This window comes from Spirosoma humi (genome assembly GCF_054776575.1).
Genome location: NZ_BAAHBR010000008.1, coordinates 861,824 through 919,494, shown reverse-complemented (window position 1 = coordinate 919,494; position 57,671 = coordinate 861,824). Strand labels below are relative to the sequence as shown.

Sequence of the window (57,671 nt, the reverse complement as noted above, 5' to 3'; positions counted from 1 at the left end):
TGACTCGCGGTCAATTGCCCTGTTTCCTCCTTCCTCTCCTTCGCCCCCCGGCGAATACCATCTAACCGTCTTCATAGCTGTTTCGTTTTTTGCGAACTATCCCCTAGAAAACCGATGAAAGAAGGCGAGGGTTTAAAAAAAATAGCATCCGGTCTATGCCTAACCATGTCCTTGACAATAGTAAACAAACGATGGCTTCTTTGCCATAACCTTGACCGGTTATGGCAGAGCATCCCGTTGTAGATCAGCTAAAAAATCTGACGTTGCCCTGGGTTATTAGTATCAAATCGATCCACCCGGATCAGGGAACCAAAAAGCGCTTTCTTCGCCGATTGATCCGTTGAATTAAAAACCCGGAAATGAGTCCAGTTTACATAAGCAGTGTTAGCATCCACCTCCAGGTAACCGGCGTCCGTAAATTCATCCAACTGAGGAACATACACAACTGTCAGTGTGATGCTGGGTTCTCCTTTGGGATAGAATGTCCAGGTCAGCTTCATAGTCTTGAGAAAATCGCTGCAAGCTACGAAACCATTCAGCCAGACAAACTTGCCTGTTGGGTATAAATTCGGAAAATAAATCAGTACTCCTGTTCAGCCAGGATTTTATCATACAGGGTACGGGCATACTCACGCGCTCGTTTAATCCGCATCTTCACCGCACTGGTGGTTATATCCTGGCGAAAGGCGATGTCTTTGATCGGAGCCCCTTCTCTGTATTTATCCAGCAGCAGGTCACGCTGGTACTGAGGCAATTGATTAAGAACCTGCTCAAAGGCCTGAAAGTATACCTCGTCGGAAGAGCTTGCCCAATCGGTCACCAGAACCGAATCATACTGATAATTCCGCCACATAGTCTGGCTCTGCCGCTGCTTTCTCAACTGATCAATGCAGTGATTTACCGTGACGGAATGAAGCCAGGTAGTAAACTTTGCCTCTCCTTTATAACTGGTAAGCTTTCGGGTCAACTGTACAAAAATATCCTGTACGAAATCTTCCGCATCATCCGTATTACCTGTATAAAATAAACACTTTTGATAAACCCGCTGGCGGTGGCGAATGTAGAGCTGAGCAAAGTACTGCTCTTTCCCCGTTGATATATAGTGCGTAATAAGTTCGCGATCAGATAGTTTAACCATAATATGTTTAAGTACGGTGGGATTATTACGATTGATAAAGCAGACCGCTTGCCGACGCCTGAAACCAATCAGGTGCGACAAGCAATTGAACTCACAAAAAGTAATGACAAACGGAGGTTCTCGAGGTTATTGAATGGCCAGAAAAACGTCGATAATGCCAGTCAGTTGCCCCAACTCCTACAAATCAAATTTCATTGTTTTTTCAATTCGTAGCGACGACCGGCTTTTAATGACTACCAAATACTATATGAATAATGCTTTTATTGTTACTAATAAGTAATTATTTACAGTAAATTATCTCAAAATCGTGCACCTCAATGGCTTAAAAAGCGCAGAAAGCTTACTTTTAATTAGCGGCAAGGCCCTTTTTTGTATACACTATATAAATTAATAAATATAAAAAGTAAAAGATCACCGGCTTTTTAAACCAATGCTTTCTGAAGAACGGATATAAGTAGAGTCAAACGCTTATACTTGGCTCCTTAGAGAAGCCATTCAGGTTGAAAAGCCAGAAAGAAAGGAATCAGACTCTGAATAATCGATCGATTAACCATAAAGAATTCTATCAGACACTGCTAGAAGCTATTCAAGCAGTTCGCCCCTGAACGACAAAGTATATACGCAACAAACAGGGTAAGAAAAAACCAGTAAACTAATAAAAGCATTTTTAGGTATTGAATCTGAATCCAGTTTGTCGAGCTTATTTAGCTGAATGGCAAAATAAATTTGATAAGACAAACGCTGTTCGCTCGCTCAGCAGCCTCGTTGGTAATCGGTTAAAAACAGGCGATTATCCTGGTTTTACGATTGAGCCGCGCACCAAAGCAGTGTACCGTCACCAGCTAAGTTGACCCGACAACGCCAGCAATAGGCTCGTTGGGTAAGTGTCCTGACTGACACTTACCCAACGCTATAAAATCCGTTAGCGTAACGACGAATGCGTTTGCAACCGCCTTATACTCTTCTTGCTTTTTTACATCCGTTACAAAATGCTGACCGATACAAAACACGCTCGATAGCAGCGGCTTCGCATCGGTCAGCGTCATTGAGCGCGTTAGGGAAACCGTACCTGAATCAACGTACCGACACCAGCATCGCTATCTACCTGAATACGGGCTTTCAGCAGCGCACTAAGCTGCTTTACAATGGATAGACCAATGCCTTCACCCGAATCCGGTGACACAAACTGTTCCTGATAGTTACGTGGCGTCGTTTCAGGCTTGTTGAGCAACTGGCGGACCGTTTGCTCGGGCATGCCTGGCCCCGTATCCTGCACACTGAGTTGCCAGCCCTCGTCGTCACTGGCGCCCCAGGCGAGGGTTACGGTTCCTTTTTGGGTGTATTTCAGGGCGTTAAGCAGCAGGTTTTGTGCAATCCGCTGAACCTTCACCTGGTCGCCCGTTACGGGCAACGTATCCGGTCCTTCTACCTGGATCGCAAGCCCCCGCTCGGCGGCAACGGGCGCCATACTCTGGCTAAGCTCGCGCAGAAGTGTCGACGCATCGAAGAACTGGTTGAATACCTGCTCCTGACCCGACTCCAGCCGCGAATAGTCGAGCAGTTGCGTTAGCAGGGAGGTTACCTGACCTAGATTTCGGTTCAGCATACTGAGCATTTGCTCCCGTTCTTCTTTGGTATCCATCAGATTCAGCAGGGAAGCCGCCCCCTGAATGACCCCAAAGCTACCCCGCAGATCGTGGGAAGTTGTGCGCAGAAACTCGCCCCGCTCCCGCACATACCGGCGCATTTGCTCCAGATCCTGCATGGTTTGCTGCGAACGCTCCAGTTCCCGAAGCCAGCGAGCCTGCTGCTGTTCGGCCTGCTTCAGCGGAGTGATGTCCAGGCCTGTCAGAATAATCCCATCGTCGTGTTTGTCAATGGACAGGCTGATCCATCGCTCCTCCCCGCCGAGCCGCTCCTGCTGCTCCCGATAAGCAGTTTTCCCGCTGGCATGGACCTGCCGAAGCTGGTCCACCGTTTCTTCCTGCCACAAACCATTGGCCAGTGAACTGGCTAGTTTGCCCGTGAGCCGTTTCATAGGCTCACGCACAACCTGCGCAAATTTTTGATTCCCGACCATTAGCTTAAAGTCAATCACGTCGTCCTGCTCCGAACGAACGGCTTTCAGTAAAGCAATGGCGGCCGGTGACGTATCGAGAACGGCCTGCAGATTTTCGGCCGTTCGGCTTAGTTCGCCATTGGCCGCCACTAGTTTATTATTGGCTTCGGTCAGTTCGTGCGTCCGTTCCTGTACCCGGCTATCCAGCTCCTGATTCAGGCTTTTCTGGACATGCACCTCGGCGCAGGTGCCGATGAAGCCGCTGAAGGTGCCATCGGGCCCAAAGGTAGGCTGTGCGTTTTCCATCATCCAGCGGTACTCCCCATCACTTCGTTTCAGGCGGTACTCGGCCTGATACGGCTCTCGGGCAATAAAACTGGTTTTATACAAGGCGACATACTCCGCGCGGTCTTCGGGATGAATGTCTTTGACCCAGCCCTGCCCCGTTTCCTGGCTTACGGTACGGCCCGTGTGGTTGAGCCAGGCTTTATTGAAAAAGGTGTACCGGCTATCGGCCCCGGCCACCCAGATCAGCGTGGGTGCCGAGTCGATGATGTTGTGCAGCCAGACCTGGCGTTCTTCCATCATTTGCTGTACCCGTTGCTGCTCGGTAATATCTTCGATAGCCAACAGAATCGCTTCCTGCCGTTGCTGCTGAATAACCCGGCGGGCATGTACCCGCATTACTTTTTCGCCGACGTCAGGAAACACGTTCTTCATCTCGAACCCCTGAATAAACGTATCCCGTCGAAAGACCTCGTCCAGCAATTCGCGCAGGTGGGGAATATCCCACTGCCGGTTGCCGATTTCATAGATCAGCCGCCCTACGGTCGTTTCCTCCCGCATGCCGTATATCTGGTAAAAAGCCTGGTTGGCGCTTTTCACCCGAAGGTCTTTGTCGAGCACCAGCGTAGCTTCCCGGATGGTCGAAAAGATAGCTTCGGCATACATGTAGGCTTCCGTAAGCTGATCATTGCGAACCTGCAACTCCTGATTAATTGTCTGAAGCTCTTCGTTGGTGGATTCAATTTCTTCTTTGCTCGTTTCCAGCTCTTCGTTAATGCTTTGCAGTTCTTCGTTGCTGCTTACAATCTCTTCGTTGGCCGATTGCAGCTCTTCATTGGCTATTTCATGTTCTTCGATGATGGCCCGCATCTCTTCCCGAACAACGGACAGTTCTTCTTCCAGGTGGTTATGGTGGCCATTCCCCGGCTCAGCACCAACGGGAACGGACGGAGAAACTTCCTGGAAAAGAATCAGAAACAGCCGTTCTTCGCTTCCATCGTTAACGGGTAGCACATCGATAGAAACGAGGTGATTTCGCCCATTTACCGTAATCGGCAGGCCAGACTTATGCACGGGCTGGCCCGATTTTCGGGATTTATGAATTGAGTTCCGTATTTCGAACGCCAGTGAGGGGCGCACCATTTTGAGCAAATTCAGGCTAGCCCGGCCCGACGCATGCTCCAGGAACAGGCTCGTCTCGCCACGAAACTGTAAAATATCCAACTCCTGATCGACCAGTACGCTGGCAGGCATGAAGTGGTTCAGTAACACTTGATCGACCCGTTTATCTAAATCATTCACTGCTTGACGACTTTTACCTGATTGATGTCTACGGCTAATAGTTTCGGTTGCTCTAGGCGTTATTATCGGGGCTGGTGGCTCCCCATTTGGGCGATCAGGTATAGCTTCACTAACGAGTATACTGCTCGACCGCTCATTTTTACGGCGGAATAATTTGTAGTTCTTTTCAACGGGTGTAAACAAAGATACAGTAGGACCAACCGTTTCAGACTTCCCCAGCAACAAATACCCATCGGGATTCAGGGCGTAATGAAAGGTGATCAAGGCTTTCCGCTGCAAAACCGTGTTGACATAAATCATCAGATTTCGACAGCTGACCAAATCGATTCGGGAAAAAGGCGGATCTTTAAAAATATTGTGTGGGGCAAAAACGCACAGGTCCCGTATCGACTTACTAATCTGGTAACTGGTTTGGTTCTTCGTAAAAAAACGCTGCAACCGCTGGGGCGATATGCCAGCCACTTCGCTCAGCGAATAGGTCCCCTGCCGGGCTCGGTCAATGGCATTCTCGCTCAGATCGGTCGCAAAAATCTGAATGGGGATCGTGTGTGCCCCCTCGGCCGCTACTTCCAGAAGCAGCATAGCCAGTGAATAGACTTCCTGCCCGGTCGAACAACCCGGCACCCAGATACGAAGTGGCTGGTAAGCCGGTTTTTGCCGGAGGAGCTGAGGCAGTATATCCTTTTTCAGGAAGTTCATGGTTTCTCTATCCCTGAAAAAACTGGTCACGTTGATCAGCAAATCATTGTACAGAAGGCCAGCTTCAGTTGGGTGCAGCCGTAAATAGTGCAGATACGCTTTCAGGGTTTCCTGTTTGTAAAGTACCATGCGCCGGATAATGCGCCGACGAATTGTGGTCATTTTATACTGACTAAAATCGACCCCAATGGCTTTCTTCAAGAATAGAATAATAGCCCGCAAGTCTTCCTCCGGGGATTCATCGGCATCCGACGCCAATTCGACCTGGGCTTCGACCAGATGCGTTTGCAGGAAGACCGCTGGCTTCTGGCTCAGCCGTTCCAGTTCGGCAGCTATATTTTTGGGCGATAACACCAGGTCAACAACGCCCTCAGCAATCGCCGATTGGGGCATACTGAGGTGCCTGGCTGTCGAATCCTGCGCAAAGGTGATGCCCCCTGCCACTTTGATGGCCCTCAGGCCAAGCGTACCGTCGTGCGCCATCCCCGACAACAAAACCCCAATCGCCCCCTCCTTTTGCCGCTCGGCCAGCGAGACAAAAAACTGGTCGATGGGCAAAAGCTGGCCTTTGTCCGGCACCGATTCCGGCTGCCGACGACGGGGCATCAGGGTCAGTACCCCATCGACAACTTCCATGCGCTTGTTGGGTGGTACAATGTACACCTTGTTGGCTTCTACCGGGGTCAGGTGTTCGGCTTCCAGAACCGGCATCTGGGTTAACCGGCCCAAAACGGCCGCAAGCTGGCTTTCATGATTTGGGCTCGTGTGCTGAATATACACATAGGCGAGCCCGGTGGTAGGCGAAAGGTTCGTCAGTAGCTCGGAGAAGGCTTCCATTCCACCCGCCGACGCGCCGATAGCGACAACGGGTACGGGTGGTTTATTGGGTGGCTGCATATCTATAAAGGAAGGGTTTGGGGGCTTACCTGACTAGTTTCTACGTAAACCAATTGGCCGTTCAGTGGCTGAGTACTTTATTTCGGCATCGGTACCGGAGAGAATAGCCTGACTATCGGCCATTTAATACTGAAACTTACGAATAGTCGCAAAAGAAAAAAAGGGCGAACTGAATAGTTAGTAAACACTCAACCACCGATAAGAATGACAAAACGGGATATAGTTATTATCGGTTCCTCGGCCGGAGGGATTCTGACTCTCAAAGAGTTAGCCACCACATTGTCGACTGATTTCAGGGCTCCTACTTTCATCGTCCAGCATGTTCGCCTTACGCCATCAGTCTGACGCCGGTCTGCTGAAAGCCGTGCACCCTACGGATGGCGATCCAATCGAGCCAGGCTATATCTATCTGGCCCCGCCCGACCATCACTTGCTGGTCGAGAAAGATCGGGTGCTGGTAAAAAAAGGGCCTAAAGAAAACCGATTCCGCCCCTCCATCGATGCGCTATTCCGCTCGGCAGCCTACACGTTTGGGTCGCGAGTGGTGGGCGTTGTGTTGACCGGTCTGCTCAAGAAGAATCGGCTATTCTGCTTAAAGAATCGGGCAAAGCATCGGCCAGGGGTGGCGACTTTACAGATTACTTTCCAGGGGATAACCTCTATATTCTCCGTGCCTATGTGGTTCATCTTTTTTTCTTTATCCTACCATTTTCAACAATGCCCCAAAGTAAGAAACCATTTTTTATTTGGCCTATACCAATAATTTCCCTACCAAATTGATGGATTGGGGTTTTTATCCTAATTTTATGGATTATCGATACCTATTATCCGAATACAACTAACTCTATGAGAACACAATTCCTTACTGCCGCCCTGTTGCTGCCCATGCTGGCCTTTGCCCAATCCAAGCCGAAAAAAGCCGCAACAACCGTCGATAAAGACAAACAGGCAATTCTGGCCGACCTAGACAAACGGTCACCCGAATTTGCCGGTATCTCGAAGCAAATCTGGGACTTCGCCGAATTAGGCTATATGGAGGAGAAGAGTTCTAAACTTCTCGAAGAACAATTGGTTAAAGAAGGTTTCGACGTAAAAACGGGCGTAGCGGGTATTCCAACGGCCTTTGTGGCCACGTATGGTTCGGGCAAACCCGTCATCGGCATCCTGGGCGAATACGACGCCCTGCCTGGACTCGCAACCGAAGCCAAACCCGATTTCACGCCTATACAGGGCCAGCGCGGTGGACACGGTTGTGGCCATAACCTGTTCGGGACGGCTTCGATGGCCGCTGCCGTAGAAGTAAAAAACTGGCTCAAGTCCTCGGGTCATTCGGGAACGATCAAAATTTATGGCTGCCCGGCCGAAGAAGGTGGAGCCGGTAAAGTATACATGGTGCGCGAAGGGCTGTTCAACGATGTCGATGTCGTTTTACACTGGCACCCCGGTTCGCAGAATGCCGCCGATGCCGGTACGTCGCTGGCGAATAAAAACGCCAAGTTTCGTTTTCGGGGTATTGCCGCCCACGCGGCTGCTTCGCCCGAGCGGGGCCGGTCGGCGCTGGATGGCGTTGAAGCCATGGATTACATGGTGAACATGATGCGCGAACACATCCCGCAGGACACCCGCATTCACTACGTGATTACTAAAGGGGGCGACGCGCCGAACGTGGTTCCGGCCTACGCCGAAGTCTATTATTACGCCCGTCATAAAGACCGCGACATTCTGCAAAGCGTCTGGAAACGAATTGAGAACGCAGCCGAAGGGGCGGCCAAAGGAACCGGCACCAAAGTAGAATGGGAAGTACTCGGGGGGGTGTTTAACCTGCTCCCCAACGTGACACTGGCGGAAGTAATGCACCAGAATCTGAAAACGGTTGGTGGTGTCACCTATACACCCGAAGAAACGGCATTTGCCGAAAAAATCAGCGAGACATTTGGTGAGCAAAAAGTACCTGTAACCAACGCAGCGCTGGTAAAAGATTTCCGCGATGCCTCCGAAAGCGCGACCAGTGGTGGCTCGACCGACGTTGGTGATGTGAGCTGGACCGTCCCAACGGTGGGTCTGCAAACGGCCACCTGGGTACCGGGATCATCGGCGCATAGCTGGCAGTCGACGGCAGCCAGTGGCATGAGCATCGGGCAGAAAGGCATGATCGTAGCGGCCAAGACGTTAGCCCTTACCGCTCTGGATTTATACAAGTCTCCGGCCCTCATCGAGAAAGCGCGCGCCGAATGGATACAGAAGCGCGGAGCTAACTTTAAATACGAGGCCCTGCTCGGCGATCGAAAACCAGCCCTGGATTACCGAAAGTAGCCTTGTCCAGTGCGATCGAAGTCTGTACCTTTGCGGCAGAATTTAAAGCGCGAAAGAGCGAATGGTGAACGAGCGGACTATAGGACGCTACAGACATTCGCTCTTTCACTCTTTCACTCTTTCGCCTTTTAACTAATGCTTCGGACGCACACCTGCGGAGAACTCCGCCTTACTGACGACAACACGACGGCCACCCTTTGCGGCTGGGTTCAGACAATCCGCGACAAAGGCGGTGTTTTATGGATTGACCTCCGTGACCGTTATGGTATTACCCAACTGCTGCTCGAAGACGGGCAAACCGCCCCCGAATTGTTTACGACGGCCCGTTCACTCGGCCGGGAATTTGTCGTAAAAGCGACAGGAACGGTTATCGAACGAAAATCGAAGAACCCCAATATTCCAACGGGTGATATTGAATTGAAAGTAACGGCGCTGGAGGTGCTGAATCCCGCCAAGCTGCCGCCTTTCCTGATTGAAGACGAAACCGACGGGGGCGATGATCTCCGCATGAAATACCGGTATCTGGATTTACGCCGGAATCCCGTTCGGCGGAGCCTGGAACTGCGCCACCGCATGGCCCAGCAAACGCGGGTGTACATGGATGGGCAAGACTTCATTGAGGTCGAAACCCCGGTATTGATCAAGTCGACACCCGAAGGGGCACGGGATTTTGTCGTGCCCAGCCGGATGAATCCGGGTGAGTTTTACGCCCTACCCCAATCGCCCCAAACGTTCAAGCAGTTGCTGATGGTATCGGGTTTCGACCGATACTACCAGATTGTAAAGTGTTTCCGCGATGAAGATCTCCGCGCCGACCGCCAGCCTGAGTTCACGCAAATCGACTGCGAAATGTCGTTTGTGGAGCAGGAAGACATTTTGAACATGTTTGAAGGGCTGGTTCGGCACCTGTTCAAAGCCGTTAAAGGCATTGACATGGCTGCCGTACCCCGCATGACTTACGCCGACGCCATGAAGTTTTACGGCTCCGATAAACCCGACACGCGGTTCGGCATGGAGTTCGTGGAACTCAAAGGCACTTTCGATACGGTCGATATGACATCGGGCAAAGGGTTTGGCGTATTTGATTCGGCCGAACTAGTCGTGGGTATCAACGCAACCGGTTGTGCTCACTACACCCGCAAACAGCTTGACGAACTGACCGACTGGATCAAACGTCCGCAAGTGGGTGCCAAAGGGCTAATCTATGTTCGGTACAACGAGGATGGAAGTTTAAAATCATCCGTCGACAAGTTTTATTCCGAAGCGGATCTGAAAGGCTGGGCCGCTCATTTCGGTGCTAAACCCGGCGATCTGATGCTGATTCTATCGGGCGATTGTGCCAAAGCCCGCAAGCAATTGAGCGAATTGCGTCTGGAAATGGGAAGCCGTCTGGGCCTGCGCGATCCTAACGTGTTCAGTACGCTCTGGGTACTTGATTTTCCTTTGCTGGAATATGGTGAAGAAGAGCAGCGCTGGTTTGCCATGCACCACCCCTTCACCTCGCCCAAGCCCGAAGATATTCCGTTGCTGGACAGCGACCTGGGAGCCGTTCGGGCCAATGCCTATGACCTGGTCATCAACGGCACCGAGGTAGGTGGCGGTTCGATCCGGATTTTCAACCGCGATTTGCAGGCTCGGATGTTCAGCATTCTGGGCTTCTCCGATGAAGAAGCCAAAGCACAATTCGGATTCCTGATGGATGCCTTCGAGTTTGGGGCACCACCCCACGGCGGGATTGCCTTCGGTTTCGACCGGCTGTGTTCGCTTTTCGGCGGTGCCGACTCGATTCGGGACTTTATCGCCTTCCCGAAAAACAACTCGGGCCGCGATGTCATGATCGACTCGCCCTCACCGATTTCACAGGCGCAGTTAAACGAATTGAAAATTGCGACCGTAGCGAAATAAAAGGATTTAACCACGAAGGCCACAGAGTTCTTATTTTCTCTGTGGCCTTCGTGGTTAAATCCTGTTTAGCTCCTTCCGTAAAGTCAATGATTTCATAATCCTCTCAACACACGGTTAATCGCGGGTCCATTTTATAACCACGGATCACGGGTTTGCTGCTGGAACTGCTTTAATTTGGTTTTCAAACGGTTTAACACATCCCGATAGCGAGGATCGGTAGCTAGATTCTTCACCTCATCGGGGTCCGTCTGAAGGTCGTACAACTCAAATGGTGGCCGCTGCAGATAAGCGGCCACCGCTCGTTTGCCAAATCGTTTCTGCTTCGTCCTCAGGATGTCCTGCCAGGTAAAGGAGTTGTATAAATCGAGCGCCATCGGGAACGGAAGCTGATGGGCCAGATTAGCAATCAACTTATACCGTCGTTCGCGGACCACCCGCATTGGGTAATACATCGTTATTTCGTGTAAGGAATGAGACGCATACACCTCATCCCAACCCGAGACATTCTCCTTCTCAATAATTCCCTTGAACGACCGTCCCTGTTTTCCTGCACCACTGGTCCAGACACCGGCAAAATCGAGAAGCGTAGGCGTTATGTCGACCCAGGAAATCATGGCATCCTGTACCAATCCGCGCTTCTGCGGTTTAGGCAGTTTTATGATGCACGGCAAGCGCATACCCGGCTCATACAGGGTTGTTTTCGCGCCCGGAAAAGGCGCGCCATTATCGGACAGGTAAACGATCAGGGTATTGTCATACTGGCCAGTATCTTTCAGGTAGTCGATCAGGCGGCCGACGCCCGCATCAAGGCGACTGATTGACTCGTAATATTGAGCCAGTTCGGCCCGACAAGCTTTCGTATCGGGTAAGTAAGGCGGCACCCGAACCTCGCGGGGCTGGTAAAAATGGTCCCCAACCTGCGGATAGCCGCCGGGTCGATTGCCAAACAGGTTTGGTTTCGACCCATCGAAAACGGGCGAACCATCTGCCGCCACCGTATTGCTACGGTGTGGATCGTCGGTAGCGAAATAAAGAAAAAATGGGCTCCCTAGCCTGTTCGACTGTACGGAGTTCGTATCCAGAAATGAATAACAAAGTCGGGCCATCTCTACGGGGCTGCGGCCAATCGACGCCGGGTCGTTGACTCCTCCCCCCTTCAGTACCTGCTGAAAATGATAAACCTGCTCGGGAGCCACGTGTAGTTTACCAATTCGGGCGGTGCGATAGCCTGCCTGTTCGAGCAGCACGGGCAACGAACGAACGGTATCAAATGAGCTGAAATGGGGCTTCTGATGCTCCAGCCCATACATGCCATTGGCATGATTGTGTACACCCGTCAGCAAGACAGACCGGCTGGGGCTGCAACTAGCCGTTGTACAGAACGCATTTGAGAAACGAACGCCGTCGGCCGCCAGCTGGTCGATGCGGGGCGTTTTAACCGTTGCCTGATTAGCGGTCAGTTCTCCGTAACAACCAAGCGCTTCACGGCCATGATCGTCGGATACGATCAGCACGATATTCGGGCGCAGGTCGACTTGATGCGTATCCGCTGGCGAACGTATCGGCTCGAGCGGCTTTTTATCAATTTTTTTCTCTATTTGGTTACCAAACGAAGACCAAGCCGTCTGTAAGACAAAAAAAAATCCACAGCAAGCTATGAGTATATAAGTATATACAGCCGACGACCAAGTATATCGTTTATTAAAATCCATATACATCTCTGATTGTCAATCGGTTGTACCAGACATAGATGCATAGCACCTTACTCTTTGTTACCATTGATTTTATAAATAAAACTAATTAAGACAAATTAATCTCTTAGGTAACAATAGAGGCACAATAATTGCACATAACTAAATAGCTTTATTCAACTATTAATATTAACATTCATGACCGTATTTCTCCGATGGGCGACGGTATGGGGACTTTTGTGTCTATTTTTTTCGGTGCCCTTGTTTGCTCAGCTCAACGTTACGAGTCCTGTTCCCCGTATGGTATTCCAACGCAATTTAGCGAATGAAGCCGTGGTAACAGTAACAGGTATGGCTTCGCCAACAGCAACTGCGGTCGAAGCTCGTTTTGTCCCTTTGGCTACTGGTCAGGGAAGTGTTACCGCTTGGACCTCCCTGACTTTTCTGACCGGTTCGAAAGCCTTTCGGGGGAAAGTAACCGTATCGGCTGGCTGGTATCGGCTGGACGTTCGGTCAAAAGCGGGCACCACCATTCTTTCCCAAACCAAGGTCAACCGGGTAGGCGTTGGCGAGGTATTTATCATTGCGGGTCAATCAAACGCCTATGGCGGCCTTGAGCGGGGGCTGGCCGCCACCGATGATCGGGTTATGTGCGTTGACTTTAAGCAGGATAGCCTGAGTGAACAGCTCTTACCGCTCCAATTTAGCAATATCAATTACGGCTCTAATATGGGTCCGAGCCAACCTCCGCACATGTATGGCCTACTAGGCGATAAACTTGTGCAGCGGCTCAACGTTCCGGTCCTCTTCATTGGCGCTGCTCTTGGCGGCACCAGTAGTACCGAGTGGCAACAGTCGGCTGCGGGCAATATCGGAACCACCCCAAACCCATCTGTTTACCGTCGTCTGGGGGCAGTTCTTCTCCACTACGTTGCCCGAACAGGGGCACGAGCCGTTCTCTGGCACCAGGGGGAGAGTGATATCAATTCGTCGACCCAAACGTACTTCGACAACATGAAATACGTCATCGACAAAAGTCGTCAGCAGGTTGGCTCGAAACCATTAGCCTGGGTTATATCACGGGCGAGTTACATACTTGGTCAAACAAATCCACAGGTGATTAACGCCCAGAATCAGCTGATCAGCACGGTAACGAACGTATTTGCGGGACCCGCTACCGACAATATCACCGGTTATGACAATCGCTCCGACGATATCCACTTCCGGGGAATTGGTCGTATCCGCTTTACCGAAGCCTGGGATGCCAGCCTGACGGCTTCTTTCTTTCAGAATTCGATACCCTTCCTGCCCACGGACGAATCCGGGCAGATAACCACTGGCTATACGTTACCCCTCACCCGCCGACCGGGCGAAATTGTAGCGGTTGCTTCCTTACGCAGCGATCCACACGAATCTGACAACAAGTATGTTGCGCAGGTTGTCCGAGCCAGTGATGGAATGGTAGTTGTTGAGTCTGATCCGAGCACGGATAATCCTATTTTGGTAACCCTGCCCTTTACCCTGCCTAACGGACAGTATCGGCTACGTACGCGCTCAACCCGGCCGGCCGTTTTAGGTACTTTGGGTGAACCCTTTAACGTACAACAGGATGCAAGTCCCAGTATTGCCTTGCCAATAATTCGACAACCGATTATGATGGGAACCGCCGATTCGGTCATCCGTCGTTTCGGTTATCGGTACGAAAAAGGCGCTACCACATTTTGGGGGCTGGTTCAGGCAACAGCCCCTGTAGAAGTTAAATTGGAGAGTCTTTTCAGTAATCCCTTTATTAATTCCAACTGGCTTGTCGTTCCACCCAGTTCGCAGGCACCCGACTTCGATTCCTTCAGTGACTTCAACTACATCCAAGGGTATCCGGCCCCGACGGCCGGCGTAACGGGTGTAGTGCCGGGCAGATACCGGTTCTCCGTTCGTCGCCAGGGCGACACCGGACCGGGTCTATCGTTCGAGACGGAAGTACTCGACGGGCGACAGATTCTCTATTATCCGATGGAACCCATTGGAGCCATTCCTCCCGTTCTGACCATTGGCGGTTCCTTAAACTCGACCTGCCTTAGTGGCTCGTTCAATGTGGCCGTTGATGTAACAGATAGCACGATGAACAGCGGCAACGTATTCAGCGTGCGATTGTCGGATGCTAATGGGTCTTTTGCCAACGAAACAATCATTGGTACTAAAACAACCAGTCCAATTACGGCTACGCTGTCACCCTCGATACCGCCCGGAACCAACTACCGCATTCGGGTGGTGGGAAGTAACCCGGCGGTGGCCAGCGCCCCCAGCCAGTCGTTAACTCTCTGTCCCGGAGGAGCTGATCTCTCTATGAGCATGAGTGTCAGTAGCCGAACACCCGTGCCCAGCCAGCCCATTACCATCACACTTGTGATCACCAACAGCGGCCCCGCCGATGCCGCCAATGTAAGAGCCCAAAGTTTATTGCCAACGGGAATGGACTTCGTTGATGCCACAACGACGGCTACGAGCGCATCAGCCAACACCGTGTCCATCAATGCCGGCACCGTGCCGAACGGAGTTAGTAAGCCGTTTATCTTTCGCGTTAAGCCTAGCCGACAGGGAACCTTTGCCACGGCAGCTCAGATTACGGCCAGTGCCCAACTGGATCCCGACAGCCAGCCAAATTCCGGCACTGGCGACGGACAGGATGACATTGCCATGGTCGACTTACGGACACCCGGTGCCAGTGGCCCTATCGTTGCGTCGGCCAACCCCAACCAGGCTCCCCTGCCCCCTATCCGGCAAAACCAACCGCCTACCGATGCGAATAAGGCCGATTTGAGTTTGGCCATTACCGCAAGTAGTTTGGTTGCCACCACGAATCAGGTGATCAGCCTGAGCCTGACCGTCAGCAATCGGGGGGGAGCCAGTGCCACCAATGTAAACGTACAAACGCAGCTTCCCACAGGCTGGCAGTTGACCGTCACCTCGGGATTAACTAGTAATGGGCAAATCGTGACAGGCTCCGTGGGCACTATCCCGGCCAATAGTTCTACCACCATGATCCTGTACGCACGGGTACCAAGCCAGGGAACCGTGCGCGCACAGATATTCAGCGCATCCCCCCCCGACCCCGACTCGACGCCGGGAAATGGATTCACCAAAGGGGAAGACGATGAAGCGGCCCTGAGCGTGCGAATGAGGTGAGTACCTGTAAAACGAACAAGGCCCCGCTCATCACGGGGCCTTGTTCGTTTTATTTCTTAATGATTTCTTCGAGAAACGCCCGAAATGGTTCCGCAAATTCGGGACGTTTCAAGGCAAATTCAACGGTTGTTTTCAGAAAATCCAGCTTATTACCTATGTCGTGGCGTTTGCCTTCGATTCGGTGTGCATACAGGTTCTCGCGCTTCAGCAGCAGAAGCATTGCATCGGTGAGTTGTATCTCGTTGTTTTTACCAACCGGCGTTTGTTCCAGCATGGCAAAAATTTCGGGCGTCAGAATATAGCGTCCGGCAATAGCCAGATTCGATGGGGCTTCGCTGATGGATGGCTTTTCAACCAGCGTGTCCAGTTCAAATATCCGATCACTCAGCGACTTCCCTCCCACAATTCCGTAGCGATTTACTTTATCGTGCGGCACCTCTTCAACAGCAATGACAGACCCGCCAAACTGAGCGTGGGTGTCGATCAGTTGCTGCGTTACAGGAATAACCGAATCCATGATGGTATCGCCGAGCAATACCGCAAACGGCTCATTGCCAACATGATGGCGGGCATACCGAATGGCATCGCCAAGCCCGTTGAGTTCCCGCTGGCGAACATAGTGCAGGTTAGCCATATCCGACAGCCGACGCATCTCATCGAGCAGCAACTGGTCTTCTTTTTCTTCAAGCCGGGTTTCGAGTTCGTAGTTCCGGTCGAAATGATCTTCGATAGCCCGCTTTCCTTTTCCGGTGATGATCAGAATATCTTCGATGCCCGAATCAACGGCTTCCTGCACCACATACTGGATGGTTGGGCGATCGATAATGGGCAACATTTCTTTGGGCTGCGCCTTTGTGGCGGGCAGAAACCGGGTTCCAAGACCGGCAGCGGGAATAACGGCTTTCTTTATCATTTTTGACTGATTGAATGATTGAATGCCTGAATGATGTTCGCGGTAGCTATTCTATCATTCTATCATTCAATCATTCCTAATTAAACTACATAGGGTTTGATAACGCGTGCATTGATCTTCTTTAATTCCACAAAAAGCCGGTTCAGCATGGCATCATCGCGGTAGAGACCGATAATGGATCCTCCTGACCCCGTGAACGAAGCCGAGGCCCCACACCCACGGGCGGTTTCGATCAGGCTTCGGTTGCGGTCGGTGATGTTATAAATCTTTGCCCGCAGATCGAAATTACGATTCACCAGTTCATTGAGTGCTTTGCCATCCTGCCGGAGCATGGCCTCCCGTCCCTCGCGGGCAACATCGGCAATGGCGCTCATCGTCTCGACCACAGTTGGTTCGCCTTTTAGCCACCGCGCCCGAACATCGTTGTGCACCCGCCCCGATTGCTTGCCCAGATCTGTGTTGTAGGCAATGTACAACCTGGGCAACAGGCGCGAATCGAGCGGTTCGTACTGGCCATAACCCTGACGCTCCATCGTATCGCGGTCGAAATCCATGTAGACGCAACCTTCATAGCATTGAATTACACGATCCTGTAGACCAGCCGTAATACCCAGCTCTTCGGCCTCCGTAGCCAGCACCAGATTGGGTAAGATCGGCTGAGGAATCTCCACGCCGTAAAATTGCATGAGGGCCCGAAAGGTAGCGACAATGATAGCGCTGGAGCCAGAAAGGCCAACCTGCCGGGGAATAGATGTGTTATACCGAATCGAAAAATTCTGGTTCGGAAGTCGAATGTGTTCAGCTTCGCAGTATTCGGCAAATTTCTTGATAGCCGCTTTTAACAGCGGAACACCTCCATGGTAGCCCAGCGTACTGACCGAGTCGCGCAGGTGATACAGACTACGAAATACGTTGGTATCCTGCAGTTGGGGCTCAATATGCAGCTCGGGTGATGGATAAAGCGTTACCGACGCCCCAAAGTTGCGCACAGAAATGGCAATGGTTTTACCAAAAAATCCATCGGACGGGTTGCCGAGTAGTCCCGCCCGGGCATAGGCACGGGTTTCGATGAGCAAATCAGTAGCGGAGCAAGTGTCCGCTGGCTAAATAATTAAACGACAAGTTTACGAAAGAATCGGCAGGATAAAGATGAGCCGTACCGCCTTACGCTAAAAAAAGCGGCCGGGTCCTGACCCGGCCGCTTTTTTTAGCATTATATCCTTCTCAAACTTAGGTCTCGTTGTGTGCCTAACCGTCTGATTTTTCTTTACTGTCGTAGCCCACGTTGTGGGGATCGTAGCCCTCGCCGGGTCTGTCTCCTTCTTCGAGGTAGGTTGCATCGGCTCGGTGCAGCAGCGCGTCATCGGAAGGGTTCTCCGCTACTTCGCCCAGCTTTTTAGCGGCCTCATCGCTCATCATGCGGCCTTTGGGCTGGTCAGAAATGGCATCGGCATCGACGTCCCATTCCTGCGTTCCGCCCAGGCTTTCGCCTTTTGGTTCACCCACGCGGCCTGTCCCTTCGTTTGCCTCACGGGTATCCTTCGTTATGTTCAGGTTTTCCGTTTCCATATCCATACCCGATGTAGAACCCTGGTATGAATTATTCCCAACGCCTTCCGACTCACGACCGTAATCGGAATCGCCATGCTGGTTAGGGTCACGGGAATAAAATTCAGGATCTAGTTTATCCGGGTCGAACGGTGATGTAGTTGCCATAGCGTTAAGTGTTTTTTCAAACTATAACCCGAAAGGAGAGCGGTTGTTTGGAAAGTGGTTGAAGCGACGCAACGGAACGTGCCTCCTACGACTACCCGACTCGTTGTTAGTCTTTCTTTCCCTTTATCTCCGCCAGAAGCTGATCGTTGGTTTGTTGCAACAGCGCCACACGCTCGTTAAGCTGAAATAAAAGGAACTCCATATTCCGCAGTCGCTCTTCGGTTGTGATCGCGGCTGAGGGCGAATCAAGGGCTTTAAACATCAGGCCTTCACCCCGCAGCAACCAGTCGCCATTCACTTGGGGGTAGGCTGCCAGAATTTTCTCGAGGGTATCGTAGCGGGGTTTCAGTCGACCGTGTAAAATATGATAAACTTTCTCACCCCGGTGTTCGCCCAGTTGCCGGGCAAATTCGAGCACACTGATGTCGAGCGAGTCAATGAGCTGCTGAAGGCGGAGGTTGATTGTCATAATTTACAGATTTATATGTAAAAACGAGCAAAAATGCGGAGGGCCTGAGTCGGTTGTACGGCGTTCTTTTCAACGACCCTAAAAAAGCCTAAACAAGGCAATAATAAGGCTTTCACGGCTTCAGGAATACTTATAAACCGGGGTTGTTTTTTTACACAAAAGTATGTAAATTTAAATCAGTAAACACAAGGCCCTAAAAAGGCAAAAGGGACCTCAAAATGGGTCCCCTGCTTGAACAGTAAACAACAAATACTAATGAACACACAAAACAAAAGCCAAATCGAGACAATTCAAAGCGGTATTGAACTTAAACCGTATCAAAAGATTCACGAGTTGACTGGCGAGGTCGTAAATAGGTATAAATATCTGGAGGGCCATCCCCGTCAATATCGGTTCGATGCCAAGGAAGGTGTGTTCAATATCAACGGCAATGAAAAACTGGGGCGTACCCTGACGTTTCAGCCAATTGCCTGGCGCATTTTCACGGACAACATCCTGAATATGGGCACCAAAAACTGGGCGGAAATTTTCTTTATCGACGAACGGAACTGCGTATCAGCCGTACTATTTCACGGCTATTCAGTCGATAATATTTTTCGCCTGATCGAACCGCTTTATTACGACGACCTGACGCTGGCCGACGTGGTCATTACCGCCGTTGCCGAGAAGAAAGAGAATAATAAAATTCAGCCTAAAGGCGTGTATTACATCGCCAACTTCACCTACAAGATGGCTGATGTGGAGAAGACGAAAGAATTGAAACAGTTCGCGCAGGAGGTTAAAGTGTTCCGTCAGGAAACCCTGACAGACATTGCCAACATCAAGACGGCCATGAACTACTATAATCCCTTCATAAACACCGTAGAAGAGCCAGCCTTACTGGCAGCCGGGTAGTTTGTGATCGTACTCTTTTTTCAACGTTTTCCCTTCGCTTATGATTTCTCAACTGGTAACACCATTGCCCCAGCCGCTCATACTGCCCGGTGACGATTACCGGGCATTGCCGCGTGTTTCAAATTCCGATCTGACCCGGTTGAAAGAAGAACATCTGGGGTACTGGTCAGTGCCTTCGGCGCGGTTCATTCCGGAAAAGACCAAGGCGTTTGGGCGGGCTTTTCATCAGCACCTGCTCGAACCCGAAACGATCGGTACGGTTTTATCGCAGTTTCTGCCCGACATGATGGACCCGGCCTTACAAGCTGACGGGCTTGCGCCTGCTCAAACCAAACAGTTGCAAACCCTGATGCAGACGATTCGGCAGGATGGCTTTTGCCGACGGTATCTGCGGCTATCGGAACGTGAGCGTATTGTCCTCTCTACCGATCCGACAACCGGTATTGCCTGCAAGGCGCGCCTGGACATGGTCTATACCAGCCCCAAGCGCCGGAATGCCATGGTGATCGATCTGAAAACAACCTCGGCCCGCACCCAGGCTCAGTTTCTGGAATCGTGTTACACATATGATTACGACCGGCAGGCGGCTTTTTATGTAGACAGCCTACGCCACGCCGACGGACGCGAGTGGGGTACGACGAAGCAATTTCGCTTTGTATTTATCGGCATTATGAAACAAAGCCCGTATCGGCTATTTGCCGTCGATGCAACATCGATTCCGGGCTTTATTGAGTACGGCCGTAAGAAATACCGCTTCTGGCTCCGCAAATGGCGCGATGAGCAGACTATTGAACCGCTGGCTGTACCGGCCTGGAGTATGAGTGCCTAACGAGCGTTTGTCGTTCGTGCGTTTTCCCACTGGAATTTGTGGCGGGGAGCCGCCCGAATGACAAACCAGACACAGACAAACAACAAACCGTTATGAACGCATCAATCATCACCCTCACCCCTACCGAACTCCATTTTGACTGGGGAACCGATGGGCTGGTGTTATGGATTGAAGAATTGGATGGAACCGATAGTCTGGCGGGCCAGATGAGTGAGGTAATGGACAGAATCGCGTTTGCTATCGAACTTCAAACGGGTTGGGATCATCGAACCGACGCCGACACGCTTCATCCGCTGTATGGCTACCGGCTGCTTCTGCGCGATGCATCGGGCCTGTGGAATGCCGTCCAGACCGACGAGACCGGTCACTTCGCGGGGTTGATCGCCCTGGAAGAGCTCGATTATGAAGTAGCATACGATAAAGTGATGTGGTTGGATTAAGCCAGTGAACACCGCCTTTTCGTAAACAATGATGCCAAACACGAAATTCGGTTTGGCATCATTGTTTTAGCCCCAAGCAACTTTTTCCCTTGCCTTTGCATCTTTGGTAAAAATCAACCACAAGATTGATACAAACGCATGAAGACGATTTTCCTTTCCCTGCTCATTGCCTGCGCTGTCGTGGCACCTGTTCTGGCCCAGACGACCGTTAGTGCCAGCGATATTATGGCCAAAATCAACCGCCGGGAGGCCATCTCCTATCAAAACGCTACTATTACCGGCGACCTCGACCTGACCAGCCTGGCCAATCGAAAAGAAGTACGCGAGGGTAACTGGCGAGGTGAATCGCAGGAATTTCTGAGTACAGTCGACGTGCCGTTGACCTTTAAAAACTGTACGTTCAAGGGTAAATTTCTAGCCTACCGGGCAGAAAATCAGGAAGGGCGTCTCCTGAACATGACGAACAAAGTATACAATACCGACTTCAACGAAGCGGTTACCTTCGATAATTGTACGTTCAATGACGATGCCGCGTTCAAGTATTCAAATTTTAGTCAGCGGGCAATTTTTACCGACAATAATTTTCGGGAGGGTGCTTTGTTCAAGTACAGCAAATTTCGGAATGAGGCCAATTTCAGCGGCTCGACCTTCGGGGAGTATGCCGACTTTAAATATAGTAAATTCGAGGAGTCGTCCTCGTTTCGGAAAGTAGCCTTCGAGCGGTACGCCGATTTCAAATACACTAAATTCGACGAGCGCGTCGATTTCAGCCAGGCTCGCTTCAGTAGCAACGCCGATTTTAAATACACGCACCTGCCACGGGGCACCAACTTTGACGATACCCGGTTCAATGGGTCCACGGATTTCAAATACACAACCCTCGATGGGCGCCGGTTTTCGCCGAATGGACGATAACGTATAACGCAATAAAATCAACTATAAATAGTTGGCCTCGGTGCAGAACTTTGATGTAAAGTCCCGTACTGAAGCCAACTATTTATATGATTGCTCGTTTATAAAAGCGTTACACCAAGAAAATCAACGTTTTGAAACGAACAACAAAAATTGTCCTTGCGCTTGTCGTACTGCTCATCATTGCTCGGCTATTGCTCCCCTATTTCGTGTTGCGGTATGTCAACAAAACGCTGGCCGATATGGGAAGTTACACGGGTCATGTCGACGATATCGATATTCAGCTTATTCGGGGGGCCTATCAGCTCGACAAGCTGAACATTCGCAAAATAAATGGGAAGCTAAAAGAGCCGTTTCTCTTTATTCCCAAAACGGATTTATCCGTCGAGTGGAAATCACTGTTTAAAGGGAAACTGGTTAGCGAAGTAGAGTGCTATGAGCCAAAAATCAACTTTGCCTTCAGCGAAAGTGAATCCAGTAACCAGACGGGAGCCGACGTTGACTGGACGGCTTATCTGAAAAAACTGCTGCCCATCAGCATCAACCGGTTCGCGGTTGTCAACGGTGAAGTCAATCTGACAAGTTTGGTTACGAAACCCCGCGCCGACCTGTCTATCCAGAAATTTCAGGGTGAAATCCGGAATATCCGGAATGTAGAAGACAAGAATAACAAGCTCCCGTCTCCGGTCGAAGCCTCAGGCGATGTGCCGGGTTATGGGGGCACCGTGAATTTTTCGGCAAATATGAACCTGCTGAAAGAAGTACCGGACTTCGATTACAAGCTTCGGTTCAGCGATCTGCAATTAGTGAAACTTAATCCGCTCGCCCGTCACTATGCCAATCTCGATTTTGAGCGCGGAACGGTAAGCGTTTACAGCGAGATGGCCATGCTCAATAGCAAGCTCAATGGCTACCTCAAGCCGCTGACGAAGAACATGCAGATTTTCAAACTGAATGAGCATGAGGGTCGGTCCGTCGGCAAGTTCTTCACGGAATTGGTGGCGCAGGCCGGAACGGCTATTCTTAAAAATCAGAAACACGATCAAGTAGCGACCCGTATTCCGCTCAATGGTACCATTGATGATATTAAAACCGCTACCTGGCCAACTATTTTCGGCGTATTACGCAATGCGTATATTGAAGCATTCAAGGGTGAATTCGACAACAACATCACCCTTCAGGATGCGGTCAAAAGCTTTAAAGACGATTTCAAGGCCAAGCGGGCCGAACGAAAGGCGGAGCGAAAAGAAAAACGGGCCGAGCGAAAAGCGGAACGCCAACAGAAGCGGGCAAAGCGAAAAGCTGAGAGAGCAGCGAAAAAGAAGTAGTAAGGCCCTGTAGCCGGAACGCATTCGTATTCCAGCTACAGGGCCTTATTGCGGGCATACCTTTCTATTGGTTCCTTCGCCGATCAATCAGGGTATCTTTTCGGGCTCCGGATTCCGTTCGGCGGGGCTTATACCGGTTGCGGGTCTTTTGAACACCAGCATCCTTTTCTTTTTTATAAGAAGGGATAGCATTGTCTTTACTTTCCAGGTTATCCTTCAGCGAAGGCGCTGGAATGGGCTTCTTTGACCGTGCAGAGGCCGAAGCAGACATAGGTTTAGTCGTATTAGCCGAACCAGAGGTCGCTTTCGGCGTGGTTGTTTTAGCGGTTTGGGGTGTTGTCTGAGCTAGGGCAGGAGTAGCCATCAGCAAGACACCGAGCAATACTTTAATCATACCGTTTTGTTGAGTTTGGTCACTGAAAATAGTCTACACAAAAGCTTACCGTCGAACGCTGTCCACCTTCGTAGCGCCCCCCCGGCGCAGCGAATCCGGCCGTAATCGTTTCTGCTTCCGATTTTTAGGCAGGGTCGAGTCCACACCGGCCTCCATTTTCAGACGCTCCTGCCGATTGGCGGGCTTCATCTTCGGCCGAACCGGATTAGCCTGTCGTGTATCTGTCGTTGAGGTCGATTGCTGCATCGTTGGGGCCTGGTTACTTTGTCCCAGCGCACGAATGCTTACCGTACTGCACAAAAGACCGGCACAAATCAGGATACATTTCATAACGTTCGATAGGTTGTTTACAACAAAACGACTTAGCATTCTGAAAGTTAAGAAAGGGGGGAATTTTTATTTAATAAACGCAACGGTTTAACCACTAGCCCTGGCTACTAAGGTCTGCTGGTTGCGTTAATCGGTTTCCCATCCTGATACGCCCTCTACCCGACAGCACCTACTTAACGCTGAGGATCTTTTTATCCCTTCCTTTTTACCCATAGGCCTAAACCACTAAAAATCAATGCCTTATGTAAACAAAAATACATTAATCATTAACTTAATCGGCAAAAAATTTGAGTATCCATGTATATAGTATTTTATTTGTAATACCCTCTGTACTAACCTACTATAGAATGCTCTTTAATTCACTGCATTTTCTTCTCTTCTTTTTATTCACTACCCTTGCTTATTTTAGCTTACCCTTACGCGGACGATGGCTACTGCTGCTAGTAGCCAGTTGCTATTTCTACATGGCCTTCGTCCCAGTTTATCTGCTCATTTTAGGCGTAGTCATTCTGATCGATTACGCTGCGGGCATATTCATTGAACAATCCCAGGGTTCACGCAGGAAAGTACTGCTGGTTATCAGCCTGATTGCCAACATCGGCTTATTGTCTTTCTTCAAATATTACGACTTCTTCAACCAGCAGCTCACAGCCGTTTTAACGAACGCGGGTCTGGTCAATCCCATCCCTATGCTGGGCGATCTGTTGCCCGGCATCATACTGCCTATTGGTTTGTCGTTCCACACGTTTCAATCCATTAGCTACACGATTGAGGTGTACAGAGGCAAACAGGCAGCAGAGCGAAACCTGGGTATCTACTCGTTGTATGTGCTGTTCTATCCGCAACTGGTAGCCGGACCGATCGAACGGCCGCAAAACGTATTGCACCAGTTTCGCGAATTTCATCCCTTCGACTGGGAGCGTGTCCGGTACGGATTATTGATGATGGCGGGTGGCTTTGTCAAAAAGGTAGTCATTGCCGACCGAATGGCGCTGGTGGTCGACCCAGCCTTTAGCCATGTTTCGACAGCTAATGGCGCGACACTTCTGCTGGCAACCTTCTTTTATTCCATTCAGATTTACTGCGACTTTTCCGGTTATACCGATATAGCCATCGGGGCAGGTAACGTGCTGGGAATCAAAATGATGAAAAATTTCGATACGCCTTACCTGGCCGCATCGATCAGCGACTTCTGGCGTCGGTGGCACATCTCGCTTTCGACCTGGTTTCGTGATTATGTTTACATTCCGCTGGGTGGTAATCGGCGCTCCACGGCCCGTACCTACGTAAACACGTTTGCGGTCTTCGGACTGAGTGGGCTTTGGCACGGGGCCGACTGGAAATTTGTCATCTGGGGCTTGCTTCATGGCCTGTATCTGACCCTCGGCCAAATATTATCCAGACATAAACGCAACGGCACGCCCGAGCCGGGACAAGAAGCCCATCAACAAACCAAACTTCAGCTTAACAGCCTGGTGGGCTATCGAACCAACCAGCTCATGACCTTCCTGCTGGTTACGCTGACCTGGGTATTTTTCAGAGCGGCCACCACCACCGACGCCCTGATTGTTCTGCGCAAGATTTTAACGTTCGATTTTACGGGACCAACCCAAATCTCGATTCAGCCAACAGAACTCGCGTTTAGTTTTCTGCTGATTGGAAGCCTCTTACTGGAACCCCGCTGGATAACGTTTATCCGACGGGCCGACAATCGGGCGTTTTGGGTACTCATCCCGGTGCTGGTTCTTATCTGCTACTTCTTCGGCGTTTTCACCGCCAATCAATTTATTTACTTTCAATTTTAATCTTCCCTCATGATTAATACCATCCTGAAGTGGGCACTCCTGCTTGCATCGGGCGGCATGCTGTTGCTGGCGTTAACCCCCCGCATGCAGAAATGGCTGGACCGGCACGGTTTCATTCCGGATCAGTATACCTACGGCGATTTATACAACGTATCGAATCTGAAGGCCTTTAAAGAGAAAGATTTTAACGAAAACGATGCGCTTACGGAAGCCGACAAACCCCGGCATTATAGCGATGTACACTTGTATACTATAGGCGATAGCTTTACAAAGATGGACACAAGCTATTATGCTGGCGGGCGTAACATCCATGTCTGGATTGGCGGCAACTCAGGCGTTGATGTGAAGCTGGATAAAACAAAAAAGAATATACTGGTTATCCAGTTTATCGAACGAGTGCTTCAGGAACGCCTGTATTACCCGGAATACAAGGAAATTTACATGGACGAAGGAATTACGGAGCCCGGACAGCAGATGGCTCAGGCCCAGCAACCGGTCGAAAAAAATAAACTGAAAGAGTGGATCATGGCCCGCTTCGGGAGTGAGATCAACCAGCGCCTGGAATTCCTGCTGTTCAATCGATGGCCGTTTATACAGGCTAAAGAAGCAAAAGCACAATTGACCCTCGATGTTTTCGGACGCGTTCCGGGAGCCGGCATTTCACAGGATAAAAAACATCTGTTCTATGAGCTCGAAGTCGATACTACGTTCCGTCTGAGCGCTTTCCGTCACCTCTCCGATCAACGGCTTGATACACTGGTGACAAACCTGAATACCATGCGGCAGCATTACCTGGCGATGGGCTTCAATGAAGTGTACGTCTGTCTGATTCCGAACAAGGTAACGATCCAAAACCCAACGTACGGCGTATACAATCACCAGATCGAACGGATTGAAGCGAACCCACGCCTGAAGGCACCGGTAATCTCCATGATCGATACGCTGCGGCAACACCCCAATTGGTATCATCTGGGCGATGGGCACTGGGACAAAAACGGTAAACGTTTCTGGCTACGTCGGGTTAATGCACTGGTAGCCAACTGGTCCGACGCACACTAAAGCAGCCGACTGCCGGGCGAAAGAAAGCCCACGAAACCAATGTGGAATTTGAGCTGTTTCTGCATCTTAAGGGGGTAAGCAGCCAGTTCGTGTATGTTTTTAAAACTGTTTCGTAAGCCCAGGGCTAGTTCCGACCATGCCCGAAAAGAACCGGCGGATTACCTTAGCGCCTATCGTGCTACCGGCGATTTGGCTATATTGGGTGAACTGTATGAGCAACACATGGACCTTGTCTATGCCGTTTGCTTTAATTACCTGCGCGATGAAGACGAGGCTAAAGATGCCGTCATGAATCTATTTGAGCAGTTAGTGGCAGACCTGCGCAAACATGAGGTACAGCAGTTTGGCCCCTGGCTCCACAGTGTGGCCCGCAATTACTGCTTAATGCAGTTACGCAAAACCCAGGCGCATCCGAAAGCTGCGCTGGTAACTGGCACCGGAGCCGACCTCGACGATGAGCCGCTGATGCAGCTCCCCGACGATGAAGCCAATAAATCGGAGCTTGAGGAAGACCTGACCACAATGGAAGCCTGCTTGCAAACGTTGCCCCACGAACAGAAAACCTGCCTGACACTTTTTTACCTGGACCATAAAACCTACACGGAAGTAGCCGACCTAACGGGCTATGACCTAAAACAGGTAAAGAGTTATTTGCAAAATGGGCGTCGAAAGTTGAAAATTTGTATGCGTAAGTAACGCGGGCGAAAGCTCGTTTTTTTAGTTGATAGCGGGTTTTACCTGCGCTACTACCATGAACGACCAACTAAGTTTTACCGATTTACAGGCGTATCAATCCGGCCAGTTAAGTGGCCCGGCCCGGTATCGCGTGGAGCGGCTTTTACTGGAAAACCCTTTTTATGCCGATGCGCTGGCCGGACTGGAGGCCATGCAGCAAACGGCGGCCGGTGCAGCCGGCCGCCCCACTACCGATCAACTGGCCGACCTTCGGGATGCGCTGCATGAGCGTATTCATGAATCGGCGAATCAGAAACGGCTTTGGCCACTTTGGATCGCGACCACGACGGCGGCTATTTTATTTATGCTGGCAATGGCCATTTATTTTATATTCTTTGCGCCTAAACAACCCATCAAACCGACTCCCAAACCAGCCACAACTGTACTGGTTAGTCCGTTCAACAGCACGGCATTAGGGCTGGTAAAAACGCAGGAGCACCTTGCCTTTTTGTAGTCCGTTCGGTAAACGATTCTTTTCCCTCTCAATAAAACTCCCGATAATCTTTAGAATTTATAAAACATTTATAAAACGTAAGACGTTAACCGGACATATCAACTTTATTGGATTCTCTATGTTTCGCGCAAATTCACTACGTTTTATCCTCTTTTCATTTATCCTCGTTACTAGCTGTCTATCAGGCAGTTTTGCTCAGCAACGCTTTAGCGCAGGCCCACGCGTTGGCTTAAATTTGTCCACATTTGGTATGGACGCAAAAGACTATACGTTACGGCCGGGTGTAACAGCCGGTGCTTTCCTGATGTATAGCTCCCTGAACCATTTTGGTATCTCGGGCGATGTTCTTTACTCGCAAATGGGTGCCAAATATGCAGACCCCGCCAATAGTCAGGCTAACACGTTCAAACAGCGGATTAATTACCTGGAAGTTCCCATTGCACTACGTTACTTCCTGACGCTGAGCGGCAATTTCCGGCCCAACGTGTTCTTCGGTCCATCGTTTGGATTCAAGCTCAATGCCAAGCGGACGAACTACATAGCGCAGGGAATTGCCCAACCCGATTTCGATAACAGCTCTGAATTCCGGTCGATGGACCTAGGCTTGATCGCCGGTTTCCAGCTGAACTTCAAGGGCTTGGGTGAACGGCAACGGTTCCTGATTGATGCCCGCTACCGCTACGGTCTGAGTGATATCACGCTGAACAACAACCAAAACGTCAACAACTCAACGATTACGCTGACCCTTGGCTATGGCTTCGGCGTTGGTCCCGAACACCCTAGCCGGTACCGGAGATAGTCGACTGCTGCTTGCCATTACGTGTCCTCGCCAACTTATTTAATGAGTTAGCGAGGACACTTTTTTGTATTTTTGGCCTATCACGACCCAATTTCTTTTTCTCATGCCCCTCTGCCGGTCTGCTCTTTTTGGTTTACTCAGCGTTTTACTGTCCTTTTCGACCTTTGCGCAAACAACATCATCTTCGTTTCTTAAACTTAATGCCCGCCAAAGCTGCTGGGCCGACTCGGTGTTTACGAACATGGCACCCGAAGATCGAATCGCCCAACTGATTATGGTGGCCGGTTATTCGAACCGCAAGCCCGGTTATGAAGACTCACTGATTACGCTGGTACGAACCAATAAGCTTGGCGGGGTAGTCATGTTTCAGGGTGGCCCCGTCCGCCAGGCCCAACTCACCAACCGGCTTCAGGCAAACTCAGCCGTGCCCCTGCTTCTTGCCATGGATGCCGAATGGGGCATTGCTATGCGGCTGGACAGTACCGTTCGCTACCCTTACCAGATGACGCTTGGGGCCATGCAGGGTGCTGGTTCCGACTCGCTTATCTACCAGATGGGGGCCAATTTAGCCAGGCAGGCACGCCGGCTGGGCATGCATGTCAATTTTGCGCCTTCGGTCGATATAAACAACAACCCGAATAACCCCGTCATTAACTTCCGCTCCTTTGGCGAAGACAAATACGCGGTGGCCCGCAAAGCCCTCGCCTACATGCGTGGTATGCAGGACAACCAATTGTTGACCAGCCTGAAGCACTTCCCTGGTCATGGCGATACCGGCACGGACTCCCATTACGACCTTCCCCTGATCAGTAAGAGCCGTGGGCAGCTCGACTCACTGGAATTGTATCCGTTCCGTGAACTGATCAACGCGGGAGCAACCGGCGTGATGATTGCCCATTTGAGCATTCCCGCCCTCGATACGACCCGCAACCGGCCCTCGACGCTATCGCCCGCCATTGTTACCAACCTGCTCAAAGACGAACTGGGCTTTAAGGGGCTGATTTTTTCCGACGCCATGAATATGAAAGGCGTAACGAAATTTTACCCGTCGGGGAAAGCCGACGAACTGGGCCTGGAAGCGGGTATGGACGTACTGGAATTCACGGAAGACGTACCCAGTGCATTGGCGCAGGTTAAACAGGCCATCGCCGATGGGCGTATTAGTCAGGCTTCCATCGACGCCCGATGCCTGAAGGTGTTACAGGCTAAAGCCTGGGCCGGACTGGATCAGTATAAGCCGGTGGTGCTGGATAATCTTGTCAATGACCTTAACCCCGCAAAGGATGAGCTGCTGAACCGTCAGCTCACCGAAAAAAGCCTGACAGTCCTGAAAAATGACCGAAATATTTTACCCCTGCAGCGCCTGGACACCCTTCGAATCGCTTCGGTAGCCATCGAGAGCGACAAAGTCACAGCCTTCCAGGAAATGGCGGCCAATTATACCAAAGTCGATCACTTTAACCTGACCTCCCGCACACCCGATTCTACACTGGCCCAGATTCGGGATTCCTTACAAAACTACAATTTGATCCTGGTCGATGTTCATCTCAACAACATTCGCCCTGCCGTCAAATACGGTTTGCAGGCAAAAACGGCTGGTATTCTGAGTGAGCTGGTCGCTACCGGCAAAGCCATCGTAACCGTATTCGGCAACGTGTATGCCCTGGACAAACTGACCTTCCCGGCTGATACCGCTCAGCCCGGCCGCAATATTGAACAGGCCAGAGCGATTATTATGCCCTACCAGTTGACTCCTTATACGGAAGAGTTATCGGCGCAATTGATTTTTGGTGCCATTGGCGCGTCGGGGAAGTTGCCCGTTACGGTCAATCAGCGCTTTCGCTTAGGTGATGGCCTAACCGTTCAGCCTATTGGGCGTCTCAAATACACGATTCCCGAAGAAGTCGGCATCGATGGCCGCTTCCTGACCCAGCAGGTGGATTCGCTGGTCAACGTGGGACTGACGCAGGGCGCTTTTCCGGGTTGTGTGGTGCAAATGGCCCGGAATGGCAAAGTCATTTTCCGGAAAGCGTATGGCCGGCACACCTACGATGCGTCGCTGGGTGCCGAACCAAAGCCAGTCCAACTGGATGATCTTTACGACATGGCATCCGTTACCAAAGTGAGTACCTCAACGCCCGCGTTGATGCACCTGGTCGACGATGGAAAATTCAACCTGGATGGCAAAATGGCTGATTATCTGCCCAGTTTCAAAAAGTCGAATAAAGCGGATCTGCGCTGGCGTGATGTGCTCACGCACCAGGCCGGGCTGAAAGCGTTTATACCTTTCTGGATGGATACTAAAAATCCAGATGGCTCGTGGAAACCCAAAACATTTAAAAATGAACGCTCGGCGCGGTACCCGATTGAGGTAACCGACAGCCTGTACGAATTCAAGGGTTATCCGAAAATCATTTTTGAGCAGATCAGGGATTCGCCATTAAACGCTAAGAAAGACTACGTCTATTCTGATTTATCGTTCATTCTGTATCCGCAGATTGTGAAACGACTGACGGGCGAAAATTTTGAAGACTACCTCAAAACGACGTTCTACAAACCACTGGGTGCCACAACGCTCACTTTTTTACCCCGCCGTTTCTATTCGCTGAACCGGATCGTTCCAACCGAATACGACTCCTTATTCCGCAAGACGCTGATCTGGGGGCGCGTCCACGACGAAGGCGCGGCCATGCTCAACGGGCTGTCGGGCCACGCGGGTTTGTTCGGCAATGCTAACGACCTGATGAAAGTGTACGAAATGTATCGCCAGAAAGGTAGCTACGCTGGTCAGCAATTTATTTCGGCCAAAACGATAGCCGAGTTTACCCGTTACCAGTTTCCAGAGCGGGGCAACCGCCGGGGACTGGGCTTCGACAAGCCAGCGTTTACCTACAACGGCAACGCACCCAAATCGGCGACCAAAGCTAGTTACGGGCATTCGGGGTATACGGGTACTTTTGTCTGGGTTGAGCCAGACCCGGCATACAACCTGACGTACGTATTTTTGTGCAATCGGGTTTACCCGACCCGAAATAACCCTAAACTTGGAAACTTAAACACCCGCACCAACCTTGTTGAAGCACTTTATCAGGCAACTAAACGTGGACTCTGATGAAAACTCACCTGATTCAACTGCTGGACTATGAGCTTTGGGCCAATCGACGCATCATTGACGCCCTCGAAAAGATCGACAAGCCGCCCGCTCGTGCGCTGGCACTAATGGGCCACATTTTATCGGCTCAGCATGTTTGGTATGGCCGAATTATGCACGAATCGACCTTTGTGGCCATTTGGGAGGACATCCCGGTTAGCTGGATGGTCGAAACCGCCGAGCGCCAGCATCGGCAGTTGGTGAGCCACCTATCAGCAATCACTGAGCCTGAGCTGGCTGAGCGGGTCGACTATGTCAACACCAAGGATATTGCCTACAGCGACTCGCTGCTTGACATTTTGACCCACCTGAGCCATCATGCGGCTTACCACCGGGGCCAGGTCGTTCAGCTCATCCGGCCGATGGTTAAGGAAGCTCCCGTAACGGATTTTATCGTCTGGAAGAGGGAAGAAAACGTAGCACATTAGAACCGATTACCCGACGTTTATTCGCCATGAAATACCTGTATATTCTCGCTTTATTTTCATCGATCACTTCATTAGGCCAGGTTCGTTTGCCAACGAATGAAGTAGGCCAGGTTCAGTATCAGGAGCTTGTTCGTGTACCGGATAGTAAACGGCCAGCCCGGCAGCTTATGGAACAGGTACACGCCTGGGCGACCAAGTATTACCCGTTAAGCAACGAGGCTGAACAACAATATGATCGGGAACATAACATCCTGTTTGTCAGAACCTTTTATCCAATTGGTAACCAGTCCGTACGCTACACGCTGACCGTTGAAACCAAATTTGGCCGCTACCGGGCCACAATAACCGATCTGATTATCGACGATCATGGCCGTACGCAACCGGTTCAGGCCGTCACGTCGACGATTGACGAGTTGGCCGAAGCGGCCGATAGTACGGTTAAAAGCAGAAGTGTTATTGAACAGATCGCTGCCGATCAAACGGAGCTATATCGGCAAATTGACAAATCCTGCCGGGAGACTCTGGCGAATCTGAAACGAGCGTTGACGGCAGATTAGCGGGCGCATTTATCGATGTTTATCGACCCCAATCTGTTCGCACCAGGGCAACACGGGGCAGGTTGAGCAATGGGGTAAAGTACCCGTACAGATGTGCTTGCCAAAGGGCATCAGCAACCGGTTGATGTTTATCCATTGTTCCTGCGGAACCTGGGTTTCCAGTACCTTCAGCGTTTGTTCAGGCTGTTTGGTCTGCACATAGCCCCAGCGGTTGACAACCCGATGCACATGTACATCGACGCTGATGGCAGCCTCGCCCGTTGCTACGCCCAGGGCCAGATTGGCGCACTTTGGGCCAACGCCTTTCAGGGATATCAGGGTATCGTAATTAGCGGGTAGTTCGCCACCGAACTCATTCACGATCCGCTCGGCAATCCCCAGCATGGTATAAGCTTTCTGGTCGGGATAAGTCGTTCCGTATAACAACTGAGTGAGCGCCGGTGCATCAAGTGCAAGGAGTTGCCGGGGGGTTCGTGCCTGCTCAAACAAACGAAGTGATACCGGAATGGTGGTTTCATCGAGCGTTCGGATCGATATGATGCACGAAATCAACTGCTCGAATAAGGTATTATACCCCCGCTCGAACAGATCAAACATAGCCGCTTTCGGGTAAGGCCGAATCGCTTCATCAATACGCGCCAGAACAACGTCGAGGTCAAAGGTAGGTTTCATTCGTTTTGGGTATCAGTGTAGGCAGTCCGGTTGCCATGACGGACTGCCTACACTGATACCCAAAACATACCCTTAAGGTTTTCAGACCTTGATAATTACCATTTCCACGCGTCGGTTTTCAGGCCGTTCTTTCAGGCTTTTGTTTGTATTGATGGGCCTGGACGGACCATACCCGACGGTTTCAATCCGGCTGGCGCTGATGCCTTTATCGACCAGATACCGTTTCACTTCGTTGACCCGGTTGCGTGACAGCTCAACGTTAGCGTCGAATTCACCTACCGTATCGGTATGCCCTTCGAGCCGGATTTGCATCGTTGAGTTGGTCTGCATGACCGTGACCAGGCGATCCAGTTCAGGAAACGATTCGGGCTGTAGATCATACTTCGATGCCTTAAAATAAATGTTTTTCAGGGTGATTTTAGCCCCCGCTTCGATGGGTACCAGATCGAAATCGCGAACAACATCGATGCGGTTCGTTGCCAGCGTATCACTCTGGCTGAAATACCCTTTTGCCGATGCCGTAACCGCATAGACGCCCCTGCGGTCGATGGAGATTTTGTATTTCCCACCGGGCACGGCACTCCGTACGGAATCAGCCGGATCGTTGCCCGATGCCTCAGCGCCCGATATCAGTCGATAAGTGATGGTTGCCCCAATAGGTTGCTTTGTTTTCGCATCACGGGTGATGCCGTTAATCGCCACCGCAACCGGCGCAGGCATTTCCTTCGGCTGAACCGGCTCAGGTACTACGGGCTCCGTTGGGCTGGCCGGTTCAGCCAGACCGGGTTTTGTGCGGGGTGTGTAGCGGGGCTGCTGCGGTTTAGGCGGAACGGGTGCCTTGGGCGTACGCTGCGAATATTGGTCTTTGCGAAGTGGATTAATGATATGTACACCCCAGAAATTAAAACAAATAGTAGTCTGACTATCTCTGCACTCGAACAAATCGAAGGTTGTATAGCCAGGATCTATTCGCTCAAAATACGCCACGAAGTCAACGCGCTCGCCGGGGCTCACTTTGCGTTGGGCTTCAACCGGAATATTTTCTGCCCGAATAAATTTATAGGAACGCTCCCCCTGATTCACATACAGCCTGGATGTTGGTTGAAAACTGATTCTGTTTGAACTCTCCAGTTCTCTACCCCGCCGACCGTCGGGCGAAGGAATCTGAAACGGAAACGAGCGGCCATTTAAACTCCCCCTCCGGGCCTGAAATTTCATGTAAACAATGGTGTACTGAGCCGTCAATTCAACGCGCTGGATACTTACGTCGGTGTCATTAACGTCATCCACGCGCGGATTTTCAGTCGTATACTGTACCTGCGCACGTAGGCCCGTGGCAACCAGCAAGAAAAACAGACAGGTGAGAAATCGGCGGTTCATAGTCGTTGAAAACAAAGCATTTGTTGTATAAACGTTTGACTATGCCGGGTAGTTTAGGGTTTAATAGATTGCTTCGTAATCGGTCAATAACGGACCAGTTTACTTCCGTACACCGTTCTCAACAGACCAATACTGGCTCTGTTCGGTAGTTTTCGGTTCAAAGTTCATTAAATTAAACCCGCCTGTACCCGTAGCCGAACCAGCAATGGTTGTTACACGCACGACCTTACCGTCCCCCTTCCAGGTTAGGGGTTGATTCGCCTGGCAACGTTCGGGCTTCCCCCCCATCGTTTGCAGGAAGTAGGCGTTTCCCTGTCCGAAAACGCTCACCGCACCATCTGGCGTAGCACAAATGGCCGTTTTTTCGTCAACGCCAATACCCCGCGTGGGCAGTCCCCAATCGGTTAGGGCACGGGCCATAAAGACCAGATGCCGTCCCTGCCGGTCACGAGCCGAGTAATGCATATCGGTAATGGTGTTCGCTAGTAAGGGTTGCTTCAGGAAATCATCCCGACGCAGATCGACCCGTTTGTCATAAGGATTCGCCAATGCCTCGGCCGACGTAACGGTTCCTTCTGTTGCACTAAAATAGACCTGTCCCAGAATACCGCAACCGGCGCTCGTTCCACCCACAACGGCGCCGTGGCGAATACGCTCATTCAGCGCATCCGCCACGGGCGTTCCCTGCCAGAACTTCACATAATTACCCTGATCGCCCCCGGCCAGGAAAATAGCTTCGGCAGTGCGTACTTTCCTGACAATGGCCGGATTGCTGGCCAGATCACGACTGTCGAGCAGGATGGTTTCAACGGAATTTACCCGTTCTCCCAGCTTTTGATAGAGATACTCATTATACCCGTCTTTCCCCGAAGCCCGCAGAATGAGTACATCGCCCCCACCCGAGCGGTGCAGAAACCAGCGCATAGCCGCATCCACATCCGTGCTGCCGCCTGCCAGTACCACACCGCCCAGTGGCTGACGGACAACGTCGGCAGTGTCGCCCACAAGCCAGGCCGTATAGGCAGGTGCGGGTTGGTCAGGGGGTAAATTAGTCGTCGACGGCCACTGAAAAAGCGAAAGAAACAGAAGAATAAGCGGGGTAATTTTAACCATGATGATGGAGATGATCTGACTAAAATACGAATCAAATAAATAAGGCGTGTTACGGCTCCAAACCCTAACACGCCTTATTTATTTAAGCTTACGAATCCTTAATAACCAGCGTTCTGCACCAGAGCAGGGTTAGTGGTTATCTCCCGCAATGGAATCGGGAAAATCAATTTGGGCGAGTTGTAAGGCCAGGATGTACCTACACTTCCCTTCGTTCGCTTGATGTCGTGAATATACGTTCCTTCGAAAGCCAGTTCAAACCGACGTTCTTTCAGGATGTTTGCCAGTGTTAGTTGCGCTGCGGTCAGGGGCGTTGCGCCAGCCCGGTTGCGAATAACATTGATGTCATTCAGGGGTGTATCGCCTACTGTAGTACCAGCCCGGAAGTTAGCTTCGGCGCGGGTCAGATACATTTCAGCCAGGCGTAGTATCTGAATGTTGCCGTACTGGTTGATAAACTTGATGGTACGGAAAAGGCCATCGTCGTCATAAAACAACTCTGACCGACGGTCGCCAGCTTCGAATTGCTGAACGAAATTTTCGCTGATATCGATATCGCCCCGACCACCTTCGGATGAGGAACCGTAGAAGGTATTCACATCGTTTATCCCATCCTGATCCGTGATTTGAATCGCAAAAATCGTTTCACTGGTGTTGATCCCGTTCTGAAATTCCCGTGTGTCAAATACCTGCTCGATATCGACTAACTGATACGTTTTGCTGGTAATGACCCGATTGGCGGCACTAGCTGCGTTCGGGTAGTCTGCTTTTTGCAGGTACACCCGCGACAGTTGCGCCCCAGCCGCGCCTTTCGTAGCGAAGAAGCCGTTCGTAGCTGGCAGCTTGGCTTCAGCCTCCGTCAGATCTTTAAGAACCTGCGCATACACAGCCGCCACGGTACTCCTTGGCACATTCGAGCTGGCATCCAGATTGACCGTTGGTGTTGTTACAATCGGCACCCCGAGATTGGCATTCGGATCCCCATCGCTCCAGTCCCTGCCGTAGAAGCGTGTCAGTTCGAAATACAACGAGCCACGAATAAATTTCGCTTCGCCTTCTATCCGGGCCTGATCCGCCGTAGCGGCCAGGTTCAGGTTAGCCAGTACTGTGTTGCAGATGTTGATCGTGCGGTAGGCATTCGTCCAGGTAACATCCGCCTGATCGTTGTTGACCAGTATATTTTTCGTGTATATCTGTTGAGGTCCTACATAGGTACCCGTCCAGTTCACATCGCCGGTAGAGGGCACCGTCGCCAGCAGTTCGCCGTCACGGATCAAACTGCCGCCGTATAAATTGACACCACTCAGGCCATCATAGGCTCCAACGAGCAGCGCGTTCAGGTCCGATGCCGTTGACAGCGCCTGACCCGTTGCGACCGAGTTTACCGGTTTAATATCCAGTTGGCTATTGCAGGAGGCCATCCATAAGCCAACCGACATAACCGACGCCAGTATGATTGATTGTTTCGTTCTCATAAGTTGTTTTGTCGCTTAGAAGCCAATTTGTAGCCCACCGATGATGGTGCGTGGTTGTGGAGCGGAGTAAAAATCAACGCCAAGGTTAACGGGATTGCCCGCGTAGGCATCCGAGTTAACTTCCGGATCCCAGCCCGTATACTTCGTAAACGTCAGCAGGTTTTGCCCCGTGGCGAAAACCCGGATCCGGCTCAAATGAAGGCGGGTCAGGAGTGCTTTCGGCAAGGTATAGCCCAGCGTAACGGTCCGTAAGCGAAGGTAATCGCCTTTTTGCAGGTATCGGGACGATTCACCGGTGCCATTGCCGCCATACAAACGCGCCTGGGGAACATTGGTTATGTCGCCGGGCTTTTTCCAGCGGTTTAACTGATCGATCGACTGATTGTCAAAGTAATCACCGTTGGCCGACTGGAATTTGCCGCCACCGTTGTAGATATAGTTTCCAGACTGACCACTGAACAGGACACTCAGTTCGATCCCCATGTAACTGAAGGTATTGGTGAGGCCGCCGATAAACTTGGGCGATGGGCTACCCAGCGGCACGTAAGTGGCTTCGTTGTAGCTATTCGTCGTCGAGCGATCCAGCGTACCATCGGCATTGGTCGTGTTCTTGTAATAAAGCGCATCCCCATTCTGCACATCTACACCGGCATATTCGGGGCCGACAAACACACCCAGCGGCTGGCCTTCCTGCGCCCGGTTCAGGAAACTACCGGTAATGGTTGTTCCGCCCAGATCGGTCACTACGTTCTTGTTGTAGGCAATGTTCAGCGAGGTTGTCCATTTGAACGCACCGGTCAGGTTGTTGGAGTTGAAAACGAACTCGAATCCCTTGTTCTCCAGCTTACCTACGTTACGCAGCTGCGTCCGGAAGCCCGACGAACCCGGCACGTTTACGTTGAGCAACAGGCCGCTCGTGTTTTTCTGATAGTAATCGATTTCCCCCGAGAAACGATTGTCCAGGAAACCAAATTCAAGACCAATATCGGTCTGCAACGTTTTTTCCCAGGTCAGATCCGGGTTCGGAATCTGCGAAGGGGCCTGACCCGGTACGCCTGCATAACCAGCTGATGTATTAGCATTGTTCGTAGCAGCATATAACGCCAGCGAACTGTAGTTACCGATTTCGGCATTCCCGGTCAGACCGTAACTGGCCCGCAATTTCAGCAGGCTCAAGGCACGAACATTTTTCAGGAAAGATTCTTCATTCAGAATCCAGCCTGCCGATACCGCCGGGAAGAAACCATACCGGCTGTTGACCCCGAACCGGGACGAACCGTCGATCCGGCCCGAAGCCCCCAATAGATACCGGTTATTGAAGCGGTAATTTACCCGCGCAAAGTACGACAGGAAACTAAATTGACTCTCTTGTCCATCGCCCGCTGTAATTTTGGCAGCCGCCAGGATTTGCTTATAGGCATCACTCGGGAACTGCTGCCCCGTAACGGAATTAAGGTTCAGCCGTGATTCCTGAAACGACATACCGACGGTGGCATCGACGTCGTGTTTTTCGGCAAAGGTCCGGCCAAACGAAAAATAGTTATTGGTCGTGTAGTTGGACACCTGCCGGAAACTGTTCGTTCCCAGACCATTCGGGGCACCCGTGTTTCGTTGGGTTTCCCGTCCATAGTATTCATCTTCCTGTTGGCCTAACAAATCCGTTCCGAATTCAGTACGGAATGACAGACCGGGCAAAAGCTTGTAGTCGGCATAGACATTGCCGATAACCCGGTAAACACGCGCCTGCAAGGCAGCATAATCGCGGTTCAGGAGCGGGTTATAGTACAACGTATAATCACCGCTCAGTTGGTTGGTACGCGGATCAATAACGGGCGTCATAGAGGGCAGAGCCACAATCTGCATAGGTGTCGAAAAGGCGTTATCGTTCGATACGCGGTCGTTGATCGAATGCGACAGGTTGAAGTTCACACCCAGCGTCAACTTATCCGTGGCGGAGTGATCCAGGTTCACCCGGCCGCTCAATCGGCGAAACCGGTTCTTGATAATAATCCCGCTCTGATCGAAATACTGCCCCGAAATGAAAAAGCGGGTTTTGGCATCACCGCCCCGCGCACTCAGGTCATACTGCTGCGAAGGCGCTTTCTGAAAAGCTTCCTTTTGCCAGTCGGTGTTGTATTTTGGATTTTCGCCCTGCCAACCCGTCGGATCGCCAGCGGAATAACGCGTAAACCGGTTGGCCAGTGACGTTGCCGACACAGCATCCGTATTGGCACGTGCCTCCTGCAATAGCTCAACGTATTGTTGGGTATTGAGCCACTGGCGCAGGTGAGTAGGATTGCTGCCCCCCATTTGCGCCGATGCCTCGAAGGTTGTTTTAGCCGCCCGTCCTTTCTTGGTGGTAATCAACACTACTCCATTCGACGCCCGTGCGCCATAAATAGCAGCTGATGAGGCATCTTTCAGGATTTCCATCGACTCAATGTCGTTGGGATTCAAGTCGGCAATGGGGTTGGTTGGTGCCGTTGTCGACGACTGATCGGCCGAAGTCATTGGAATACCATCAATTACATACAGCGGCTGGCTGCTGGCCGTCAGGGACGACGACCCCCGCACCCGGATTTGTAACCCCTGGCCCACTTTCCCGTTGAGCGACGTAATTTGAACCCCCGCTACTTTACCCTGCAACGCCTGCTCGACGCTGGGCACCGGAATGTTTTCAATATCGCGGGAACCCACTTTAGCGATATTGCCCGTCAGGTTGCGCTTCGACTGCGCCCCGTATCCGGTCACGATCACTTCATCGAGGGCACGCGTGTCATTAGCCATGCTTACGTTAATCACCGAACGATTACCGATGGCTACTTCCTGCGTTGTTACCCCAACGAAGCTGTATACCAGTGTGCCAATGTTGGCGGGTAGCGTAATCGAGTAGTTACCGTCAGCGTCTGTTTGTGTGCCTTTAGTCGTTCCTTTGGCAACGACAGATACGCCTGGCAGCGCAGACCCATCTTCTGCCGAACTGACTTTCCCTGTCACTCGGCGCTCCTGCTGGGCATTGACCTGAATGCTTAGCACACTGCACCAGCCGATCAACAGAAGTAGTAAAAGATTTTTCATTTGTTGATAGATTAAATTTATAAAACAACAAAAGTACAAAGCAATATTCTGCATTATCAAGTTTTGCCTCAGAAATCATACAGCGTAACCATAAAATACAATTCATATCAGGCCTCTTTAATTACTTTAATAACCCAACGGTTACATATCGATCTCGTTACGCAAAAACTAAGTGTCCGGCGAAAACACTTTGAGCGTTTTCACCGGACACTTAGTTTTTTGACATTTCCTCAACAAGCAGCGCTATAAACGATTTACAGCGCCACGTTTTATTTTTAGCCAATTGCGATCCGCCGAGCTTTATCAGGCCTGCCCAATCAGAGCGGTACCGGGCCTAATGCGGTCTGCCTTACTTTTTCAGTATCCCTCGCTCAACGCTCTGGTTAATTAAGCCTTCCGCGTAGTTCCAAAGTAGAGTTGACCCCTTGTTGATGGCTTTTTTCTTGTCATATACCGTTTGGTAGTTCACATCGAATTCCACCCAGGTCCCGCCATCATTTGACGTGTTTTGTAACAGTGGCTCAAACCTGTCCATGGCTCGTGCAAATTTTGCTTCATTCGTTACTCCTTCCTCAAACTCCTCCCAGATAGCGATGAATTCAGCCGCTTGCGCCTGCGGCAACAAGCCAAAGACGCGTTTTGCCGCTACTAATTCTTCGTTGGTATTTGTATGATTTTTCTGCGTGTCGTAGATGAATGTATCACCGGCATCAATCTCCACAATATCATGAATCAAAACCATCTTAAGGACTTTCAGTACATCAACCGGAACATCGGAATGTTCTGCTAAAACCAGGGTCATCATGGCTAGATGCCAACTGTGTTCGGCATCATTTTCATGCCTGTCGCTGTTGATCAGCCTGGTTTTACGCTGAATATACTTGAGCTTGTCAATTTCCTTAATAAAGTCTACCTGCTTTAACAGATTGTCCGTTTCCATTTTCATTTATAAGTAAGCTCGTTTGTCTGATACATAAAACTACAGCATTAACGCCACCCGGCCAATGAGGGTGTTTGGCTCGTCGACTGCTCTTCGAAATTTCTGAATACCCAGCTTTGATTATAGATTAATCATAATTCAAATGCACTAATTATATTTACTTTTAATTCAAAATTATATACCTTTTAATGTACATTCTTAAAGGTTCTATCTATAAATCGACCTCTATTTTAGTTTTGTCGGAAAACTAAAAAAACGGTTATGACTAAACAGATACTTAATTACCTGAAAATCAATAAATTGCTTGCCTGGCTCCTATCAATTCCAATAGCAGTCAGCCTTCTATCTTTTACAGGAGATAGACCTGATCTAAAAAAGGCAGATCATGAGTACGTCAAACACAGGAATTACCTTGCCAATAAAAAGCTGACGTCTCCCCATTTTGACAGTGACCCTATCCGGTTTACCCTAAGAGTCGACACGAAACAGGTTTCTTTAGGTGATGAAGTCACATTTATCATCACTGCACACTACGTGAATGTAAGCCCAGCGTTACTCTTTCTTGCTGAAGGATCTAATGCGTTTCGCTTAAAACTGTTGTTACCTGATGGTTTTGTGCAGACAGGCGGTGATTACAGCGATTATATCGGCGCTGAATTATCGTCGGCAAGAACCACGGTAACCTACACCCTGAAAGGCTTCTTTACCAAAGTAGATAGTAAGAGCGAATTTAGATTACTACGGGGTTCTGGTAATGCTGACGAGCCTAACCTGTTTGTAGAAAAAGCGAAACTCGTCATCTCTGTCAATGACCATATTGATCAAGATAAAAATGGACATTTAGCCTCAAATGATTCACCACTCTATTTTACTAGTAATCAGCATTTTACTAAGTAGTTGTAAATCTGAGCCCTTTCAAACTAATTTGGCAAATCACACATTCCAATTCCCAATCACGCAGCATGAGTATATAAGCACTCATAAAGCTTACACTAAGCAGGGAGGAGGAAAATATGTGAATAGTAGTTCATCAGTTCGTATCGAATGGCTTTTTAACCCTTTCGGTAGTATGACCACAGAAGTACCAAATAGTCGTAAGATTTATGGTATAAATATATATCTCAAAAATAAAGCAGGACAAATAGATTCCGTAAAGTCTGCTCTAGAGAAGAAATATAATAAGTCGTTATTACCGATGACTATAACAGCTACCAATGACGAACCACATTACGGCTCTGCTGGTTTCTACTGTCAACTTAGCCCTGATGCTATCTTATGTCTACGTAAAGCAAGTTGTCAGCAAGGTGACTCATGGTGTCATTTTAATAGCCTAAGAATAGCATCGGATATGGTTTAAGCAAAGCTGAACAAGAGCGTTTCGCAGTAACTTATGGCCAAGTTTGGCGAAGCATAGATTAATGGAACAAGACAATTACTCTCTAGCTTCATGGCAACTATAGAATAATTGTTCACTAAAAAATAAAGCTAGGTGAGGCACTAACCAAAGGCGCTTCACCTAGCTTTATTTTTTACTGCTTCACCACTCGTCGTCTAAACACCTGCTCCCCTAGCCTGACCTCCACAAAATACACGCCTGTAGGGGCTGTTTTCAGATCAAGAGGCTGCTGGAAGAGATCGGCTGTTTTCTGGTGATTCTGCCGGATTAGTTCAACTCCGCTCAGGGTACGCACTCCCAGCGTTAAGGAACCCCGCTGCGGACCGTTGAACAACACCATCATTTGACCATCACTCGGATTAGGTGTTACCTGCAAGGCCTGTTCGGCCAGGGGCGTTGTAGCCGTAACGGTTCCCGCCCGGACGTTGATGGTCACTACGGCCGTGGTACTGCACAGGTCCAGCCCCGAGCCCGCTACCGTATACGAGGTCGTTTGTGTTGGCTGGGCAATCACCTGTGGCCCCAGGGTCGTGTTCAGTCCCGCCCCTGACCAGGTGAAGATGCTGGCCCCGCGGGCATTCAGCGTAACGGTTTGCCCCGGATCAATGAAGATAGCAGAAGCCGCAATTTGGACGAATGACTTCTGGCCGACAACAGCCGCAATGTTGTGCGCTACGTTTAATCCCAGGCTATCGGCATACCGTAGCCAGTCGCCTTTCTGGTTCTGACGCCAGGAAGTTGCCGAAAGCGATTCGCCATTTTTCGTTGTCACCAGCGCCACTGTGTCGCCCGTGGCATAGGGCAAGGTAATTCCGATGTGGAAGGGTAAACTGCTGAGCGGCACATTCCGGTCGAACGTGACATTAGTTGGCCGATTGTTGGCAACGTCGTCCAGAATAACCCGGAGAGGGACATCTTTTTGCGTCAGAATAGCGCCCGGCCCATTCTGAAAGCCCCGCCCGTTCCATACCGTCACCGTCACCACCGACTCGGTGGTTGCGCCTTTGGCCGCTTTCGCTACGCCGAATTTCAGAGACGCTCCGGCCAGATTCGAATACCCTAGTTTATTGGCAAAGAACTCCGAAACCGCCTGACTCCGGTGGCTATTTTGGCCAGCTACATAGCCCGTGCCGTTCGCTTCGCGCAACACGGTTGGGGTTCCGTTGAAATTAGTCATCTCATTGCAAAGTCCCGCATTCAGCACTTCGATATACTCCGTCCGAACGACAGGGTCCGATTGGCCAATGGCATTCGTGGTAACCAGCGTCACTTTGAACTTACCCGGCTGCGTATAGGTAACGGTTGGGTTCTGCTCGGTTGAGGTGGTGGGTGTACCGCCTTCAAATGTCCACGACCAGCTTGTCGGGAATCCATCCGACAGATCGTTGAACTTGATTTGTCCACCCAGCAACACCTGCTGATTATCGGCCCGGAAGTTCGACACGGGACGAGTGGCCACCAGCGTACCACATACGTTGGACGACAACAGGCTAAACCGCCGGGGACTCAAGGCCATAACCGCCCGGATGCGATCTTTCTGGTTAAGGGTGAAAATATTCATGCAGGCATCGTTGGAGTAATCCATGTAGTTCTGCACCATGTTTGTGGAACCGCAACTTACCCGGCCCACCGGACAACCACTACTTGCCGATGCCTGCGGAGGTGTATCGGCCACAAAATCGTCGCCACAATTGGCATCGCCCCAGATGTGGCGCAGCCCCAGCCAGTGGCCGGTTTCGTGCGTTAGGGTACGGCCCAGGTTATACGTAGCCCGCATGGAGGGAAAATTGCCTTTATCGGCATTGCCAAAAGAGCGATAATCAACGACAACGCCATCGGTGCTGGCCGGGCTATCGGTGGGGATACCCGCCAGATTCGACTGGCTCGGAAACTGTGCGTATCCCAGCAGTTGACCGCCACCCGCCACGGCATCATTCAGATCCACTACCCAGATGTTGTAGTATTTATCGGGATTCCAGTAGGTGCTGGGTTTCAGGACGCCTTCAATACTATTCTGATTCCAGTTGGCCTGGTTGCCATTATACCGGTCAATGCCCGGCTCGGCCATAGTCTGCCCCTGCGGATTAACCACGGCGGGACAAAATTCAATTTCAATATCGGCCCCAACGGGACTATCGTTAAACCCTCTTGTTCCTGCTTTCCGGCGGTAATCTTCGTTCAGCGTGGCCAACTGGGCCTGCACCTGCGCCCGGCTAATATTACGCCCGGAACCAACCGACTCGCCATTGTGCACAACGTGAACGATAACCGGAATGGTGATAACCGTGGCTAAGCCAGCCCGGCCATTGGCCATCTGCTTTTTAAGTTCGATCATTTTGCGTTGCAACGACCGTTCAAAATCAGCGAGGGTACCCATTTCGGGGTGTTTGGCCCGTAGCAAACTATCCATTTGCATGGTACTACATTGCTGGGGCACCTGGGCGCGAACACCAGCCGTGACCAGGACGAGCAGTAGTAGGCTGAGTAGTAGTCGAAACATACGCCTATTTAGTTGTAGTCGAGTTGAACGTAAACCGGTAACTGGCATTAATATCCGGAAAGTAGTATTCGACTGTTAATACGGTTGAGGTTAAATTCTTAATGGTCCATGGGTATATACCATTCAACAGCGGGATATAAAATGCCAATGTCGCATTGGCATTAACGAGCGTCCAGGTGTCGGTAACGTAAATGTCCGGGTCAGCGGCCTTACACTTGGTTGCACCTTCGCTGGCTTCAAATTTATGTTCCGCATCTGCATAAAAGGTAAGTATATCATCTGTAATACAGGGATCTGCATTAAGCTGAGAAACGGGTATCACCTGCGATGCATTTCCATCATCAATAATCTGTACTGACACCATGCGCCAGGATTTTTTGTCGGTGCCGGTCAGTAGTTGCGAGTACGTAGCGGGCTTGGGTTCTATTTTTTCGGAACAGCCTCCCAGGAGCCATCCGATCACAGCCGGAATGAATAATAAGCGTATAAACTGTCGCATAGTCGAAACTCGTCAAATGCCTTACTGGGGCGTGTAGGTTTGTACGTAATTCAGCGTTGTGTCTTTTGTGGCACTGAGTGCGATCTTGAACTGAAGGTTCAACGTAATTTTACGGTCACGGGGATTCCAGGCACCGGTTCCTTTAATCGTATCCGTTGACCCCAGGTCAGCATTGCTCTGCGTTGGAACAGTGAGCGAGTTGTCGCCATTATCGACAAAGGTCAACGTCGGCTTAATGGCGTCGAACGACAGAAAGGGAATACCCAGATTCCAGTTGCTCACGAGGTAGTTCTTACAGTCGGTGCTGGTAATATTGATGTTCGGAACGGTAGCCGTCTGGGTGCCATATTTTTGCGTACCCGTATAGGCCCCACCCAACAAACAATCATCCTGAATGGTCAGCACCAGCGTTTTTCCGACGATGTTATTTTTCCCGAAGCCAACCTGCAACGTGCTGGGCTGAACACTCGTGAGGGTAAAGGTGAGCGAGGAGGATTCCAGAATGTTGTTGGCGTTGTTGATCAACTGCACCATGATGTTGCCCGTACTTGCTTTGGCGGGTATGACAACCGTTCCTTTTGTGCCAACAAGAGTATAATCTTTGCCTTCGCGGGCGGTGCCGCTAACCACGTAGTTGACCGTGATGGGTTGATCCAGAATGGGACCAACATTATGCACCTGAATGGCAATCGGCTTGCTGTAACTCTCCTTATAGGTTACGGTCGTATCGGTAAAGCGGACGAAATAGGGACCTTCGAACGTACGATCAATGTCGCTGGTCTCGCAGGCCGCTATTACCATGGCAAGCAACATGATCATTCCGACCAGCCCGTATAGTTTATGTTTTCTCATACTTATTAGAACGCTCTGTTTCTTAATACCCTGGATTCTGCTGAAGGGCCGTGTTTTGTTGAATCTCCCGCTGGGGTATGGGCCAGAGTTCGTACCGGCTATTCCAGCTGGGCGAAAACGCCGACATAACGGCCTGAGCCCTACCCGTCCGAACCAGGTCATACCAGCGTTGCCCTTCAAACGCCAGTTCATACACGCGCTCACGCTCGACGGCCAGCAACACATCGGCCTGAGCACCGGCCGTTATCGCTGGTGCTTTCGCCCGGGCCCGAAGCACGTTCAAATCGGCAATGGCCCCCGTTGTACCCGTTAGTTTACCCAGTTGTGCGCGGGCTTCGGCCCGAATCAGGTACATCTCGGCCAATCGCATCAACACAATGTTGTTGTTGCCTTCGGAGGCTGTCCCGTATTTTCGCACTGTCCAGCCATTATCATTACCCCGTTGTTGCTGTGCGTTGAAACTGATGGTCTCATTCCGTGTACCGGCTTCGGTCGAAAGGAGTGAATTGACTAACTGGTTGGACGGAATAACCTCCCGACGGCCTACCAGCAGGTTAGTCAACCCCGGTGATCCTGTAACAGGATCATTGCCCGTTCCGGGATCATCGGTTAAATCATACCCCACTTCCAGGATGGATTCGCTGGTAAAATCTTTCGTGACAACGTCGGAATAATTGGTTTGCAGCACGTACACGTTTGAGTTGATAACAACCGTCGTTAACTCCTCAGCCTTCGCCCAGTTTTTCTGGTACAGATAGTAGCGAGCCAAGGCTGCCTGACAATTTATTTTGTTGAGGTAGGCGGCATTCGTGGTGGCATTGGTCGACGCAGACGTCACAGTTGGCAGATCGGCCAGCGCTGCCTCATAGTCCGCCAAGACAGATGCCAGCATATCAGCTTTCGACGACCGGGCAATGGTGGTATTAGCGGCTTGATCTGTAGAGGTAACCTTAGGAATATCGCCATACGTGTATACCCCGATGAAATTGGCCCAACCCCGCATAAACCGGGCCTCGGCAAGAACTTGTTTGCGGGTGGCTTCGGGCACTGTCGTTAGCGTTGGCAGACGCTCTAAAATAAAGTTAGCCACGTAGATAGTGCGGAATAACCCGCTCCATAAGGCATCAACGGCTCCGTTGGTAGCCGTAATCCGCTTTGTAGCCAGTTCGATTTCATCATTGAAGGTACCATTCGCCTGGATGTAGTCTGCGGTGAAGTCACCGGCGATAATGTTTGGAGCGGCCATACTTCGGAAAGCACTGTACAAACCAATCCGAACCGGCTGTACGTCATTGGGTTCGTTGAGCACTAGCTCATCAACCAGTAACGTCACCGGTTTGGGTTCCAGCACCTCCTGACAGGCCGCCAGACCGATCAGTGTGATCAATAAAGTATATCGTATATAGCGAATCATCGTAAAGCGAAGTAGCGGATTAGAAATTGAGCGTTGCCCCCACCAACAGGTTTTTCACCTGCGGAAACGTAAAGAAATCAATACCCTGTGAAACGGTCGATCCATCGAGCGTACTCACTTCCGGATCCGGGCCCGAGTACCGAGTCCAGGTCAGCAGGTTTGTTGCCGAAACATACAGGCGGGCATTGCTGACTTTGTATTTATTGATCCAGGCCTTCGGGAAGTTATATCCCAGCGATATGTTTTTCAACCGCAGGTACGATCCATCTTCGATAAAGCGGCTACTCGTGTAGTTGTTATACGTATTCTGATACACGTATCGGGGAACACTCGTGATGTCGCCTTCTTTACGCCACCGTTTCAGGGCCTGCCGAGTCTGGTTATTCTGAATATCGGCGCCGGAGTTCAGCAGTGTCTGATTTGAAAAGTTGAGGATGCTGTTTCCATACGAAAATTGAACCAGAGCGCTCAGATCGATTCCTTTCCAGGACACTTTGTTTGTTAACCCACCATACAGTTTAGGCTGCGCATTGCCGATCACCTGGCCATCGTCGGGTGTAATGCGGCCATCTCCGTTTCTATCGTCGTAAATGGCGTCTCCGGTACCTGGATCAACGCCTAGAAATTTCAATCCCCAAAATGTTCCTAAAGGCTGACCCGGCACAACAACATTCGTTCTGGATACGCCATTGCCCGTGTACCCCCGAAAAACCGGCTCAGAACTTGCCAGTTCCACTACTTTATTGCTATTATGCGATAGGTTCAGGTCCGTACTCCAGCGAACAGCCCGGTTTAGATTGACCGTGGAGATGGTCAGTTCCAGGCCTTTGTTCGACACTTTTCCGATGTTTCCCTGCACCGTACTGAAACCGGTGGTTTGTGGAATAGGCTGGGCAAACAAGAGTTTATCCGTCAGGTTGTCATACGCATCCAAAATCACATTGAGCCGTCCGCTGAAGAACGATGCATCCAGCCCTACGTTCGATTCGCGGGTGCGTTCCCACTGCAGATTGGCATTGGCCAGCGCCTGAGGACCAACGCCCGTTGACCCACTGTAGGTAACCGACGACCAGGTACCCAGAAACTGAAAATCACCAATGCGTTCGTTACCCGTAAAGCCGTAACTGGCCCGCAGTTTCAGATCGCTCAGGAACCGAAAACGCTCCATAAACTTCTCACTCGAAAGACGCCAAGCAAACGACGCGGATGGAAATACCCCAAACTGCCGACTCTGTCCAAAGCGTGACGACCCATCGTAACGGGCGGTTATGGTTGCCAGGTATTTCTCATCGTAGCTGTACCGCACTTCGCCAAAAGAGGATAGCAGCCCACTTTTTATCAGATCTGAGCCACCCTGATCGACAATTCCAGCTGAGTTTACGTACGTGAAATCATCACTGGGGAACAACCTACCCGAAACGTTTCCGCTTCGCTGAGTACGCTGCAAGGCCTCAAAGCCTGCCAGTGCATTGAACTGGTGTTTTTCGGCCAGCTGGAAATTGTACGTCAATGTGTTCGTATTGATAAACGTCGATATGGATGTATTGATAAAGACACCGTAACCCTGTCCACCCACACCGGCCAGAAAACCGCCAATGGCCGTTGTCGACGGCTCGAACTGATCTTCGGTTACGTTATTATAATCAATACTGACTTTTGACCGGAAGCGTAGATTCTGCAGGATCTCGTATTCCGCGTATAGCCCGCCGAGAATTTTAACGGTATAGGCATTAAACCGGGGCAACAAGGCCTGAGCCACCGGGTTGAAATTAGGAAATCCCGGATACTCGGCATCGGCGGGACCATACAGACGCCCCTGTTCGTTGTAAGGGGAATAGTAAGGCAAACTTTTTATCGCCCCGGAATAGACGCCATCCAGAAAATTGTCGCCCTTTACGCGCTTGTTCAGCACTCGGGATAACGTCAGGTTCGTTCCAAACGAGAGCTTGTCGGTAGCCTTATGATCTAACTTTAATTGACCCGTGAGCCGGGTGAACTGGTTATTCAACTGAACACCTTCTTCATTGCGGTAACTACCGCTTAGGTAAAATTGGGTACGGTCGTTGCCGCCCTGCGTCGATAATTGATACTGCTGATAAACGCCTTTCCGCAACACGGCATTAATCCAGTCTGTGTTTTGCCCGTTGGTGACGCCTTTAATTAATCCCAACTTATCGGGATCCAGCCCGGCATTGGAGACCGTTTCCCGCTGTAGATCGAGCAATTCCGTGGCGTTCAACAGGTCGGGCCGACGTACTACGTCTGTCAATCCCCGTTGTACATCAGCCGTGAAGGTCGTTTTCTGCGCTTTTCCCCGTTTGGTCGTAACCAGCACCACACCGTTAGCGGCCCTTGACCCGTAAATGGCTTTTGCCGAGGCATCTTTCAATACCTGAATAGACTCAATATCGTTGGGGTTAAATAGCGCAAACGCATTATCCGTCTGGCCACCAAAGTCACGTTCAGATAGAGAACCATCTTCTACCGGAACACCATCGACAATGAACAGGGGGCGGTTGGAAGCCGAGATCGAGGTATTACCCCGCACCCGAACGGTAAGGCCTCCGCCCGGTGTACCCGACGATTGGGTTACCTGCACACCAGCCGCCTGGCCCTGCAACGCCTGATCGAAACTGGTTACGGGAATATCTTTGAATTTATCGGGCGAAATTGACGCGATCGAGCCGGTGATGTCTTTGCGCTGGGTTGTATTGTAGCCCGTAACGACAACCTGCGTCAACTCATTGACGGCTTCCTGCATCTTTACATTGATAACGGTTCGGTTGCCAACGGTTACCTCCTGCGATACTAGTCCAATAGAGGAAAGCAGCAGGATAGCGGTAGGCCCCGGAGCGGTGATGCTATAATTACCATTCGCATCGGTACTAACCCCATTGGTGGTTCCCTTAACGATGATATTGACGCCGGGAATGGGCAGTCCATCCTGCGTCGACGTAACTCTACCCGTTATACGCTGGCCCTGGGCAAGCAAATAGCCCGGCAACATGACCAGCAGTGCTGCCCAGAAAATACCACTATAGAATTTTCTCATGTATACGTTATACTCCAAGTAAAGTCATTTAAAGTTCAAGCACGCTTTTTAACAAAACAATATACTAGAAAGCGTAGCAAGCTACTATTTTTTCAAACGCAAAAATCACCTTAGTCATATAAATATACTGACGGAGCAAGGCCGTTTACTGAGTCGAACAGCCCTCTAAATCCGGAGTCTCCTTCTCGTGGTTTCTACTGACTACCCGCCGATTTCTTCGCCGGTTGATTCAGGGACTTCTGCGTTTTATGATTTATATACGTTCCAGTATACGAAAAAAGGCTCCCCGCTATTGGCAGGGAGCCTTAGTAACTGTATGATCTATGTATTATGTCAACAGTATGCTTTTTTATTACTTCGGATTTTTGACAGGTGCGCTACCCGCAGCAGCCGGGTTATACGCTAACTCGTTATCGGGCACATCCCAATAATCGAGGAAGTTGTATTCGATCGTACCATTTGTACTGACCTTACCAGCTTTATCAACGATAACCGCTCCTTTACGGCCTCCCCCGCTAGCAATAGGGTCAATTACACCCCAACGGCGGGCATCGTAAAAGGCCAGACTGCGAAAGGCTAAGCCTACACGACGTTCCCGGCGTAATTCTTCTTTTGCCTGAGCCAGTGTCAAGCTAGTACCCGCAACGGCGGCCAAACCAGCTCCCTGAGCCGCCCGAACAGCATCAATCGACTTTAAACCATCTTCAATTTTACCGGTGTTAATGAGGGCTTCGGCCTTCATTAACTCGTTTTCTTCGTAGCTACCGGCCAGATATAGTTCGGTACCACCCGGATTCCGGTCGCTTAAAACGATTGCTCCAGGCACTTTTTTACCACCATCAACCAACTGCCAGCGTGTATTGAAGGCTTGCCCCCGGCTACTTTCCCCAATCCAGGGAGAAGCGCGTTGCGTAAAGTTATTCTCTAGGCGCTTGTCGCCCGTTTTGTAATCCTGAATCAGGCGTTCGCTAATTTTATACGTAGCACCACCTGATGGATCACCCGTCGATTTTGCAGCCACTGTACCCGTTAGTGGTGCCAGCATATCTCCACCAGCCGTAGAACGACCAGTAAATACATTATCGGTAGCTGTAATACCATCAGTCGTTAAGGTCAGAAGCTGTCCCCATTGGGCTGCCGTCATCGCCGATGCTTTAGTATTTACCAGCAGATTTCTGGCTTTCAGCGTATTAATATTCCGCTTCCACATCTCTACGGTTGGTACACCGCCTTTCCCAACTTGATTAAAATCAGGAATAATAAGCTTCATAAGAGCGGCATAATCGGCTGATGCACCGATACCTGTCAGTAAGGCCGCAGCTTTATCAAGGTTTGTATTCGCTTCTTCAATAAGTTTCTCCTTGGCTACGTAGTTTCCATTGGTACCATTCGACGCATTATTAATAATACCGGCATAATACATTGAGCCAATATGCGAGTAAGCAAAGCCTTTCCACCAATAAGCCCAGGCTTGAATCGTCGCTTTTTTCGCTTTGGCATCGCCCGTAAACGTGGCCTGCTCCGACAATTCCAGAACCTTATTCATCTGACTATTAAGCGAGTACATGTACCACCATTCATGGAACAGTGGGTTAGCACCCTGATTTGCATTAATATTGATCTGACGGATCAGCGCAATTTGAGTATTAGGCGCATTAGGATTAACTACTTTTGATCCATCATCCAAGATAACATAGTCGGGATTACCGATCTGATTACCAAATTGGTTAGCCGCTTCTTCGCCAACTTCATCAGCCATGAGTGAGTGGACACCCATAGCACCCGACCAGAAGTACCCGGGAATACCGTCGTACAAATCAGCTTTAATCTCACGGAATCCATTCACATAGACACCACCCTGGGCAAGGTTAATAATACCCGACTGGGTATTGGCGCTGGCAACAGTTGGCTGGTTCGGATTTTTCACATCCAACTGCTCTTTACAAGACGTAGCAAAGCTCAGTATCAAGGCTGCTACTAGTATTTGTATTTTTTTCATTGACGAATCCTTGAAGTTTACAGTAATTGATTACCGTTATCTAACTGATAGGCAGTAAACAAAAACGAATTTATAGACCGATGTTTAGGCTTGCCTGGTATGAACGCAGGTTAGGCATCGTATTGTGATCAGTTCCCCGGTCCCAGGCCGAGTTACCAGTACCTGAACTAATTTCAGGGTCGTAGCCCGTGTACTTCGTAGCCGTCCAGAGATTGCGGCCCGAGAAAACCACCTGTGCCCGACGTAGTACCGGTACGTTTACTAGCTTACTCAGGTCGAAGCCAATCTGCACATTACGCAGGCGCAGGAACGAAGCATCTTCATAGAAGTAGTTTTTCGTACCATTGGCAGCACGTTGTGCATAAACACCCCGGTAAAATGCGGTCCAGGCACCGGTTTGACCTTCAATAGTGAAGGGGTTCGCATAGTCGGCATGGATACCATCCCGATACATCCATTCTTTCGTCTGGTTATACACGTGGCTACCGTTAACCCAATCCAGTTGGAACCCAAACGTCAGAAAGTTTTTGAACGTAAAATCGTTGATGAACGACATATTGAATTTTGGGTTCGGATCGCCAAAACTGTACTTATTAGCCGAGAAGAAAGGCTGCTTAGTGGCTTTATTCACAACAAATCCATTACTGGCCAGGGTATAAAGCGATTGTTGAGCCTCTGGGATGTAAAAATTACCACTTGGGTCTCTTGCATCGACTTGATGAACATCAACATAACCATATAGCTGACCAATTTTCTCACCCGCTTTCAATACGTAGTTGGTGCTCCCGGCATTCGACAGAACAACCACTTCAGCATTGTTTTTGACGGCCGTGATTTTCGAGGTTTGCTTACCAAAATTGGTGGTCAGATTCCACGAGAAATCTTTCGTACGAATGATAGTCGCATTCAATGATGCCTGAAAGCCATTTGAGGCCAGTGAGAACGCGTTGTCTTTGACGGCGTTAATACCTGACGATGGAGCGGCATTCACATCGAAAATGGCATTATCGGTCGAGCGGTCCCAGTAAGTAGCAGACAAGCGAATGCTGCTCAGCCAATCGGAACCTTTTAGTGGAGTCAATGCCAGATCGGCACCAACCTCAAGCTCCGATGACACCTCTACATCCAGAGCCGGGTTAGGCTGACTGGCTGGCGTGTAGAACGAACTTGTACTACCCATTGTACGGGTATTCAATACCTGATAGCGGTCGAAAGGCCGTGGCTGAATACCAGCTTTACCAAAGGCTGCTCTCAGCTTAAACTCAGGGAAGATATTCGCAAAGGCGCTGTTTTCCCAGAATTTAAGGGCCGATGGCCGGAAATAGGCATTACCTCGTGGGAATGTAAAGGGCTTGGAACCACTACCAAATGCCGACGAAAAGTCGGTCCGGAAACCGCCCGCAATTCCGGCTAAATCGCCGAAATCAATTTGCTGATTCACTAAATAGCCATACGTAATAAATGGCTCAGAGTAATCACCACCACCGGGTAAGCTAGTGCTTGCCCCCGGAACCCGGTATGTAGTAGCCTGTGCTGCTGTAAAGGGACTGTACGTAGGTAACCCCAATGAATAGGTGTAATATTGACGGAAGTTACGGTTACGGTAATCGAACGAAACCTGAGTAGCCGTAGTAATCGGTACCTTCAGGTTAAAATCCTTCTGAAAATCTGTGTTTATGAAGGCCGATGCCAGGAAGTTCTGATACGTGGTGGTCAGGCTGTTGTTATCAATTTCACCTGACGCATCTGTTGCATAATTGCCCCAGTAGTTGCCGCCATCGTAGAACTGTACGTTCCGGTTATTCTCCTGATTTGGGTAGGTCGTAATAATTTCCTGCCGCGAGTAGTTGATACCATACTTAGCATCTAACATCAGGAACCGGTTGATTTTATAATTCAGATTCAGGTTCTGAATGATGTCAACTTTATTATCCTTATTGTCAGTATAACGCTGCCAGTAGCTCGGATTGTTGTGGTTCACGCCAACGGCATCACCATAGTAGATACCTGGATTGCCATCCGGATCAAGTGCGGAGAAATCAGCAAAAGGCCGAGCGTTGTTCAACGCATAAAGAATGTTCCGGTCATTTGATTTAATCGTACTCTTGGTATAAATCAACTGAGTTGTTGAGCGGAATGTCAATCCTTTTGCCAGTTCGAAACCAAGGTTTGTGCCCAGGTTGCTACGTTGATATCCTCCATTGTTGATGATGTTGCTTTCCTGCTTGTTGTTCGAAGCGGATATAGAAAAATCAAACTTATCGCGACCACCCGACAGCGCGATGCTGTTATTATAGGTATTCGAAGGCCGGAAAAAATACGCGTAATGATCCTGATACTTCAGGTTAGCCGTATAAGGTTTATCGGCTTTATTATTGACATCGAGTGGATTATACTGGACATTGTCACTATATACCAACGTGTTAGAATCAAATGTCAATGGTTTACCGGATGTATTAACAACGTTGTTTTGTGCATCCGTGATAAAGCCATTGAATTGCGATTTAGCCACACCACCTACGTTCAAATACTCATTGCGAATGATGCTTGATGAAATGTCAATATTCAATTTCCCAGATTTCCCTTTTTTGGTAAACACCTGAATGACACCGTTAGCACCCTGAGCACCATAAAGTGTTGCAGCAGCCGCGCCCTGTACCACTTCAACGCGCTCAATGGTATTTGGGTCGATGCTACTCAGCAAACTGGTTGGGTTATTATTAAGATTACCGTTCGTATCGTAAGACGATGCATCGACCTGTACACCGTCGATTAGCAGAATAGGTGCCGTACCCCGGTTGATGGTGTTGATACCCCGCAGTACAATATTCACTGGAGCGCCAGGAGTACCGTTACCGCTTGAGATTTGCGCGCCGGCAATTTTACCGACCAATGCCTGGTCAATCGAAGCTGTCGGCGTTTGAGGTAAGTTTTTAGAGGATACCGATTCAACTGCAATGCCCAACTTTCGTTTGTCGGTAGCAACGCCAACCCCTGTAACGACAATTTCAGACAGCTGACGCGAATCTGACACTAAACTAACATTTACTTCTGACTCGTTTCGTACCTGAATTTCCTGAGTTGTAACGCCCACGAAACTAAAAACCAGCACCGTGTTTTTACCACCTGGCAGCGTGATATCATATACCCCACCAGCATCGGTGGTCGTCCCTTTTGTTGTGCCTTTAACAACAACGGACACCCCTGGGAGGGCCGTTCCGTCTTCAGCTGAGGTAACCTTGCCGACTACTCTCCTTTCCTGCGCCCACGCCGTGGACAATACCGAGTTAACCAACAGGAAACTCAATAATAGAATTCTACTCATAGAAGTTGTTAGTTAGGATGAAATACTTTTCCCTGTCTACAAAACTATAGCAAAAAAATCCAATACAAAATTCTATAGTTTTCTAACTTATCAGTTTTTTATACTTACTACTCAATCACGTTTAGAATATAATTTTGCTAAGATTAAATTCGGATTAATAATTACAGGACTGACGAGCGTTTTTTATAGCATTCTCAGAACAATATACAATTAAGTATTTTTAACAGATTTCTAATAATGAGGAGAATAATATAAAATTTACATCTTTAAATACAAATTGAATTAAGGAGAAAAAATTTCAACAAATAGTATTTTTACCATATCTAGTAACTAATGATTCTCGATTGATCCACGGAAAAAAACGTATAGTAAGGCATTTTTGAAGAAGCCAATCTAGCTTCAGAAATGCTTGCCCATGCTCACTACGGCATAAATCTGAAGCCCGTTTCCTCGTTTTGTACGAATGAATATTAAAACAGGAGCAGCCTTTTTCTTACCTCATCGAAGAGGCTAATGTACAGGACCGGGCTGATGAGAAATAAGCGTAAGACGCAGGTATATAACCAGAAATGCCGAACGTTTAGGCCCGGCATTTCTGATTGATCCCATCCCGTATATACTAAGACAGTTCGGGCGTTGCCCGCTCAAGAGCTTTGCTAATATCAGGAGCCATTGAACGGGTATACTGATGACCGATCCGGAATAACTCGCGCGCCTTGCTGATGTCTGTCGTTGTATACTGCGAAAGCTGGGGCGGCTCAATCAATACGTTGCACTTGGCAAAGCGCTCTCTGGTCTTGCTCTGCACCGCCAGCACCAGACTACGCTCAATAACGCCCCGCATGGATGTAATCGATTTGCGGGTACCTAATATGTTGCAATGCGACCCGATCAGAAAATCAACTTTGTTTTCGATCGCATCGACGGGCAGGTTGTTCAATACACCACCATCCACAAACTGGCGTTTATGGATGAGCATTGGCTCGAAAATACCCGGTAAACAGCACGAGGCCAGTACAGGTCGGATAAGCTCTCCTGTCTCGAAAACGACCTGTTCGCCAGCGTTTAAATCGACCGCCACTACGTGTAAGGGAATTTTAAGCCCCTCGAAGGAGTCATGCGGAATGTACTTTCTGTATAAGTCAACCACCATGTCCAGGCGCAACAGGCCCATGCGGTTCCAGGCCGGTCGCAGGTGGCGCAGGAAGGAGGAAGATTCGATGATTTTCAGGCTTTCATCGGGTGTGTAGCCCTGGGCCAGCAGAGCGCCTGTGATGGAACCAGCACTGGTGCC

46 protein-coding genes (2 of these 46 running past the window's edge) are annotated in these 57,671 nt (G+C 50.1%); 20 read left to right on the top strand and 26 right to left on the bottom strand.

Going from position 1 to position 57,671, the window contains the following annotated elements; translation table 11 throughout:
* The 5 genes from ACYU8Y_RS12550 to ACYU8Y_RS12530 all read right to left on the bottom strand — a co-directional run.
* Positions 1-75, bottom strand: the 5' end (the start) of a protein-coding gene (locus ACYU8Y_RS12550) for a hypothetical protein (RefSeq protein WP_460937628.1). It extends 114 nt beyond the left edge of the window; only the first 75 of its 189 coding nucleotides appear in the window; the start codon lies at positions 73-75; its stop codon lies beyond the left edge, outside the window.
* Positions 76-248: 173 nt separating this feature from the next.
* On the bottom strand, positions 249-500 hold the full coding sequence (locus tag ACYU8Y_RS12545) for a hypothetical protein (protein WP_460937626.1): 252 nt from the start codon (positions 498-500) through the stop codon (positions 249-251).
* Between the two features lie 80 nt (positions 501-580).
* Positions 581-1,138, bottom strand: a complete 558-nt coding sequence (locus ACYU8Y_RS12540; RefSeq protein WP_460937624.1) for an RNA polymerase sigma factor — start codon at positions 1,136-1,138, stop codon at positions 581-583.
* Between the two features lie 842 nt (positions 1,139-1,980).
* The gene (locus ACYU8Y_RS12535; RefSeq protein ID WP_460937623.1) at positions 1,981-2,184 is read right to left on the bottom strand and encodes a hypothetical protein; all 204 of its coding nucleotides are present in this window, start codon (positions 2,182-2,184) and stop codon (positions 1,981-1,983) included.
* An 8-nt stretch (positions 2,185-2,192) separates the two neighbouring features.
* The gene (locus ACYU8Y_RS12530) at positions 2,193-6,380 is read right to left on the bottom strand and encodes a CheR family methyltransferase (protein WP_460937621.1); all 4,188 of its coding nucleotides are present in this window, start codon (positions 6,378-6,380) and stop codon (positions 2,193-2,195) included.
* A 204-nt stretch (positions 6,381-6,584) separates the two neighbouring features.
* Here ACYU8Y_RS12530 and ACYU8Y_RS12525 point away from each other — a divergent pair, with 204 nt between their 5' ends.
* From ACYU8Y_RS12525 to aspS, 4 genes are all read left to right on the top strand, one after another.
* A complete protein-coding gene (locus ACYU8Y_RS12525; protein WP_460937619.1) occupies positions 6,585-6,725 on the top strand; it encodes a chemotaxis protein CheB in 141 nt (46 codons plus the stop codon).
* Positions 6,700-7,143: a chemotaxis protein CheB gene (locus ACYU8Y_RS12520; RefSeq protein WP_460937617.1), complete on the top strand. Its 444-nt coding sequence runs from the start codon at positions 6,700-6,702 to the stop codon at positions 7,141-7,143. Before ACYU8Y_RS12525 ends, ACYU8Y_RS12520 begins: the two co-directional genes overlap by 26 nt.
* 83 nt (positions 7,144-7,226) lie before the next feature.
* Entirely contained in the window at positions 7,227-8,693 is a 1,467-nt protein-coding gene (locus ACYU8Y_RS12515) for an amidohydrolase (protein ID WP_460937615.1), read from the top strand.
* A gap of 135 nt (positions 8,694-8,828) precedes the next feature.
* Positions 8,829-10,598, top strand: a complete 1,770-nt coding sequence (gene aspS, locus ACYU8Y_RS12510; protein WP_460937613.1) for an aspartate--tRNA ligase — start codon at positions 8,829-8,831, stop codon at positions 10,596-10,598.
* A 131-nt stretch (positions 10,599-10,729) separates the two neighbouring features.
* Here aspS and ACYU8Y_RS12505 read toward each other — a convergent pair whose 3' ends face one another.
* A complete protein-coding gene (locus ACYU8Y_RS12505; protein ID WP_460937611.1) occupies positions 10,730-12,112 on the bottom strand; it encodes a sulfatase family protein in 1,383 nt (460 codons plus the stop codon).
* Positions 12,113-12,487: 375 nt separating this feature from the next.
* On the opposite strand from ACYU8Y_RS12505, the gene ACYU8Y_RS12500 reads away from it, so the two are divergent.
* The gene (locus tag ACYU8Y_RS12500; protein ID WP_460937609.1) at positions 12,488-15,472 is read left to right on the top strand and encodes a sialate O-acetylesterase; all 2,985 of its coding nucleotides are present in this window, start codon (positions 12,488-12,490) and stop codon (positions 15,470-15,472) included.
* A 49-nt stretch (positions 15,473-15,521) separates the two neighbouring features.
* Here ACYU8Y_RS12500 and galU read toward each other — a convergent pair whose 3' ends face one another.
* The 4 genes from galU to ACYU8Y_RS12480 all read right to left on the bottom strand — a co-directional run bounded on the left by galU (position 15,522) and on the right by ACYU8Y_RS12480 (position 18,570).
* On the bottom strand, positions 15,522-16,385 hold the full coding sequence (gene galU, locus ACYU8Y_RS12495; protein ID WP_460937607.1) for a UTP--glucose-1-phosphate uridylyltransferase GalU: 864 nt from the start codon (positions 16,383-16,385) through the stop codon (positions 15,522-15,524).
* 80 nt (positions 16,386-16,465) lie between these two features.
* On the bottom strand, positions 16,466-17,461 hold the full coding sequence (locus ACYU8Y_RS12490; RefSeq protein WP_460937605.1) for a mevalonate kinase family protein: 996 nt from the start codon (positions 17,459-17,461) through the stop codon (positions 16,466-16,468).
* 172 nt (positions 17,462-17,633) lie between these two features.
* A complete protein-coding gene (locus ACYU8Y_RS12485; protein WP_460937603.1) occupies positions 17,634-18,101 on the bottom strand; it encodes a hypothetical protein in 468 nt (155 codons plus the stop codon).
* Between the two features lie 106 nt (positions 18,102-18,207).
* Positions 18,208-18,570 (bottom strand): XRE family transcriptional regulator, encoded by a 363-nt coding sequence (locus tag ACYU8Y_RS12480; protein ID WP_460937601.1) that lies wholly within the window; start codon positions 18,568-18,570, stop codon positions 18,208-18,210.
* Between the two features lie 255 nt (positions 18,571-18,825).
* Between ACYU8Y_RS12480 and ACYU8Y_RS12475 the strand changes: the two genes are divergently transcribed.
* From ACYU8Y_RS12475 to ACYU8Y_RS12455, 5 genes are all read left to right on the top strand, one after another.
* The gene (locus ACYU8Y_RS12475; RefSeq protein WP_460937599.1) at positions 18,826-19,464 is read left to right on the top strand and encodes a hypothetical protein; all 639 of its coding nucleotides are present in this window, start codon (positions 18,826-18,828) and stop codon (positions 19,462-19,464) included.
* A 40-nt stretch (positions 19,465-19,504) separates the two neighbouring features.
* Complete coding sequence (locus ACYU8Y_RS12470; RefSeq protein WP_460937597.1) at positions 19,505-20,293, top strand: PD-(D/E)XK nuclease-like domain-containing protein; 789 nt, start codon at positions 19,505-19,507, stop codon at positions 20,291-20,293.
* Positions 20,294-20,385: 92 nt separating this feature from the next.
* The gene (locus ACYU8Y_RS12465; RefSeq protein ID WP_460937595.1) at positions 20,386-20,733 is read left to right on the top strand and encodes a hypothetical protein; all 348 of its coding nucleotides are present in this window, start codon (positions 20,386-20,388) and stop codon (positions 20,731-20,733) included.
* 138 nt (positions 20,734-20,871) lie between these two features.
* Positions 20,872-21,648 carry a pentapeptide repeat-containing protein gene (locus ACYU8Y_RS12460; RefSeq protein WP_460937593.1) on the top strand — a complete coding sequence of 259 codons (777 nt, stop codon included), beginning with the start codon at positions 20,872-20,874 and terminating at the stop codon, positions 21,646-21,648.
* A gap of 131 nt (positions 21,649-21,779) precedes the next feature.
* Positions 21,780-22,973 carry a DUF748 domain-containing protein gene (locus ACYU8Y_RS12455; protein ID WP_460937591.1) on the top strand — a complete coding sequence of 398 codons (1,194 nt, stop codon included), beginning with the start codon at positions 21,780-21,782 and terminating at the stop codon, positions 22,971-22,973.
* Between the two features lie 64 nt (positions 22,974-23,037).
* Here ACYU8Y_RS12455 and ACYU8Y_RS12450 read toward each other — a convergent pair whose 3' ends face one another.
* Positions 23,038-23,367, bottom strand: coding sequence for a hypothetical protein (locus tag ACYU8Y_RS12450; RefSeq protein WP_460937589.1), 330 nt, complete (start codon positions 23,365-23,367; stop codon positions 23,038-23,040).
* 45 nt (positions 23,368-23,412) lie between these two features.
* Positions 23,413-23,697 carry a hypothetical protein gene (locus ACYU8Y_RS12445; protein WP_460937587.1) on the bottom strand — a complete coding sequence of 95 codons (285 nt, stop codon included), beginning with the start codon at positions 23,695-23,697 and terminating at the stop codon, positions 23,413-23,415.
* Between the two features lie 347 nt (positions 23,698-24,044).
* On the opposite strand from ACYU8Y_RS12445, the gene ACYU8Y_RS12440 reads away from it, so the two are divergent.
* The 8 genes from ACYU8Y_RS12440 to ACYU8Y_RS12405 all read left to right on the top strand — a co-directional run bounded on the left by ACYU8Y_RS12440 (position 24,045) and on the right by ACYU8Y_RS12405 (position 32,685).
* Positions 24,045-25,502 carry an MBOAT family O-acyltransferase gene (locus ACYU8Y_RS12440; protein ID WP_460937585.1) on the top strand — a complete coding sequence of 486 codons (1,458 nt, stop codon included), beginning with the start codon at positions 24,045-24,047 and terminating at the stop codon, positions 25,500-25,502.
* Between the two features lie 9 nt (positions 25,503-25,511).
* Positions 25,512-26,561, top strand: coding sequence for a hypothetical protein (locus ACYU8Y_RS12435; RefSeq protein WP_460937583.1), 1,050 nt, complete (start codon positions 25,512-25,514; stop codon positions 26,559-26,561).
* Positions 26,562-26,654: 93 nt separating this feature from the next.
* Complete coding sequence (locus ACYU8Y_RS12430; protein ID WP_460937581.1) at positions 26,655-27,257, top strand: RNA polymerase sigma factor; 603 nt, start codon at positions 26,655-26,657, stop codon at positions 27,255-27,257.
* A gap of 55 nt (positions 27,258-27,312) precedes the next feature.
* Positions 27,313-27,750 carry a hypothetical protein gene (locus ACYU8Y_RS12425; protein ID WP_460937579.1) on the top strand — a complete coding sequence of 146 codons (438 nt, stop codon included), beginning with the start codon at positions 27,313-27,315 and terminating at the stop codon, positions 27,748-27,750.
* 118 nt (positions 27,751-27,868) lie between these two features.
* Positions 27,869-28,549: a porin family protein gene (locus ACYU8Y_RS12420; protein WP_460937577.1), complete on the top strand. Its 681-nt coding sequence runs from the start codon at positions 27,869-27,871 to the stop codon at positions 28,547-28,549.
* 103 nt (positions 28,550-28,652) lie between these two features.
* Positions 28,653-31,661: a glycoside hydrolase family 3 N-terminal domain-containing protein gene (locus ACYU8Y_RS12415; protein WP_460937575.1), complete on the top strand. Its 3,009-nt coding sequence runs from the start codon at positions 28,653-28,655 to the stop codon at positions 31,659-31,661.
* On the top strand, positions 31,661-32,128 hold the full coding sequence (locus ACYU8Y_RS12410) for a DinB family protein (RefSeq protein ID WP_460937573.1): 468 nt from the start codon (positions 31,661-31,663) through the stop codon (positions 32,126-32,128). Before ACYU8Y_RS12415 ends, ACYU8Y_RS12410 begins: the two co-directional genes overlap by 1 nt.
* Positions 32,129-32,154: 26 nt before the next feature.
* Positions 32,155-32,685, top strand: a complete 531-nt coding sequence (locus ACYU8Y_RS12405) for a hypothetical protein (protein WP_460937571.1) — start codon at positions 32,155-32,157, stop codon at positions 32,683-32,685.
* A 9-nt stretch (positions 32,686-32,694) separates the two neighbouring features.
* On the opposite strand, the gene ACYU8Y_RS12400 is transcribed toward ACYU8Y_RS12405, so the two are convergent.
* The 6 genes from ACYU8Y_RS12400 to ACYU8Y_RS12375 all read right to left on the bottom strand — a co-directional run bounded on the left by ACYU8Y_RS12400 (position 32,695) and on the right by ACYU8Y_RS12375 (position 41,340).
* The gene (locus tag ACYU8Y_RS12400) at positions 32,695-33,357 is read right to left on the bottom strand and encodes an endonuclease III domain-containing protein (RefSeq protein ID WP_460937569.1); all 663 of its coding nucleotides are present in this window, start codon (positions 33,355-33,357) and stop codon (positions 32,695-32,697) included.
* Between the two features lie 81 nt (positions 33,358-33,438).
* The gene (locus tag ACYU8Y_RS12395) at positions 33,439-34,737 is read right to left on the bottom strand and encodes an OmpA family protein (RefSeq protein ID WP_460937567.1); all 1,299 of its coding nucleotides are present in this window, start codon (positions 34,735-34,737) and stop codon (positions 33,439-33,441) included.
* Between the two features lie 99 nt (positions 34,738-34,836).
* A complete protein-coding gene (locus ACYU8Y_RS12390; RefSeq protein WP_460937565.1) occupies positions 34,837-35,850 on the bottom strand; it encodes a cyanophycinase in 1,014 nt (337 codons plus the stop codon).
* Between the two features lie 98 nt (positions 35,851-35,948).
* Positions 35,949-37,322 (bottom strand): RagB/SusD family nutrient uptake outer membrane protein, encoded by a 1,374-nt coding sequence (locus tag ACYU8Y_RS12385; protein WP_460937563.1) that lies wholly within the window; start codon positions 37,320-37,322, stop codon positions 35,949-35,951.
* 15 nt (positions 37,323-37,337) lie between these two features.
* Positions 37,338-40,400: a SusC/RagA family TonB-linked outer membrane protein gene (locus ACYU8Y_RS12380; RefSeq protein ID WP_460937561.1), complete on the bottom strand. Its 3,063-nt coding sequence runs from the start codon at positions 40,398-40,400 to the stop codon at positions 37,338-37,340.
* A 349-nt stretch (positions 40,401-40,749) separates the two neighbouring features.
* On the bottom strand, positions 40,750-41,340 hold the full coding sequence (locus ACYU8Y_RS12375) for an HD domain-containing protein (RefSeq protein ID WP_460937559.1): 591 nt from the start codon (positions 41,338-41,340) through the stop codon (positions 40,750-40,752).
* A 261-nt stretch (positions 41,341-41,601) separates the two neighbouring features.
* Here ACYU8Y_RS12375 and ACYU8Y_RS12370 point away from each other — a divergent pair, with 261 nt between their 5' ends.
* Together ACYU8Y_RS12370 and ACYU8Y_RS12365 are read left to right on the top strand one after the other, a co-directional pair.
* On the top strand, positions 41,602-42,237 hold the full coding sequence (locus ACYU8Y_RS12370) for a hypothetical protein (protein ID WP_460937557.1): 636 nt from the start codon (positions 41,602-41,604) through the stop codon (positions 42,235-42,237).
* Between the two features lie 172 nt (positions 42,238-42,409).
* The gene (locus ACYU8Y_RS12365; RefSeq protein WP_460937555.1) at positions 42,410-42,697 is read left to right on the top strand and encodes a hypothetical protein; all 288 of its coding nucleotides are present in this window, start codon (positions 42,410-42,412) and stop codon (positions 42,695-42,697) included.
* A 172-nt stretch (positions 42,698-42,869) separates the two neighbouring features.
* Here ACYU8Y_RS12365 and ACYU8Y_RS12360 read toward each other — a convergent pair whose 3' ends face one another.
* The 8 genes from ACYU8Y_RS12360 to ACYU8Y_RS12325 form a co-directional block, all read right to left on the bottom strand.
* Positions 42,870-45,236, bottom strand: a complete 2,367-nt coding sequence (locus ACYU8Y_RS12360; protein ID WP_460937553.1) for a M43 family zinc metalloprotease — start codon at positions 45,234-45,236, stop codon at positions 42,870-42,872.
* 4 nt (positions 45,237-45,240) lie between these two features.
* A complete protein-coding gene (locus ACYU8Y_RS12355) occupies positions 45,241-45,735 on the bottom strand; it encodes a hypothetical protein (RefSeq protein ID WP_460937551.1) in 495 nt (164 codons plus the stop codon).
* 21 nt (positions 45,736-45,756) lie between these two features.
* Positions 45,757-46,587, bottom strand: coding sequence for a hypothetical protein (locus tag ACYU8Y_RS12350; protein ID WP_460937549.1), 831 nt, complete (start codon positions 46,585-46,587; stop codon positions 45,757-45,759).
* A gap of 22 nt (positions 46,588-46,609) precedes the next feature.
* Positions 46,610-48,001 carry a RagB/SusD family nutrient uptake outer membrane protein gene (locus tag ACYU8Y_RS12345; RefSeq protein ID WP_460937547.1) on the bottom strand — a complete coding sequence of 464 codons (1,392 nt, stop codon included), beginning with the start codon at positions 47,999-48,001 and terminating at the stop codon, positions 46,610-46,612.
* A gap of 19 nt (positions 48,002-48,020) precedes the next feature.
* The gene (locus tag ACYU8Y_RS12340; RefSeq protein WP_460937545.1) at positions 48,021-51,053 is read right to left on the bottom strand and encodes a SusC/RagA family TonB-linked outer membrane protein; all 3,033 of its coding nucleotides are present in this window, start codon (positions 51,051-51,053) and stop codon (positions 48,021-48,023) included.
* Between the two features lie 352 nt (positions 51,054-51,405).
* Complete coding sequence (locus ACYU8Y_RS12335; protein WP_460937543.1) at positions 51,406-53,052, bottom strand: RagB/SusD family nutrient uptake outer membrane protein; 1,647 nt, start codon at positions 53,050-53,052, stop codon at positions 51,406-51,408.
* A gap of 70 nt (positions 53,053-53,122) precedes the next feature.
* The gene (locus tag ACYU8Y_RS12330) at positions 53,123-56,377 is read right to left on the bottom strand and encodes a SusC/RagA family TonB-linked outer membrane protein (protein ID WP_460937542.1); all 3,255 of its coding nucleotides are present in this window, start codon (positions 56,375-56,377) and stop codon (positions 53,123-53,125) included.
* Positions 56,378-56,996: 619 nt separating this feature from the next.
* A protein-coding gene (locus ACYU8Y_RS12325; RefSeq protein ID WP_460937540.1) for a patatin-like phospholipase family protein crosses the window boundary here: on the bottom strand, positions 56,997-57,671 show its 3' portion. 105 nt of this gene lie beyond the right edge of the window; the window shows 675 of its 780 coding nt (coding positions 106-780); its start codon lies off the right edge, out of view; the stop codon is at positions 56,997-56,999.

What these genes read in the sequence shown, in the direction of transcription:
- ACYU8Y_RS12545 (WP_460937626.1), bottom strand. Translation starts at nt 500, where the DNA reads ATGAAGCTGACCTGGACATTCTATCCCAAAGGAGAACCCAGCATCACA.
- ACYU8Y_RS12540 (WP_460937624.1), bottom strand. Translation starts at nt 1,138, where the DNA reads ATGGTTAAACTATCTGATCGCGAACTTATTACGCACTATATATCAACG.
- ACYU8Y_RS12535 (WP_460937623.1), bottom strand. Translation starts at nt 2,184, where the DNA reads ATGACGCTGACCGATGCGAAGCCGCTGCTATCGAGCGTGTTTTGTATC.
- ACYU8Y_RS12530 (WP_460937621.1), bottom strand. Translation starts at nt 6,380, where the DNA reads ATGCAGCCACCCAATAAACCACCCGTACCCGTTGTCGCTATCGGCGCG.
- ACYU8Y_RS12525 (WP_460937619.1), top strand. Translation starts at nt 6,585, where the DNA reads ATGACAAAACGGGATATAGTTATTATCGGTTCCTCGGCCGGAGGGATT.
- ACYU8Y_RS12520 (WP_460937617.1), top strand. Translation starts at nt 6,700, where the DNA reads ATGTTCGCCTTACGCCATCAGTCTGACGCCGGTCTGCTGAAAGCCGTG.
- ACYU8Y_RS12515 (WP_460937615.1), top strand. Translation starts at nt 7,227, where the DNA reads ATGAGAACACAATTCCTTACTGCCGCCCTGTTGCTGCCCATGCTGGCC.
- aspS (WP_460937613.1), top strand. Translation starts at nt 8,829, where the DNA reads ATGCTTCGGACGCACACCTGCGGAGAACTCCGCCTTACTGACGACAAC.
- ACYU8Y_RS12500 (WP_460937609.1), top strand. Translation starts at nt 12,488, where the DNA reads ATGACCGTATTTCTCCGATGGGCGACGGTATGGGGACTTTTGTGTCTA.
- galU (WP_460937607.1), bottom strand. Translation starts at nt 16,385, where the DNA reads ATGATAAAGAAAGCCGTTATTCCCGCTGCCGGTCTTGGAACCCGGTTT.
- ACYU8Y_RS12485 (WP_460937603.1), bottom strand. Translation starts at nt 18,101, where the DNA reads ATGGCAACTACATCACCGTTCGACCCGGATAAACTAGATCCTGAATTT.
- ACYU8Y_RS12480 (WP_460937601.1), bottom strand. Translation starts at nt 18,570, where the DNA reads ATGACAATCAACCTCCGCCTTCAGCAGCTCATTGACTCGCTCGACATC.
- ACYU8Y_RS12475 (WP_460937599.1), top strand. Translation starts at nt 18,826, where the DNA reads ATGAACACACAAAACAAAAGCCAAATCGAGACAATTCAAAGCGGTATT.
- ACYU8Y_RS12470 (WP_460937597.1), top strand. Translation starts at nt 19,505, where the DNA reads ATGATTTCTCAACTGGTAACACCATTGCCCCAGCCGCTCATACTGCCC.
- ACYU8Y_RS12465 (WP_460937595.1), top strand. Translation starts at nt 20,386, where the DNA reads ATGAACGCATCAATCATCACCCTCACCCCTACCGAACTCCATTTTGAC.
- ACYU8Y_RS12460 (WP_460937593.1), top strand. Translation starts at nt 20,872, where the DNA reads ATGAAGACGATTTTCCTTTCCCTGCTCATTGCCTGCGCTGTCGTGGCA.
- ACYU8Y_RS12450 (WP_460937589.1), bottom strand. Translation starts at nt 23,367, where the DNA reads ATGATTAAAGTATTGCTCGGTGTCTTGCTGATGGCTACTCCTGCCCTA.
- ACYU8Y_RS12445 (WP_460937587.1), bottom strand. Translation starts at nt 23,697, where the DNA reads ATGAAATGTATCCTGATTTGTGCCGGTCTTTTGTGCAGTACGGTAAGC.
- ACYU8Y_RS12440 (WP_460937585.1), top strand. Translation starts at nt 24,045, where the DNA reads ATGCTCTTTAATTCACTGCATTTTCTTCTCTTCTTTTTATTCACTACC.
- ACYU8Y_RS12435 (WP_460937583.1), top strand. Translation starts at nt 25,512, where the DNA reads ATGATTAATACCATCCTGAAGTGGGCACTCCTGCTTGCATCGGGCGGC.
- ACYU8Y_RS12430 (WP_460937581.1), top strand. Translation starts at nt 26,655, where the DNA reads ATGTTTTTAAAACTGTTTCGTAAGCCCAGGGCTAGTTCCGACCATGCC.
- ACYU8Y_RS12425 (WP_460937579.1), top strand. Translation starts at nt 27,313, where the DNA reads ATGAACGACCAACTAAGTTTTACCGATTTACAGGCGTATCAATCCGGC.
- ACYU8Y_RS12420 (WP_460937577.1), top strand. Translation starts at nt 27,869, where the DNA reads ATGTTTCGCGCAAATTCACTACGTTTTATCCTCTTTTCATTTATCCTC.
- ACYU8Y_RS12415 (WP_460937575.1), top strand. Translation starts at nt 28,653, where the DNA reads ATGCCCCTCTGCCGGTCTGCTCTTTTTGGTTTACTCAGCGTTTTACTG.
- ACYU8Y_RS12410 (WP_460937573.1), top strand. Translation starts at nt 31,661, where the DNA reads ATGAAAACTCACCTGATTCAACTGCTGGACTATGAGCTTTGGGCCAAT.
- ACYU8Y_RS12405 (WP_460937571.1), top strand. Translation starts at nt 32,155, where the DNA reads ATGAAATACCTGTATATTCTCGCTTTATTTTCATCGATCACTTCATTA.
- ACYU8Y_RS12400 (WP_460937569.1), bottom strand. Translation starts at nt 33,357, where the DNA reads ATGAAACCTACCTTTGACCTCGACGTTGTTCTGGCGCGTATTGATGAA.
- ACYU8Y_RS12395 (WP_460937567.1), bottom strand. Translation starts at nt 34,737, where the DNA reads ATGAACCGCCGATTTCTCACCTGTCTGTTTTTCTTGCTGGTTGCCACG.
- ACYU8Y_RS12390 (WP_460937565.1), bottom strand. Translation starts at nt 35,850, where the DNA reads ATGGTTAAAATTACCCCGCTTATTCTTCTGTTTCTTTCGCTTTTTCAG.
- ACYU8Y_RS12385 (WP_460937563.1), bottom strand. Translation starts at nt 37,322, where the DNA reads ATGAGAACGAAACAATCAATCATACTGGCGTCGGTTATGTCGGTTGGC.
- ACYU8Y_RS12380 (WP_460937561.1), bottom strand. Translation starts at nt 40,400, where the DNA reads ATGAAAAATCTTTTACTACTTCTGTTGATCGGCTGGTGCAGTGTGCTA.
- ACYU8Y_RS12375 (WP_460937559.1), bottom strand. Translation starts at nt 41,340, where the DNA reads ATGGAAACGGACAATCTGTTAAAGCAGGTAGACTTTATTAAGGAAATT.
- ACYU8Y_RS12370 (WP_460937557.1), top strand. Translation starts at nt 41,602, where the DNA reads ATGACTAAACAGATACTTAATTACCTGAAAATCAATAAATTGCTTGCC.
- ACYU8Y_RS12365 (WP_460937555.1), top strand. Translation starts at nt 42,410, where the DNA reads ATGACCACAGAAGTACCAAATAGTCGTAAGATTTATGGTATAAATATA.
- ACYU8Y_RS12360 (WP_460937553.1), bottom strand. Translation starts at nt 45,236, where the DNA reads ATGTTTCGACTACTACTCAGCCTACTACTGCTCGTCCTGGTCACGGCT.
- ACYU8Y_RS12355 (WP_460937551.1), bottom strand. Translation starts at nt 45,735, where the DNA reads ATGCGACAGTTTATACGCTTATTATTCATTCCGGCTGTGATCGGATGG.
- ACYU8Y_RS12350 (WP_460937549.1), bottom strand. Translation starts at nt 46,587, where the DNA reads ATGAGAAAACATAAACTATACGGGCTGGTCGGAATGATCATGTTGCTT.
- ACYU8Y_RS12345 (WP_460937547.1), bottom strand. Translation starts at nt 48,001, where the DNA reads ATGATTCGCTATATACGATATACTTTATTGATCACACTGATCGGTCTG.
- ACYU8Y_RS12340 (WP_460937545.1), bottom strand. Translation starts at nt 51,053, where the DNA reads ATGAGAAAATTCTATAGTGGTATTTTCTGGGCAGCACTGCTGGTCATG.
- ACYU8Y_RS12335 (WP_460937543.1), bottom strand. Translation starts at nt 53,052, where the DNA reads ATGAAAAAAATACAAATACTAGTAGCAGCCTTGATACTGAGCTTTGCT.
- ACYU8Y_RS12330 (WP_460937542.1), bottom strand. Translation starts at nt 56,377, where the DNA reads ATGAGTAGAATTCTATTATTGAGTTTCCTGTTGGTTAACTCGGTATTG.